Below are 57,671 nucleotides of genomic sequence, written 5' to 3'. Positions count from 1 at the left end.
CCTGCGTAAAGTCGGTGCGGGCGGCGATGGCGGAAGCTGCCATCGCGCCCGACAGCGTCGGCGGCATCGGTTTCGACGCCACCTGTTCGCTGGTCGTCCTCGATCGGCAAGGCGAGCCGGTCACCGTCAGTGCCTCCGGCGACCGCCAGCGCAATGTCATCGTCTGGATGGACCATCGCGCCACGGCCGAGGCACGGCTGATCAACGAGACCGGGGACGCGGTGCTGCGTTATGTCGGCGGTTCGATCTCGCCCGAGATGGAGATGCCGAAGCTGCTGTGGCTGAAGCGGCACATGCGCGCGAGCTTCGATGCCGCCGGTCATTTCTTCGATCTGGCAGATTATCTGACCTGGCGCGCGACCGGGTCGCTGCAGCGCTCGACCTGCACGGTCACCTGCAAATGGAACTACCTCGCACACGACGGCGGCGGCTGGAGCGCGCCGTTCTTCAAGCGCATCGGTCTCTCCGATTTCGTCAGCGAGAAATACGCCCGCATCGGCACCGAGATCGTCGCGCCCGGCACGCGGCTCGGCGAAGGCCTCACCCGAACTGCGGCTGCGGAGCTCGGCCTGTCGCCGGGCACGCCGGTCGGCGCCTCGCTGATCGATGCCCATGCCGGCGGCATCGGCGCGATCGGCGGACGCGACGGATCGGGCGGAACGAGCGATGTCAGCGACCGTCTCGCCTACATCATGGGGACGTCGGCCTGCATCATGGCGACGACGATGGAGCCGTGCTTCGTGCCCGGCGTATGGGGCCCTTATTATTCCGGCATGGTGCCGGACTTCTGGCTCAACGAAGGCGGCCAGTCGGCTGCGGGCGCGGCGATAGACCATCTCCTCAAGTCGCATCCCGGCCATGCCGAGGCGAGCGCGGCGGCGCGCAACGAGGGTGTCGACCTCATCGAGTACCTCGAGCGGCGCATCATCGCGCGCGCCGGTGACGTCAGCCGTGCCGCGCTGCTCGCCCGCGACGTCCATGTGCTTCCCGAATTCATCGGCAACCGCTCTCCCTACGCCGACCCCGACACCCGCGCGGTGATCGCGGGCCTCGACCTCGACAGCGACGTTGGTGCGATGGAGCGGCTGTTCGTCGCCGGCCTCTGCGGTCTGGCTTATGGCCTCGCCGAGGTGATCGAGGCCTTTGCCGCGCATGGCGTCCATTCCAGCATCATGATCATGGGCGGCGGCGCGAGCCGCAGTCCGCTGGTGCGGCAGATCATGGCGGATACCACCGGGCTCACCGTCGCGCTGCCGCAAACCAAAGAACCCGTGCTGCTGGGCGCCGCGATGCTCGGCGCGGTGGCCGGCGGTGCCTATGCCTCGATCGGCGAGACCATGGCGAAGATGTCGGCGCTGGGACGGAAGAGCGAACCGACCGCGCCCGGCATGGCCGCGTTTCATGCCCGCAAGCGCGAGGTCTACAAGCTGCTCCGCGAGGTCGATCGCGGCAGCCGTGAAGCGATGCGCGAGGGTGCCGGAGGTTGAAACGGATGTTGATTGCCTGCGGCGATGCGCTGATCGATTTCGTCCCGACGCGAAACACCGAGGGGCGAGAGGCGGTGATGCCTGCGGTCGGCGGCTCCTGCCTCAACGTCGCGATCGGCATGGCGCGGCTGGGCGCGCCGACAGGATTTGTCGGCGGCGTCTCGACCGACATGTTCGGACGAATGATCGCAGATCATGCGACGGCGTCGAACGTCGAGCTGGGGCTGGCCACCCGCAGCGACCGCCAGACCACGCTCGCCTTCGTGCGCATCGTCGCGGGCGAGTCGCACTACGCCTTCTACGATGCCGAAACCGCGACACGGAACTGGACCTACCGGCGCGGCACAATTCCGTTCGCGAATATCGAGGCCGTCCATGTCGGCTCGACCACGCTGGTGAACGACCAGGGCGCGGCCGAGACGAAAGCCCTGATCGCGGACGCGCGCGCGTCGTCGACGATCTCCTTCGATCCGAACTGCCGCCCCAATCTGGTCAAGAACAAGCCGGCCTATCTCGCGCGCATGGCCGAGTTCGCAGGCCAAGCCGATCTCATCAAGATGTCGGATGTCGATTTCGCGTATCTCTTCGGCGAGGAGCCCCACGAGCAGCGCGCGAAGCTGCTGTTGGGGCAGGGCACGAGCCTCGTCGTCATCACCCGCGGCAACAACGGGGCTATTGCCTGGCACGCGGGAGCAGGGCAGATCGAAGTTCAGGCGCCGAAGGTCGAGATCGCCGACACCATTGGCGCCGGCGACAGTTTTCAGGCTGCGCTCCTGTTCGCCCTGCACAAGCAGGGCCGCATCAGCCGGCAGCAGCTGAAAGACATCGGCGCGGACGAGCTTCGCCGCGCGCTGTCCTTTGCCGCCAATTGCGCCGGCATGACCTGTACCCGCCCGGGCGCCGATCCGCCGTGGAGCCATGAAGTCACGTGGGGCGTCTAGCGCGGCTGCGCATCACAGCCGTGCGACGACCTTCTCGGCGCATTTGAGGAAGGTGCGGATCAGCGGGCTCTGCGAATCCCGCCGCCAGCACACGGCGATATCGATGGAGTCGGCGGCATCCCGCAGCGGCCTGAACACGATGCCCTGCGGCGCGCCGAGCTTCGCGCAGGCCGGCAGGATCGCAAGCCCCTCGCCGGCGAGAACGAGGCTCATCGCCGAATGCACCGTCTCCACCCGGCTCGCGATCGGCATCACGATCTGATGCCGCCGCAGCAAGGCTGCGACCGCGGAGGAGGCGGGGTCTTGCTCCGGCGGCGGCAGCGCGATCAGCGGGCGGCCCTGGAGTCGCGCCATCGGCACTGCGCTCAGGCGCGCAAGCGGCGAGCGCTTCGGCATCGCCAGCATGAACGGCTGCGCGCCAATCCGCGCCACCTGGATCTCGGGATGGTGGATCGCCGGCATGCACAGCGCGACGGTGACGCTGCGGTCGAGCAGCCGCGCCTCGCGCGTCGAGGCGCTGAGCTCGGCGAAGTCGAGGTCGACGCCGGGAATGGATCGCCGCAGCTCGGGGATCAGGCGCGGCAGCATGGCGTTCGCGAGCACGAACATGTATCCGACCGAAATCCGCCCGCGGCTGCCGGCCGCGACCGCCCGCGCGGCTTCGACCCCGTCGGCCGCGAGCGCCAGCGCCTCGCCGGCGCGCACCAGCAGGGCCTGGCCCGCTTCGGTCAGGTCCATGCCGCGCGTGCCGCGGCGGAACAGCGGCGCGCCAACCTCGGCCTCTAACTTGCGGATCTGGACCGACAGCGGCGGCTGGGCCATCCGCAGCCGTTCGGCGGCCTTGCCGACGCTGCGCGCCTCGGCCACGGCGACGAAATAGCGAAGCCGGTGAAGATCCATTGGCATACCGAAAACGTATGGGTTGACCATCAAAATGGTATTGGACGCTGAGTTAACAGAAGTGTCATTCTCGCTGTCAATGCCTTGTCAATGCTTGGGCCAACGAGGGCCGGCTTCGGAGCGATGATTTGACGATGAACGGCGATCCCTGCCTGCTGTCCGCAACCGAGCTGCGCGGCCTCGTTGCCACGAAGAAGATTTCGCCCGTCGAGATCACCCGTGCCGTGCTCGCGCGCGCCGAGGCGCTTCAGCCCGAGCTGAACTGTTTCATCACGCTCTGCGGCGACGAGGCGATGACGCAGGCGCTTGCGGCCGAGCGCAAGGTGATGGCGGGCGAGCCGCTTGGCCTGCTGCATGGCCTTCCCGTCACCGTCAAGGACATCGTCAACACTGGCGGCGTGAAGACCACGTTCGGCGCCGTTCCCTACAAAGACAACGTGCCGGCCGAGGATGCTGTTGCGGTGGCAAAGCTCCGTGCGGAAGGCGCGATCCTGATCGGCAAGACCACGACGCCCGAATTCGGCAGCAAATGCCTGACCGACTCGCCCTTGTTCGGCCGCACCCGCAATGCGTGGAGTGCGGAGCGGTCCTCCGGTGGCTCCAGTGGCGGCGCGGCCGTGGCGGTGGCGAGCGGCATCGCGCCGCTTGCGATTGCGACCGATGGCGGCGGATCGACGCGAATTCCCGCCGCTTGCAACGGCGTGGTGGGGCTGAAGCAGAGCAACGGCGTGATCGCGCACAGCCAGGCGCTCGACGCCTTCGGCAACCAGACCTATGTCACGCCGACCACGCGCACGGTCGCCGACACCGCGCTGATGATGCAGGCGATGGCCGGCGAGGACTCCTGCGATCCCTGGTCGATCGGCGTGCCCGTGCCCGATTTCATCGGCACCGCCGCGCCGCGCGGCGATCTGCGCGGGCAAAGGATCCTGTTCTGCGAGTCGCCTCCCGGCCGCCCGGTGTCGTCAGATGTCGCGGCCAGCTTCAAGGCGAGCCTCGACCGGCTGGCCGGTCTCGGTGCCGAGCTCGAGGAGTTCTCCGGCGAGGGGTTTGACATCGAGCCGATCTGGCGCGCCATCAACCACACCGTCTGGCGTACGCGTTTCGCCAAGCTGGTGGCCGAGCATGGCGACGTCCTCAGCGAAGCCTTCGTCAAGCAGGTCGCGCTCGCGACCAATGTCAGCGGCGTCGCCTATCAGGAGGCGATGTTCGCGCGCACCGCGCTGTTCCGCCGCGTGCAATCCCTGCTTGCGCGCGGGCATCTTTTGGCGATGCCGACCATCACCCGCACCGCGCTGCCGATCGACCAGGACCTGTTCGGCACCATCGAGATCGACGGCAAGCACTTCGACAGCGTCCGGCCGCACTGGTTCCCCTGGACCATGCCGTTCAACATGACCGGGCACCCCGCGATCAGTCTTCCCTGCGGCTTCGGCCGCGACGGCCTGCCGATCGGGCTTCAACTCGTCGGGCGCTTCCGTGCCGATGCCGAATTGCTGCGCGTGAGCGCGCTGTTCGAGGCCTCGCACGATCTTCTGTCCCGCCGGCCCGGCTGAGGTGAGGCACATGCCGCAAAGGACTTGCCTCCGGCGCCCGGACATGTTGATCGTGCGGCGGATGAGCCCTGAAGCCGAGCGCGCATGAGCGTATTCTTTCTTCGACGTCTGTTGACCTTGCTGGCGACGCTGGTCGGCGCATCCGTGATCATTTTCCTGGTGCTGGATGCGCTGCCTGGCAATGCCGCGCAGATGCTGATGGGCGCGGATGCCTCGGCCGACGCGGTGCGCGCGCTTACGGTCAAGCTCGGGCTCGACCAGCCGCTGGCGGTTCGCTATCTGCAATGGATCAAGGGCCTCCTCGTCGGCGATCTCGGCAACAGCTATGTCTATGGCACGCCGGTCGCGAGCCTGATCGCGGAGCGGCTCGTGCTGACCGTTCCGCTCGCGATCATGTCGATGCTGATCACGGTGACGCTGGCGCTCTCGGCCGGCATCTACACCGCGGCCAACCACAACAAGCTCGGCGACGTCGGCGTGATGTCGTTGACGCAAGTGGGCATCGCGCTGCCGAATTTCTGGTTCGCGATCCTGCTGGTCCTCCTGTTCTCGGTGCGGCTGCAATGGCTCTCGGCGGGCGGCTTTCCCGGCTGGGAGGACGGCATCTGGCTCGGCATCAAGTCGCTGCTGCTGCCGGCGGTCTCGCTCGCCGTGGTGCAGGCCGCGATCCTCGCGCGCGTCACGCGCTCGGCGGTGCTCGAAGTGCTGCGCGAAGATTTCGTCCGCACGGCGCGCGCGAAGGGGCTCGGCAAGCGCGAAGTGCTGTGGAGCCACGTGCTGCGCAACGCCATGATCCCCGTGATGACGGTGATGGGGCTGCAATTCGCCAATCTGCTCGCCGGCACCATCGTGATCGAGAACGTGTTCTACCTGCCGGGCCTCGGCCGCCTGATCTTCCAGTCGATCGCCAACCGCGACCTGATCGTGGTGCGCAATTGCGTGATGCTGCTTGCGGCCATGGTCGTCATCGTGAATTTCGTGGTCGACGTGCTCTACGCCTTCATCGATCCCCGCATCAAGGTCCACGATTTGTGAGCGCGCCCCTGACCACTTCGGTCGACGCCCCGATCGCAACGCGTCCGCTGCCGGCCCGCACCTTCTGGGCCCGCGCGCTGCGTCACCGCAGCTTTGTGCTGGGCGGAGCGCTGAGCCTGCTGGTACTCGCCTCGGCGCTACTGTCGCTGGTGTGGACGCCGTGGTCGCCCTATGAGATCGACATCGCCTCGAAGCTCCGACCGCCGTCGGCGGCGCACTGGCTCGGCACCGATTCCTTCGGCCGCGACATCGTCTCGCTGCTACTCGCGGGCGCGCGCTCGACCATTCTGGTCGGCATCATCGCCGTGAGTATCGGTCTCACCTTCGGCGTTTGCCTCGGCCTGATCGCTTCTGCCAAGCGCGGCTGGACCGAAGAAATCATCATGCGCTTCTCCGATTTCACCTTTGCCTTTCCGGCGGTGCTCTCCGCGATCATGCTCGCCGCGGTCGTCGGGCCGGGCATGGTGACCTCGATCATCGCGATCGGAATTTTCCAGATCCCGACGCTGACCCGGCTGACGCGCGGCTCGGCCAACGCGATCTGGGCGCGCGAATTCGTGCTGGCCGCGCGCGCGTCGGGCAAGGGCAAATTCCGCATCACCATCGAGCATGTGCTGCCCAACATCCTGTCGATCCTGATCGTGCAGGTCACCATCCAGTTCGCGCTCGCGATCCTTGCCGAAGCCGCGCTATCCTATCTCGGTCTCGGCACGCAGCCGCCGCAGCCGTCCTGGGGGCGGATGCTGAACGATGCGCAGACGCTGCTGTTCCAGTCGCCGATGCTCGCGGTCTATCCGGGCGCGGCGATTGCCATCGCGGTGCTCGGGCTCAATCTGCTCGGCGACGGACTGCGCGATCTGCTCGATCCGCGACTGGCGCGGGAGCGATGACGATGGGGGAGCGCTCAACCCTGCCGCTGATCGAGGTCGCCAATCTCGGCGTTCGCCTCAACACCAGCCGCGGACCGGCGCAGGCCGTGCGCGGCGTCAGCTTCGCCCTCAAGCGCGGCGAGACGCTGGGTCTCGTCGGCGAATCCGGCTGCGGCAAGTCGGTGACGGCGCTGTCGCTGATGGGCCTCTTGCCGGACAGTGCTGTCGTGACCGGCAGCATCAAGCTTGATGGCAGCGAGCTCGCCGGTCTGTCGGATGCGGATTATTGCAAGCTGCGCGGCAACCGCATCAGCATGATCTTCCAGGAGCCGATGACGGCGCTCAACCCGATGCACACGATCGGGCATCAGGTTGCCGAGCCGCTGCGGCGTCACAAGAAATATTCGGCGGCGCAGGCGCGCAAGGAAGCGATCGCCTTGCTCGACCGCGTCGGATTGCCCGATCCCGCAGGGCGGATCGACGCCTATCCGCATCAGTTCTCCGGCGGTCAGCGCCAGCGCGTCACCATCGCGATGGCGCTCGCCTGCGAGCCCGACCTCCTGATCGCGGACGAACCGACCACGGCGCTCGACGTCACCATCCAGGGCCAGATCCTCGACCTCATCGCCGATCTCGTCGAGGAGCGCGGCATGTCGATGATCCTGATCTCGCACGATCTCGGCGTTATCGCCGAGAACGTGCAACGCATGATGGTGATGTATGGCGGCACGGTCGTCGAGAGCGGGCCGACCGACGAGGTGTTCCGCCGGATGGGCCATCCCTACACGCAGGGCCTGTTCCGCGCCCGGCCGAAGCTCGGCGCGCGCAAGGGGACGCGGCTGACGACGATCTCGGGGACGGTGCCCGAACTTGCGGACTTGCCTGCCGGCTGCACGTTCGGCGACCGCTGTCCGCTGGTCGAGGACAAGTGCCGCGTGGCGCTGCCGCCGATGATCGAAGTCGGTCCCGGTCACGGCGTGCGCTGTGTGCGCACCGATGTCTCCATGGCCGCGAATGTCGGAGCGCTGCCCGCATGACCGCAGCGCCGCTTCTCGACGTCAAGAATCTTGAGCAGCGTTACACGCTGCCGCGCGAAAGCCTGTTCCGCCCGCCGGGCCAGGTGCGCGCGCTCAACGGCGTCAGCGTGCGGGTCGATGCCGGCAAGAGCCTCGGCGTCGTCGGCGAGTCCGGTTCGGGCAAGTCGACCTTCGCGCGGGTGGTGATGGCGCTGGAGCGGCCGACGTCGGGGCAGGTCGCGCTGCTCGGGCGAGATCTCAACCGCATCTCACCCGACGAGCTGCGCCGTGCGCGCCGCGATTTCCAGATGGTGTTCCAGGATCCTTACGGATCGCTCGATCCGCGCCAGACCATCGCGCGCATCGTCGCCGAGCCGCTCACCGTGCTGGAAGATGCCGACCGCACCACGTTCCGCGCCCGCGTCTCCGCGGTGCTGCGGCAGGTCGGCCTGCGCGATGCCGACATGGACAAATATCCGCACGAATTTTCCGGCGGCCAGCGCCAGCGCATCGCGATCGCGCGCGCGCTGATCACCCAGCCGAAGCTGATCGTCGCCGACGAGCCGGTTTCCGCGCTCGACGTCTCCGTGCAGGCGCAGGTGCTCAATTTGATGCAGGACCTCCAGGAGCAGTTCGGCCTGAGCTACATCCTGATCAGCCACGACCTCGCCGTGGTCGACTATCTCTGCGACGAGGTCGCGGTGATGTATCTCGGCCGGATCGTCGAGCAGGGCAGGCCGGAGGACCTGTTCGAGCGCTGTGCCCATCCCTATACGCGGGCGCTATTGGATGCCGTGCCGCGGGCGCGCGCTGGCGGCGGCCGGCGCCGGCGCGGGGCCCAGGCGATCGCCTCGCAATCGGTGACTGCTGCCGGATGCCCCTATGTCGCGCGCTGTCCGCTCGCCGACCAGCATTGCCGCGAGGTTCCGCCCTTGCTACGCAAGGTCGGCGAAGCCCATCTCGCCGCCTGCCACAAGGCGGAGGCGGTGATGGCATTGCCGCACGCGGTCATGGAAGGTTAGTGTCCCCCATGGAATTGGCGTAGGCTGAGACAAGAGAAGGCCGGGGAGTTACGCATGTTCAGGAAATTATCGATCGTCGCATTTGCCGCCGCGCTTGTCGCAGCACCGCTGCCGGTGCTGGCGCAGGGCAAGAAGGACAGCGTCGTCATGGCGATGGCGCTGGAGCCGCCGGGGCTCGATCCCACCATCGCCGCCGCGGCCGCGATCGCCGAAGTGACGCTCTACAACATCTATGAGACGCTGACCAAGATCAACGAGGACGGCTCCGTCTCGCCCTTGCTGGCGGAGAGCTGGACCGCCTCGCCCGACCTGAAGACATACACGTTCAAGCTGCGCAAGGGCGTCAAATTCCAGAACGGCGAGCCGTTCGATTCCGCGGCGGTGAAGTTCTCGTTCGAGCGCAACGCGATCGCGACCAGCACCAACAAGGACAAGAGCCTGTTCCAGGCCTTCGAGAAGGTCGACGCGCCCGACGGTGACACGGTCGTGATCACGGTGAAATATTCCGAGCCGAACCTGCCGTTCCTGCTCGGGCAGGCGAGCGGTTCGATCGTCGAGCCGAAGAGTGCAGCCACCAACGGCACGCAGCCGGTCGGGACCGGGCCCTATCAGCTCGGGGCCTGGGCCAAGGGCTCCTCGATCACCCTGACCAAATGGGCCGACTATCGCAACGCCGCCGCGATCAAGCTGTCGAAGGTGACGATCCGCTTCATCTCCGATCCGGCGGCGCAGACCGCGGCGCTGCTCTCGGGCGACGTCGATGCGTTCCCGCGCGTTGCGGCTGCGCGCGCCATCGGACAGTTCAAGGCTGATCCGCGCTTCAACGTCATGGTCGGCGGCTCCCGTGCCAAGACCATCGTCGGCATCAACGAGCGCAAGAAGCCGCTCGACGACGTCCGCGTGCGCCGTGCCATCCTCGCCGCGATCGACCGCAAGGCGATGGTCGACGGCGCGGCTGATGGTTTCGGCACGCCGATCGGCAGCTTCTACGTGCCCGGCGCGCTCGGCTTCGTCGACACCACCGGCATCAACCCCTACGATTCCGAGAAGGCGAAGAAGCTGCTGGCGGAAGCCGGGGTCACCACGCCGCTCGAACTGTCGCTGAAGCTGCCGCCGCCGTCCTATGCGCGGCAGGGCGGCGAGATCCTCGCGGCCCAGCTCGCCAAGGTCGGCATCATCGCCAAGATCGAGAATGTCGAATGGGCGCAGTGGCTGTCGCAGGTGTTCGCCGGCAACGGCCCGCACAATTTCGACCTCACCATCGTCAGCCATGTCGAGCCGTTCGACCTCGTCAAGATCACCGAGCCGGACTACTATCTCGGCTACAACAACGAGGCCTTCAACGCGCTCTACAAGCAGATCGTGTCGACGCCTGACGAGGCTGGCCGCGCAAAGCTGCTCGGCGATGCCCAGCGGATGCTGGCCACCGACGCGGTCGCAGGCTTCCTGTACCAGCCCCAGCTCATCACCATCACCAACAAGAAGCTGAAGGGCGTCTGGAAGGACGTCCCGCAATACGAGAACGATTTCTCGACCTGGTCCTGGGAGTAGGGGCCGTTCGATCAGGTCGAACCTGCTGCAACGTTGACCTCTCCCCATCGGGAGAGGTCAATCTTTTTGGGCACCCCAAAAACAAAAACCTGAAAAACAACCCCATGCACAGTAGCCGGGGTTAGATATTTCAATGGCTTGCACCGTCCGCTCGATGGCTTGCTGAGCCATGCGATGCGGTTGACCCGTCGGGCAAAACACCGGCAATATACGATCATCGCGGCGTCATGGTTCGGGACGCGCCGTCAGGCGAGGCACGCCATGAAGAAGCCATCCCGCCGCGATGCCGGCATCGCCGCGGCTGTCGTCAACGCTGAAGCACCGATCACCCTGAAGCTCGACAATGCGCCGATGAGCGATATCGCTCATGCGCTGGCCAGCGGGCAGGTCACTGCCACGGCGCTGACCAAAACCTATCTCGCGCGCATCGAAGCCTATGACCGCAACGGGCCCGCGCTCAACTCCGTGCGCGCGATTAATCCCGACGCGCTTGGGATCGCGGGCAAGCTGGACGACGCCAGGCCGTCGGCCAAGCGGCCGCTGGCGGGCATCCCGATCCTGGTGAAGGACAACATCGCGACCGGCGACAAGCAGCCGACGACGGCGGGCTCGCTGGCGCTGGAGGGCGCGCGCGCCAGGAGAGACGCCACAATCGTCAAGCTGCTGCGAAAGGCCGGTGCGGTGATCCTGGGCAAGGCGAACCTGACGGAGTTCGCCAACATTCTCGCGGCCGACATGCCCGCGGGCTATTCGTCGCTCGGCGGTCAGGTGAAGAACCCTTACGTGCCGGCGCTGATGGATGATCGCGGCATCCCGGTCGTGCCGCCGGGCGGATCGAGCGCGGGCTCGGCCGTCGCCGTAGCGGCCGGCCTCTGCGCAGCCTCGATCGGCACCGAGACGTCGGGCTCGCTGCTGTATCCCGCGAGCCAAAACGGCCTCGTCACCGTGAAGCCGACTGTTGGGCTGGTCAGTCGGGCCGGGATCGTGCCGATCGCGCACAGCCAGGACACTGCAGGGCCGATGACGCGCACGGTGCGCGACGCGGCGATGCTATTGAACGTGCTCGCGGCCGAAGACCCACTCGACCCCGCGACCGAGCGGCAGCGGCGGCCGGTCGACTACAGCGCCGACCTCGCAACCGACGCGATGAGGGGCGCACGCATCGGCGTGCCGAGCGACCCGGCCGATCCGCTGAACGATCGCTACTACGGCAAGCTGCCGCCCAGGTCGGCCAAGGTGATGGCCGACGCGATCAAGGTGCTGGAGGATCTGGGCGCCGTCATCGTTCGTGCCAACATGCCAACATCTGGCTGGATCGGCGGGCCGGGCACGAGCATGAACGTGCTCAACCGCAATCCCCTAAGTCGCAACAAGGGTAATCTGGCGACGCCGCCGATCGTCTTCCTCTACGAGCTGAAGCGCGATCTCAACCTCTACCTCAGCGATTGGGCGACGAACACAGAGATGAAGACCATGGCCGATATCGTGGCCTTCAACGAGGCGAACGCGGAGACGGCGCTGCGGTTCGGCCAGGACCTGTTCCTGGCCGCCAACATGACCAGGGGCGATCTGAGCGAGCGCGAGTACAAATCGGCACGGGCCATGGACCTGCTCTCCGCCAAGACGCGCGGCATGGACGCCTACATGAACCAGCACAAGCTCGACGCGGTGCTGTTTCCCGGCGCCGCAGGCTGCGTGATATCAGCGAAGGCGGGCTATCCCAGCGTCATGGTGCCGGGCGGTTTCATTTCGGGAGCAGACGACAAGGACACGCCTGACTATCCGCTCGGCGTTACCTTCGCAGGCCGTGCCTGGAGCGAGCACAAGCTGCTGCGTCTGGCCTACGCCTATGAGCAGGCGACCAACATGCGCAAGCCGCCGCCCGGCTTGCCCGCGCTTTAGATTTCGCCGGCCGAGAGGATCAGGCGGAAATCCCTGCTCGCGCGTCGGACCACGTTTCTGGCCAGTTCCGAAAGTTCAGAGTGACAAATTGCGCGACACGCCCAAAGCGTCGACAAGAAAATCGATGAACAGGCGGGCACGCAGGGGGAGTTGTCGTCCGAATGCGTGCAGGACGTAGACCGGTGTGGTGAACATCGGTATGCCCGGCAGCACGACATTCAATCGCCCGGCGGCGAGCTCGTCCTCGATTGCGATGCGCATGAACTGCGTGATGCCAACGCCTTTTATGACCGCCTCAATCAACGACTGAGCATCGTCGCTATCGAAGGGGCCATTGGGGATGACCCGTGTGCCGTCCGCAAAAGTAAATGCTTGCGGCCGGCCACCAAGCAGATGGCGAAGGCAGGCATGCTGCGTGAGATCGTCGATCGACTGCGGGATTCCTCGTCGCTGAAGGTATTCCGGCGATGCGCCCAGAACATATTGCAGGACACCTAACGAGCGGCCGATCAGGTTTGTGTCTTCCAATTCGCCAATTCTGACAGCGAGGTCGAAACCCTCGCGGATGAGATCGACACGGCGGTCCGTGACGCTGAGATCAAGCTTGATGTCCGGATAGCGCTCCAGGAACGAGCCCGCCCATGCGGAAATCAACGGGCGTCCAAATGTACTCGGCACAGTGACCCGAAGCACGCCACGGACGTTTCCCGGAACCTGCACGACGTCGTCGGCTTCCTCTATCGCGCGCAGATGGGGAGCGACGTGCTCGTAGTAAGCGGCGCCTTCGGACGTTGGGCTGAGTGTGCGCGTTGAGCGCTGCAGCAAGCGCACGCCGAGGCGTTGTTCGAGGCGCGAAACGCTTTTCGATACCGCCGAGGGGCTGGCGCCGATCGATCGTGCGGCGCCGGCGAAAGAACCCGCGTCAACCGTCCGCACGAAGGCCAGCAGACCGGCCGTTCTTTCTAGAATCGTTGTCATTCAGGACTTTGGATCGCGAAAGAACCGAACGAAAGACGGCTAATCGGCCATTTATGAACGAATAGTCTGACTTTCGCAATGGGGGCCCCGACAACCGAGTTGGTCTTCCAATGCCCTTCATCGCTGAAGCTCGTGCAAAAAAGGAAAAGCAGTATGTCTGCGCAAATCAAGCCAACGATCGTTTTCTGTCACGGCATTTGGGCCGATGGCTCCTGTTTCAGCAAAGTCATTCCAGCATTGCAGGCCGACGGGTACGAAGTGATCGCCGTTCAATATGGCCTGGACTCCTTTGAGGAGGACCTGGCGACGGTGAGGCGCACACTCAATCGTGTTGGCAGCCCGGTCCTTCTCGTCGGCCATTCGTATGGCGGCGCCACCATCACGAGGCTCGGGCACCGATGAACGCGTGGTCGGTCTCGTCTACATTGCAGCGGTCGCTCCGGATGCCGGCGAGACCGTACAGGACCAGCTCGACAAGTATCCGTCGGATATCTTCTCACGCGTCGAGGTCGCCGATGGGCGTGCCTGGATGCTTCCGAGCGGCACCGAGTTCTTCGCAGGAGACCTCTCCGCGGAAGACCAGAAGCTGGTTTGGGCCACCCAATATGCGCCCGTCTACAATCTGTTCCAGCAACAGAAGCTCAGCGCCGACAAGATCGCGTGGCGGTCGAAGCCGAGCTGGTACATTCTGGCCACGCAAGACCATACCGTGCATCCGGATCTGCAACGCTGGGTGTCGAAGCGCATGGGAGCGACGGTCACCGAAGTGGCGAGCAGCCACGTGCCGATGCTCTCCCAGCCAAATGTGGTTATCGACGTGATACGCAAAGCCGCGGCCGCCGTTCAAAAAAGCTGATCGCAAATAAGATACATTGCCGGACATGAAGGAGAGGTCGTTCGCGAGGCGACCTCTCTTATTCATGGGCTGGCGTGCGACGGCCGCTCTTGGCCCTTCGCAGACGTGGCGTTGCTCGATGCAGATTTCGGCTTGTGACCCCAAGCTGGCGTGTTGGGGCATTGGCGCGGTGTCGGCTTTTGACCCGAAGCGGACATTTTCCGAACGAATGAGCATCAACGTATTGGAAAATGCTCATGAAATCGGATTTCGATTGTAGTTCAGCGCGATTTGGCCTGACAGCTGCAAGCTGTTCGTTTTTCCGTAGTCCGCTGAGACTATTTCGTGAAATGATGACCCAGCTTCCCGGGTGTCTATTTGGCGCCCTTTCGCGCGTGGGTGGTTCACATGAACATTCGATCAAGTGTATTGGCCGCCGCTCTGACGGGCTCGATATTCGCACTGACGCCAAGTGTGTCGCAGGCGGAATGGCCTGACATCCGCGAGGCCAAGGCCATCGCCGAGGAAGGCTTCATCTACGGGCTGCCGATCGTGATGAACTACGCCGTCATGTACGAATATGCCGTCGACAGGAACTCTGGGCAATTCAAGGCGCCGTTCAACCAAATCAAAAACGAGGCGCGTGTCTATACATACAAAGACACGGCCGTAATAACTCCCAATAGCGACACGCCCTATTCGCTGTTATGGCTCGATCTGCGCGCCGAGCCGATCGTTCTTTCCGTGCCGGCTGTTGACAAGAGTCGCTACTATTCAGTGATGCTTTGCGACGGCAACACGTTCAATTACGGATATATCGGTAGCCGCGCGACCGGAAGCGAGGCCGGAGATTATATGGTGGTTGGGCCGAACTGGCAGGGTGCCACTCCGCCTGGCATCAAGAAGATGTTTCGCTCCTCGACACAATTTTCCGCCGCCGCCTACCGCACCCAGCTCTTCCATCCGGCAGATATGCCGAACGTTGAGAAGGTCCAGGCCGGCTATAAGGTGCAGCCCCTGTCGGCCTATCTCAAGCAGCCCGCGCCCCCCGCCGCAGCGGCCGTCGACTTTCCCAAGGCTAATGCGGAGTTGGTGAAGAAGAACTTCTTCGAGTATCTCGACTTCGCTCTCCAATTTGCGCCGGCCGGGCCGGAGGAAAAGGAAATCCGCGCCAAGCTCACGCGCATCGGCGTCGGCCCCGGAAAGACCTTCGACTTCAAGGATCTTCCGCTGACCCACAAGATTGAAATCGGGCTGGGGATGAAGGACGGCGAAGAGAAAGTTGAAAAGTATCTTGCTAGTGGACAGAAAGACGTAAATGGCTGGAAAATCGGATCGCTGTTCGGAGACCGGCAATTCTACAGCGGCGACTGGCTGAAGCGCGCTGCCGCAGCCAAGGGCGGCATCTATGGCAACGACGCAATCGAGGCCGTCTATCCAATGACGAAGGCGCTTGCTGATGGCGAGGTGCTCGATGGTTCCAAGTACAAGTACACAATCACTTTTTCCGCCGGACAATTCCCGCCGGTAGAGGCTTTCTGGTCGGTGACGATGTATGATGGCAAGAGCCAATTGCTGATCGAGAATCCGATCAACCGCTACCTGATCAACTCGCCGATGCTGCCGGACATGAAGAAGAATGCCGACGGCTCTCTCACGTTGTATATCCAAAAAGATTCGCCCGGCGTCGACAAGGAATCCAATTGGTTGCCGGCGCCGAATGACGAAATCTACCTCGTGATGCGTTTATATTGGCCGAAGACAACGGCGCCTTCGATCCTGCCGGCCGGTGGGGGCTCATGGCAGCCACCGGCCGTTGTGCGCGCAGCCAACTAAGCAATCTGAGGTGATCGAGTGATGCTGGCCAAGGTCCGCTTGTGGCCCTTCGCAGACGTGGCGTTGCTCGATGCTGATTTCGGCTTGTGACCCCAAGCTGGCGTGTTGGGGCGTTGGCGCGGTGTCGGCCTTTGACCCTAAGCGCAAGCCGGTATCCCTGCCGCTAAGCGGCTCGCGTCGACCAATTTCCGACGTTCCGTCCACCGCTGCCGGAGGCCGTCATCATCCGACCGATCGGATGCCTCGCGGGTCAGTATGTCGGTTCGAGGCCACGTAGTCGATCTCGCCATACGTAATCCCGATATCCTTCAGCTCCTGATCACTCAGGTTGCAAAGATCGCGCCTCAGCCGCTCCCATTTCCGCCACTCTTGAAAAGCGTTCCAGCAATTCCTGAAAACGCTGACATTGCGTCGCTGAGAGTCCGTCGTCTGGACCAAGCCCGTTGTCTGATAAATCATGCTCATCGCAGCATCCTCGGGCACCTTGTTTCCACCCTGGCATGCTGCCAAAATCCGGCCCAGCGCGCTTGATCTGCTGCTTACATTTTCCTTACGGACAGCTTATTCTTTATTTTCCAAGTGGTTGCCGGGCCTGACCGGAGACCGTCCAAGGGATTTCGCGTCTTGCGCTATCTCTTCGAAGACTACGAACTGGATTCCGGCCGCCGCGAGCTGTACCGCGACACAAACGTCGTTGCCCTGGCGCCACAGACGTTTGACTTTCTGGATTACCTCATCCGCAACCGCGAGCGCGTAGTTTGCAAGGATGAGCTCATCACAACCATTTGGAAGGGGCGGTGCGTATCGGATGCCGCGCTGACGACCCGCCTGAATGCCGCTCGGTCCGCAATTGGCGATTCCGGGGAGAAACAGCGGTTGATCAAGACGCTGCCAAGAAAGGGCTATCGCTTTATCGGTATGGTGCAGGAGGCTGACGGCGCCCCCACTGTGGCAGTCACAGAAATCCAGAGGGAGACGGCTAAACCCACCCTCACACTTCCCGACAAACCGTCGCTGGCCGTTCTGCCATTCACCAACCTGAGCTCCGATCCAGAGCAGGAGTATTTCGCCGACGGCATGGTCGAGGACATCATCACCGGCCTTTCACGGTCCAAATCGCTGTTCGTCATCGCGCGACAGTCCACTTTTACCTACAAAGGCAAGGCTATCGACATCAGGCAGGTCGGGCGCGAGCTGGGCGTTCGGTATGTGCTCGAAGGCAGTGTGCGCAAATCCGGCGATCGGGTTCGCATTGCCGGGCAGTTGATCGAGGCCACGACGGGTGCTCATCTTTGGGCGGACCGGTTCGACAGCCAGCTCAAAGATATCTTCGATCTGCAGGACCAAGTGACGAGTAGCGTGATTAGCGCACTCTTTCCTCAATTGGAGCGCGCCGAGATAGAGCGCGCAAAGCGCAAGCCAACCGAAAATCTTCAGGCCTACGATTACTATCTGCGTGCACTCTCGAGCTTCTATGAATTCACCCGCGAACAAAACATTGAAGCCCTCAGACTGATCCGGCTTGCTGTCGAGATCGATCCCGGATTGGCCTCAGCATACGCGCTTGGTGCTTATTGCTATCTGCAACGAAAGATCTTCGGCTGGACGATCGACGCGGATCAGGAACTGAACGACACCCGACGGTTGGCAAGGCGTGCGATCGAGCTCGATAAGGATGATCCAACCGTACTCGTGAGAGCCGGGCAGGCAATTGGCGCCGTATTATATGAGATCGACGATGGCGTGGCCCTCGTCTCCCGAGCTCATGAGCTTAACCCGAACCTGGCTGTTGCACGGTATACGATCGGCTGGGAACACATACGGCGCGGTGACATAGAGGCGGCGCTCAAGCAGTTCCACGCCGGGGGGCGTCTAAGCCCGATGGATCCGTTTCTTTTTCTGCTGCAGACCGGCATAGCGTTTGCGCATTTCTTGACGGATCGATACGAGGACGGGTCATCATGGGCCAAGTCGGCTGTGCTGCATCGGCCCAACTATCTCAACGCACAATTTATTCTGGCGGCATGCCACGCGATGTCTGGAAGGGTCGAGGAAGCCCGGATGATCGGTGCACGCCTGGTGGAAGCGAGGCCGGCTCTGCGCGTCTCCACACTCGTTCCAAAGCTCGCTCGATTTTACAGGCCGGAACACCTCGAAAGGATAGCGCGAGCTTGCCCCATCATGGGTCTCCCCCCATGAGTGCTGCGGTTGCCGGGAAATACTGGTCTCATTCCAATTCCCATCAACGGCGCAGTATGCAATGTCGGCTTGTGGCCCTTCGCAGACGTGGCGTTGCTCGATGCTGATTTCGGCTTGTGACCCTAAGCTGACGTGTTTGGGCGTTGGCGCGGTGTCGGCTTTTGACCCATAGCGGACCTTGCCATTTCGAGCGGCGGTCAGTTAGCTGCGCTATCAGATCAGAGCGTTCCCGCAGAAAGGATGAATTAAATTGCACCCGGCGCGCGCGCCCGAGCACGGATGATCTTGTTGAGAGCCATCAGGACCGAGGGGCGCAGGATTTGGATTGCGTCACGGATCGTTGCGCCGAGTGGCTGCCGGCCGATCCGTCCGCGTAGTCGAGCAACCCGCAACGCACGCACGACCGTTTCAGGATCGGGAAGTTCTCCTTTATCTTCCAAAAGGCTCCAAGTGAGGCGTTTGAGTTCGACTGTCTCTTGGTCAATGTGAGTGAACGACCCGTCTGCCGTGATGCAGGGGTGGTTGGTCATGTCGTAAAAGATAAGACCATCGTCTATCGCTACCATGTCACCATGGCAGGCCAGATCAATGAAGAACAGTTGGTCGACCCCCCAACTTATCGACTTGTAGTTTCGCATCAGGCAGCCGGCTTTGACGACGTTGCTATTGACCAACAGCGTCGATGGGACAATTCCGAGCGACCGCGTTTTGCCCACCAAATAGAGATCAGTCAGGCACTGTTGGCCCGAATACACGTAAATCTCACCCCCTTGCCGGTACTTTATGCCTTTGTCTTGCACCAGATGGCTTGTGGAGGTGATGACTGCCGCGGCGGGGTAGGCCAACGCAAGTCTCGCGAAAGACGTAAGCGCCCCTGGCGCGAGCCAGTCGTCGTCATGCAACAATTTGATCCAGGGACCGCGACACGCAAGCATCGCATTGTTCGTGTTCTCGACCTGACCACGGCCTCTGCGGTTCTCGACGACTCGGATGCGCGGTTCTGTGCTGACATATTCGGACAAGAGGCGACAACTCTCGCCCACTAACCCTTCGTCGTCGCTGATCACCATTTCCCAATCGGAGAAGTCCTGCTGCAGCACGCTTTCGATCGCGCGTTGCAGCCCAAAAGGACGTCGAAAGGTTGGGATCGCGACCGAAATGAACGACCGGAGTTCCGCCTCGCTGCTCGACAGTTCTGCTGGAGACACAATCATCATCCCCTAGACGCAAGACCGCTCAACAATAACAGTTCTCGGGGAGCGGCAACATCCTAGATGTCCGGATGTGGCCCTTAGCGGACAAATCCGCGTCCTGAACTGTTGGACCGCTTTTGCCGCTTAGCGAACCTGGCCATCAGCTCAAATGTCCGCTTGGCCCATAAGCGGCCTTCCTCTCCTTACAGCTGTAACCATCTCCCTCCGGGGAGACATCGTTCGGTAGCGCGCGCCGCTTCATTCTTGGCGTGGCCGCGCGGACACAAGCGCGGCCACGCGTCCGTCCGGAAGCCTGCATTGGGTTGCGCAGGATGGCTTGCGACAGCGCATTCGCAACCGTGACGAAAGGGTTCTACGATGTCTTATAATTTTCTGCTGGCGTCGTGGGGAACCCTCGGGAATTTGAGCCCGCTGCTGACTGCGGCGCGGAGGCTGCACCGGAATGGACATCATATCCGGGTGATGGCGGATCCGGCGATGCGCGCTGAAGTCGAGGCCTCCGGCTTTGCATTTGTAGCATGGCGCCGCGCCCCGACCGGAAAGGCTGCGGATCCGGTGGACGTCTCGGATGTGAAAGACTTTCTACGCCAGGCCGTCTTTGATCCTGCCGCGCTCTATGCGGCCGATGTCCGGGATGAGATCGGCCGTATGCCGACGGATGCCGTTCTCGTGCTTGACGTGCTGTTTGGTGCTGCGCTCGGGGCGGAGGCGTCAGGCGTGCCTTTCGCTCTGCTGTCCCCTCATGTCAGCATTCGGCCCCTGCCGGGAATGCCGCCGGCTGTCAGCGGGTTGAGCCAACCGAAAACGCCGGAAGAGCGCGCCGAAGTCGACGCCGCCAATGCCAGGCTGGCCGAAACACTCAATCTGTTTCTGCCAAGTCTCAACCGCGCGCGTGCTGATCTGGGTCTTCCGCTTCTGGCAGATGTCTACGATCTGTTCGATCGGGCCAACCGGCTTTTGCTCGCGACCAGTCGAGCGTTCGACTTTCACGCTGACTCGCTGCCCGACAATTTTCGCTACGTCGGACCGCTGCTCGATGTACCGAATTGGTCCAAGTCTTCGCAGATGGAGGCGTGGCGAGCGCCATGGTCGGCTCAGTCGGGTCGTCCTCGCGGGCTGATCGCATGCAGCACGGGTGCGCAAGGTCAGCGCGAACTGTTTCAGCGCATTATCACAGCGATGGAGGCGGTCGAGATCGATGCCCTTGCAACAGCCGGTCCCAATGTCGACGTCGCCGATCTCAGGGCTCCGAACAATGTGCATTTGGTCCGGGGCGCTCCCCATGACCTCGTCATGAAGGATGTTTCCGTGGTGATCTCGCAAGGCGGTCACGGAACGACCACGCGTTCACTCATCAACGGACTGCCGCTGCTCATCCTGCCGATGGGTCGGGACCAGGCTGCCAATGCCGCGCGCGTCGAAGCGAAGGGGGCAGGGCTTCAATTGCCTCCAACCGCCTCCGAAGCGGAAATTGCAGCGGCGGTGAACCGATTGATTGCGGAGCCGCAATTCAGGATGGCAGCCCGTCTGCTCGGCGAGGCCATGAAAGTCGATATCGATCGGTCCGGCCTCGTCGACGAGATGGAGGCGATCGCCGCCATTGGCCGCGCGGCGAGACCGCAACCGAAGAATCAACCGCTTCGAAAATCTGCCTGACGGTTCGCAAGGCGAATTGGCGGCACACCGTTCGTGAAACGATGCGCCGCTCGTTGGTTCATGCCGCTTTGGCGTCGACGCTGCCGATCCAGTTGCGGGCCAGCGTCACGTCGGCCTGCGACAATTGATGGCCTGCCGGCAGGACCTTGTGGTCGACACGCGCGCCGGCTTCCGACAACAGCGCCGCAAGCTTTGCCGAATTGCTCGCTGGCACGATCGGATCAGCCTGCCCGGACAGCAGCAGAATCGGCTTGCCGCCAAGCTCCGCCTTCGGCGGATCCGACAGCGGCACCATGGCACGCAGCAGGATCGCGCCGGCCAGGACGTCCGGCTTCAGCAGCAACAGCGCGGCTGCGATGTTGGCGCCGTTGGAGAAGCCGACCGCAACAGGCGCGGCGATGCCGTATTGCTTCCGCGCATCCGCGATGAAGTCGCCGAGCTCCAGCGCGCGCCGGCGCACGTCGTCCTCGTCGAACACGCCCTCGGCGAGACGGCGGAAGAAGCGCGGCATGCCGTGCTCGAGCACGCGGCCACGCGGCGAGAGCAGCGCGGAGCCGGGCGAGATCATCTTGCCGAGCCCGAGCAGGTCGTTCTCATCACCGCCGGTGCCGTGCAGCAGCAGCAGCGGAGGGGAGCCCGCGTTGGTCGCGGGCTCGAAACGATGGATGAATGTGCTCTCGGTCATGACGCGCTTTCTTCCAGGCTCGGCAGAACATTTTCGATCTGCTTGCGCTGCGCTTCGAGGAAACTCGGCAGCTTCAGATCACGTCCCAGGGTTGCTACGGGCTCATCGACGGCGAAGCCGGGGATATCGGTCGCGATTTCGAACAGCACCCCGCCTGGTTCGCGGAAGTAGATCGAGCGGAAGTAGTTGCGGTCCCTCTGCTCGGTCGGATGCAGGCCGTGATTGCTCACGAGCTTTTGCGCCATCCGGCCCTGCTCGGCGTCATCGGCCGCGCGGAAGGCGATGTGATGGACGGAGCCGCCGCCCTGATGTCCGCGCAAGAAGCCCTTGGCCTCGTAGATGTCGACGACGCTACCTTCGGCATCGCCCGGCGCCTTGAAGCGGATCACCGAGCCCTCGCGTCCGGTCTCCTTGAAGCCGAACACGTCGGTGAGCACGGAAGCCGTCTTCGCCGCGCTGTCGAGCAGCAAGGTCACGCCATGGAAGCCGCGGATCGCGTGCTCGGCCGGGACGTCGCCATTGCTCCAGCCGGGCTCGTCCTCGGCACCGGGGACACCCACAAGCGCGAGCGCCATGCCGTCAGGGTCGGTGAACGGCAGGACGGACTCGCCAAAACGCTTCTCCAGCGCCTCGTAGGCGATGCCCTTCTCGGTGAAGCGCTGCGTCCAGTAGCCGAGCGAGCGCTGCGGCACGCGGAAGGCGGTCTGATGGGTCTCGCCGACGCCGCGGCGGCCGGCCGGCACGCCGGCCCAGGGGAAGAAGGTTAGGATCGTGCCGGGGCGGCCGGTCTCGTCGCCGTAATAGAAGTGGTAAGTGCCGGGATCGTCGAAATTGACCGTCTTCTTGACGAAGCGCAGGCCGAGATCCCGGGTGTAGAAGCCGAAATTGCGGATGGGATCGCCGGCGATCGCGGTGACGTGGTGCAGTCCAGACATTGTCGTCCTCCAGAAGTCGGGGAGCGGTCTTGCTCTGGGTGGAAATATCGTTCCGCTTTGGATTGGAGACAATCCATGCAAATATGACGTCTATGTCTACGATTTGGAAACAATCGCCGGGGCCGGCCCTTGGATAAGGTCGCCAGCCTCCGGGCCTTCGTGAAGGTGGTCGAAAGCGGCAGTTTTGCGGAAGCCGGCCGGCAGCTGCGGCTGTCGCGCTCGGCGATCAGCAAATACATCGCCGACCTCGAAGAGAGCCTCGGCGTCCAGCTCCTGAACCGGACCACCCGCCACGCCAGCCCGACCGAGAACGGCCAGCGCTACTTCGAGCGCGCGGTCGTGATCCTCTCGGAGATCGAGGCCGCCGACCAGGCGGTGGCGCAGGCCCAGTCGGCGCCGCGGGGATTGCTGCGGGTCAACGCGCCGATGTCGTTCGGCACCATGCGGCTTGGACCGGTGCTGGCCGATTTCATGGCGCGCTATGGCGAGCTTCAGCTCCAGATCGTGCTCAGCGACGATCTGCTCGATCCCGTGCAGGACGGCTTTGACGTGACGTTGCGGATCGCGGAATTGGAATCTTCGAGTTTGATCGCACGAAAAATCATGCCGGTGGCGCGCATGATCTGCGCCTCGCCGGATTATCTCGCGCGTCACGGCACGCCAAAGCATCCGCAGGATCTGCGTGAGCACGCTTCGCTGACCTATGGCTTCCTGCTCACCGGCAACCAGTGGAAGCTCACAGGCAGCGACGGCGATCACTGGATCCAGCCGGCCTGGTCGCTCTGCGTCAACAATGCCGAAGTGCTGCGCGACGTCGCGATCAAGGGCAGGGGGCTGGCGCTGCTGCCGGAGTTCATCGCGGCGGACGCTTTAAGGAGAGGCGAGCTGCGTACGGTGCTGGACGACTATTCTGCACCGCCGCTCGCGCTGTACGCGGTCTATCCGCCGACGCGGCATCTGTCGGTGAAGGTGCGGCTGTTCATCGATTTTCTGGTGGAGCGGTTTGCGCGCGAGGAGGAGGCGGGCGTGCAGTAACCGACCGCTGCTCGGCGGGCCGAAGCAGATCGTCGAGCGCGCTCATCGACGCCTCACGAAGTGCGGCGAGATCGCGCGCGGCGCTTTGGCATTCGGGTGGCGACATCGAGGGCGCCGCCAGCTCGATCTCGCGGCTGCGCTCGAACAGGCGGACGAGGCCGAGCGCGCCGGCGGCGCTGCCGAGCTGGTGCGTGAGCCGCGCCAACTGCGCGTGATCGCCGGCCGCGGCGGCTTTGGCGATTTCTGCGATCAGCTTGCCGCTGGTCTCCCCCAGCAAATGATGGAGCTTTTCGATTTGCGCGGGGCCGAGCAGCTCGCGCTGGTCGTCGAGGAAATGCCGGTCGATCAATGCGCCTGCAGCGAGTTGCGCGGCGGCCGGCTCATCCGGGGCGTCCTCGATCGCCTCGCGCAGCGCGTTGATCAGGATCGGCTTGCTGACGACCTTGGCGATGCCGGCACCTGCGAGCCGCTCGCGGGCGCTGGAGGAGACGTCGGCGGTCACGGCGATGATGCGCGGCATCCGCGGCAGATTGAGCTTGCCGATCCGCGACGCCGCCTCGACGCCGTCCATGTCGGGCATGTGCAGGTCCATCAGGATGATGTCGAACGCCTGATCGCGGGCGAGCGCAATGGCCGAAGCGCCGTCTCTCGCGATCGTCGCGCGATGGCCGAGCCGGTTCAGAATGGCTTCGCCGACCTCGCAATTGACGGGATCGTCGTCGACCAGCAGCACGCGGAGCTGCCGCGACGGCGGCGGGACCGCGCCTTGCGCCACGCCGCTTGCGGCGCGGCCGAGCGGCACCTGAAGCGTGAACGTGCTGCCCGCGCCCGGCGTGCTCTCCACCGTCAGCTCGCCGCGCATCAGGCGCGTGAGCCGGCGCGCGATCGCGAGTCCGAGGCCGGTGCCGCCGAACCGCCGCGCGATGCTGTCGTCGGCCTGGACGAAATCGTCGAAGATGCGCTCGTGCATGTCGGGCGCAATGCCGATGCCGGTATCGCGAACGGTGATGCGCAGCAGGACATGATCGTCGCGTTGCTCGGCGGCCGCCGCGAGCGCAATTCCGCCGTGCGGGGTGAACTTGATGGCATTGCCGATCAGATTGAGCAGGATGCGGTTGAGCCTGACCGGATCGCCGTGCACCGATGTGTCGACCGTCGCATCGCAGGCGAGGTCGAAGGTCAGGCCCTTGCCGAAGGCTTGCGGACACATCAGCTCCGCGGCGGTCTCGATCAGCTGGTGAAGGCGGAAGTCGCGCGTCTCCAGCGTTTCGGTGCTGGCCTCGAGGCGGGCATATTCCAGGATGGCATCGACCAGCGCGATCAGCGTTTCGCCCGATGCCTCCGCGGTCGCGAGGTGGCGGCGCTGGGCCTCGCCGAGGCTGCCGTCGTCGAGCAGCTGCAGCACGCCCATGACGCCGTTCAGCGGCGTGCGCAGTTCGTGGCTGACGACGGCGAGGAAGCGCGACTTGGTCTCGTTGGCCAGCACGGCGGCCCTGCGCGCGCGCTCGGCCGCGTCATGCTCGGCCAGGGCCTGATCGCGGGTCTTTTCGAGTTCGGCGGTCCGCTCGACGACCTTGCGCTCGAGCGTCGCATAGGAGTCGCGCAAGTGAGCGGCCATCCGGTTGAACTGGTCGCCGAGCGCTTCCAGCTCGTCGCCGGTCTTGATCGCGAGCCGCAGGCCGAGATCGCCGCTGCCGATCCGCCGCGCGCCCTGCGTCAGGATCTGGATCGGCACGGTCATGCGCCGGCTCAGCCAGAGGGACACCAGGATCGCGCAGGCGAGCAGGACGACCAGGAGAAACGTCGCGCGTCCGATCGATGCATAGATCGGAGCGTAGGCCTCGCTGAGCGGAAGCTCGACGAACACCAGCCAGCCGAGCGAGGGGACCGTCGCATAGGTCGAGAGCACGCGCTGGCCTGACAGATCCCCCTTGACCAGGCCGCCCGAAGGCGGCCCCACGCCGTCGAGTGCGGCGCGCACGTCGGCATGCCCGGAGAGATCGGTCCGTTGCAGCGCCGGCCACAGATCGGGATGCGCGATCAGGACTCCCATGCGGTCGACCACATAGGCCTTGCCGGTGTTGCCGACCCTGATCCCGGCGACGAGGTCCCAGATGAAGCGCAGATTGACGTCGGCCACGATCACATTGGGATTCCGCCCGGTCCCGCGCGTGGCGAGCGTCATGAACGGCTCGGTGTCGCCGAGGAAGTACACTGGCCCGTAATAGGCCCGGCTTTCATTGGCACCGCGGAAGGCCGGCGAGGCCGAGAGATCGGCCTTGCTGCCGACCCTGTCCGCGACGCGGCGCGACACGCGCACCTGCTCGCGGCCCTGCGAATCGAGCTCGGCAATTTCCGCGATCGCCGGCGAGAGGCGCAGGAGCCGGATGGCGTTCAGGCGGTCGTCTTCGTTGCTCGACAGCTCCGGAGGCAGCCGCGAGAGCCATCTGATCTGGCTTTCGATCTGGCCGATGAACTGGCCGATCTGGATGGCCGCGCTTGCTGCCTGCTCGCGCTGGGTCGCCGCGAGAAGCTGCTTCTGCTCGCGATAGGAGAACCAGACGTCGAAGCCGGTGTTGATGGCGAGCGCGGCAAAGGCGAGGGCGACGATCGAGTAGAGATATTTTCGGAACAACCGGCCCGGGGGCGTCCGCAAATGTCCCTGGTCGATCGCCTCGTTCACTCGCGGATCTCGTCGGCGCGCGCCAGCAGCGTGAAGGGAATGTTCAATCCGAGCGAGCGGGCGACCGTGCGGTTGATCAGGAGTTCGTATTTCCGCGGCGATTGCACCGGAAGATCCCCGGCCTTGGTGCCGCGCAGGATGAGATCGACGTAATCGGCCGAGCGCACCTCCAGCGTCGGCCCGTAGCTCATCAGTCCGCCCGCATCCATGAAATAATGGAACGGATAGATCGTGGGGACGCGATGCTTGGCCGCCGCCGCCACGACCGCCTGACGGTGGACCACGAGGAAGCTGTCGACCAGCGCAACCAGCGCCGCCTTGGGCGGTTCGGAAAAGCGCCTGATGGTTTCGTCGATGTCCGTTGGCGCGTTGACGGGCGCGGGGGTCACGGACACCCCTGAGGTCGCGGCCTCCCGCTCGATCGAGTCGAGGAAGAAGCGCCCGGCGCGAGGCGTGGTCGTCGGGTTGAAGAGGACGCCGACGCGCGCGAGATCCGGCACCGCCTCGCGGATGAGCTGAAGCCATTTGCCGCCCATTTCGGCGGTGCTGTTGGTGAAGCCGGTGACGTTGCCGCCGGGATGCGCGAGGCTTTCGACGAAGCCGTTGCCGACCGGATCGTTGGCGGTCGCGAAAACGATCGGGATGGTTTTGGTGGCGGCAAAGACTGCGGCGGTTTCGATGGTCGAGCCGGTCAGGATCACGTCCGGCTTGAGCTCGAGCAACTCCTGGACCGCGGTCTTGAGCTTGTCCGGTCCGCCGAAGGTCGAACGAAGTTCGAGGCGGAAGTTGACGCCCTCGACCCAGCCTCGCTGTCTCAAGCCGACGATGAGACCACCCAGGCGGGAGGTCGGGCTGTCGGTCATGCTCCGTCTGGTCAGTTCGTCGTCGAGCGGCAATCCCGTCAGCGAGGCAACGATCCGCATGCGATCTGACGTTGCGCCGAGCGCAATCCAGCCTGCAGCGGTTGTGCCTGCGAGGCGAATGAAGCCGCGGCGATCGAGCGCGAACGCGGAAGGCCGTTCGGTCATGGAATTCTTTGCACGATGGTCTGTCCCAACCGGATGCTTAACGCGAAAGGGCGGTGTCCACAATTGATGAAAAAATGCGCTTATGAATGTTCATTCGCAGCATTCGGCAGTCCGATACCGTATTCCTACCCCGCCAAAGAGTCGCTGTTTCGAGCTTTGTCTGCTCCGTGACGATCTGCAACGCATTGTGGCGTTGCAACATTTTCCGTCTCGTTGAGACGACGGTTCGGAGAAGTCGATTTCTGAGCGGCTGATTTTTTGAAGCGTTGTTTCAGGTTTGTTTCGAAGGTTGTCGATGCGCAAAATCTATCTTCTTCCGGCCCTCGTGGGCCTGCTGACCTCAGTTGCAGCCGGGCCGCTCGCGGCTCAGGGAGTAGTGCCGAAGCAGAAGGCTGCGCCGGCACCCAGAGCCGCCGCTGCCGGTGCGCCGCCGGCTGCCGCCGCCGGTGCGCCGGTCGCTGCTGCGACCGAGACGCCGACCGCCGGTGCGGACGACAAGACGGCCAAGGCGATCGACGGCTTCCGCTCCGCCAAATTCGGCATGAACGAATCCGACGTGCGCGCGGCGATGACCAAGGACTTCAGCGCCAAGCCCGACGCGATCAGGGCGCAGGACAACGCGTCCGAGCTGACGCACAGCCTGCTGCTCTCCGTTCCCGAGCTGCTGCCGAACGGCGGGACTGCCGAGCTCTCTTATGTGTTCGGCTACAAGTCCAAGTCGCTGATCCAGATCGGCGCGGTCTGGTCGAAAGGGACCGACACGGCGATGACGCCGGAGAAGCTGTTCTCCAACGCCAACATCCTGCGCGCCCATTTCATGGGCGAAGGCTTCAAGCCCGATTCGATCGCGATGAACATGCCCGTCGCCGGCGGCATCGTGATGTTCCGTGGCAGCGACGCCAAGGATCGCTCGGTGATCCTGCTTCTGCAGGGCACGTTCGAGAACAAGGAGAACAACCAGCGTGTGCTGACCCCGACCAGCCTGCTGCTGTTCTACGTGGCCGACGCCAAGAGCCCCGACATCTTCAAGCTGCCGCCCGGCCAGTTCTGATGCCGGACGACCTCACGACATTCTCCCACCCGGTTGTGGATCGGCGCCAATGCCGATGAAGAGGATATGACATGCGCGGACCATCTGCGACGCGACACAACGACGGGCTGACGACGCTGCGGGGGCTGGCACGCTTCCGTTCGATGTCGCTGCTCTGCGCGATGCAGATGGTCTTCCTGCCGGTGTTCAGCGTCCGCCTGCAGGCACAGACGGCGAACGTCATCACCCCGGATGGGCGCACGGGCACGTCCTTGCAAACCTCCGGCAGCGTGACCAACGTCACGACGTCGACGATTTCGGGCAACAACGCCTTCAACTCGTTCTCGCAGTTCAGCGTCGGGCAGGGCAACACCGTCAATCTGCAGCTGCCGACCGGCACGCAGAACCTCGTCAACATCGTTCGCGACGCCCCGGTCTACGTCAATGGCACGCTGAACTCCTACATGAACGGCGCGATCGGCGGTAACGTCTATTTCGCCGACCCCAAGGGGTTCGTGGTCGGCCGCAGCGGCACGGTGAATGTCGGCAGCCTCAACGTCTCGACGCCGACGCGCGAGTTCACCGACAGCCTGATTGGCGCGGGCGGGGCGATCAACCAGTCGGCGGTCGGCAACCTGATGGCCGGGTCGTTTCCGGTCTCGCCCGACGGCAACATCCGTATCTATGGCCGCATCAACGCGATCGACGGCGTGCGCCTGACCGGGCAGAACGTCTTTGTCGGCGGCGCCACCCAGCGCGACATCGCCAATCTCGACCACGCCGCGAAGTTCGCAGCCTCCGTCAACTCCAAGGGCCTGCGCAGCGCCAGCGCGATTACCGTGAGCAACGGCTCGATCCATATCGGCGCCGTCAACAATGCCAGGGTCAACGGGCGTCTCACCGCGCAAAGCAAGAGCGCGACGCCGAGCAACATCACGGTTCAGGCCGGCAACAACATCGATGTCGGCAAGAAGGCCAATCTCAACATCGCAAGCGCAAACGGCAATGCCGGAGAGATCCGCCTGAAGGCGGCGCAGAACCTGACCGTCGCGGGCGGCGCCAGGTTCGATGCCAGCGCGAAGACGGGCAATGCCGGTCTCGTCGACTTCAGCGCGAACGGGATCATCGACATTGGGAAAGGCATCAAGGTCGACCTCAGTGCGGACAACGGCAAGGCCGGCACGCTGCTGATCGACCCGACCGACGTGGTCGTGGGTGATGCCGCTCAGGGCGACACCGGCGTGACGCTGTCGAACAGCTCCATCGTGAATGCGCTCGCCGGGCTCAGCGCCGGTGCCGACTACCTCATCCAGGCCGATCATTCCATCACGCTCGCCGCGCATGCGATGATCGATGCCCGCCGTCTCGATGGCTCCGGCCATTCGACCGGCAACGCCAACAACGTCATCATCGACGCGCCGAACATCGAGATCATGAATGGCGCGCAGATCCTGGCCCAGTCGGTCAACTTCGGCGGGACCACCTACGCCGACGGCAACGTGACGCTGAGGGCAACGGCGAGCGACATCAAGCTGTCCGGCCAGGCCACCGCCGCGACGTCGATCACGGTCGACGGCAAGATTACCGGCGGCATCGTCTCGATCAGCGCGACCTCGACGGCCGTGTCGAGTTTCCTGAACGGTTCGGTGGCCGGTGATTTCGCGCTTGTCGGCTCGACGCTTGCCGCCTCGCTGCTCGGGCTCAATGGCGGCTATGTCGCGGCGAGCGCCACGGCGACCATCAACATCAACAGCCATGCCGACATCAACGGGCGCGGCGATGTGACCATTTCCGCACACGCCACGGAGACCGCGTCGGATCCGGCGGTCGCCTCCACCTTGCTCGGCAGCCTCACGCCGGTCGCGGCCGGCGTGGTCGTCGGCAAGATCGACGGCACTGCCACGACCAACGTGGCCTCGGGCGCGACGGTCAACGCCGGCGGCAACCTCGAGATCAAGGCGCTCAATGATGCGACCATCGCCATCTCGGCCCTCGCGGCGTCGACGAGTGCGCAGATTGTCCCGACGGTGGCCTATTCCACGGGATCGGTGACGACGACCGCAAACGTCGCGACCGGCGCGCATATTGCTGCCGGCACGGTGAACACGAGCGGCAGCACCCTGAAGGTGCGCGCGATTAACAACAACTCGTTCTCGACCAGCGCAACGTCGGTGGCGGCACCCGGGACGGGGGCGAGCGGCGCCGTCGGCGGGGCATTCGCCATCAGCGACATCACGACATCCGCGACCGCAACGCTCGGCGCATCGCTCGGAACCGATGTCAACAACCGAATGAACGGGTCCGTTCTGGTCGAAGCGACGTCCGATACCACGCTCAATTCCACGATGGCTTCGTCCATCGCCGGCCTCCCGGCACTGATCGCGGCAATCGAAAGAGGACTGCGTGCCGTCACCGCGCCGACGTCGATCATCAGGGACCATATGGGCTCGCTGATGCCGTTGAGCTTCGATTTCAAAGTCGCAGGCGCGCTCTCGCTGGCCAACAGCACGCAGAGCGCAACCGCTGCGATCGCGCAGAATCCGAGCGGCGGCGCGCCGAGCATCTATGCCAGCGGCAACGTCGCCGTCGCCAGCAACGTCATCGATCGCGGCGTTCGCAGCAATGCGACGTCCAGCGCGATCACGAAGGACCCGGTGTCCGGCGAGAGCACCGCGATCAGCGCGGCCGTCGCCTGGGGCAATTTCACCCACAATTCGAACGCCTATATCGGCGGCGGAACCCTGGTCAACGCGGCGAATATCGCCGTCGATGCCACCACCGAATTGCCGATCACCAACACCTGGCTGAAGTGGGATGGTTTGGGCGCGGTGCTGAGCCACCTCAACGGCAATCTCGGCGTCGGCGGCAACATCCTGACCAGCTACGCCAATGCCACCGCGGACGCTGGCGACACGATCGGCATCGCCGGTTCGCTGAACCATTTCGTCGTGAACAACAACACGACGGCGTGGGTGGCCGGCAGCGCGAGCCTGACGACAACCTGCGCGACCGCGGCCTGCGGCAGTGGCACCGGCTGGTCGGTCGGGATGGACAATGGCGACGTCCATACCTACAACGCCAGCCTCCAGATCGCGGCCACCACGACCACGGCGTCGATCGACGCCGCCGGCAATGTCGGCACGCTCGGCTTCCTGTTCGGCAACACCTCGGGCGGCTCCTCCGTCGGCGGCGCGCTCAATCTCGTCCAGTTCAACACCAATACCATCGCCGGCGTTTCGGACCGTGCGACGCTGCGTGCGGCGGACGACATCGCCGTCAACGCGATCACTTCCGACCGGTTCGTCGCTGTCGCACCGTCGTCCGGCAAGGCTGCCGGCACGCTGGCGCTGAACGGCATCACTTCGCTCGGTTTCCTGAACAACTCGACGCACGCGTCGATCTCGAGCCAGGCCACCGTCTATGCCCCGACCGTCGGCATTCTGGCGCAGCAGGATCTGTCGGTCGTGACGCTGTCCGGCGCGATGAGCTATAACGGGAGCGGCGGTTCGGCGGTCGGCTTGTCGGTCGCCTATCTCGGCGCAAACACCGACACCTCCGCCTATATCGGCGACAACCATTCCGACATCCGGCCCGGCGTGTTCAGCGCCAACGATCCGTTCGCCGGCACCAGCGGCGGAAGCGGGGCGGTCAATGTCGACAATCTGACACTCAGCGCGACCACTTCGGGACGCATCACCGCGGCCGCCGTCGCAGCAGCCGTCTCCGATCCGGCATCGTCCAGCTTCTCCGACAAGGCAGGCGCTGCCGGCGCCGCCTCGACCGGAGGCGCAGCCGGCGTGACGACGGCGGCGGGCAAGATCGGTTCGACCTCGGGATCGAGCACCAGCGGCTTCAGCCTCGATCTCGCCGGCAGCTCGTCGGTGAGCGACGTCTCGCTCCGCACAAGCGCCTATATCAGGAACACGACGGTCAACAAGTACACCACGACCGGCGCCGTGCTGACCAACACGATCGTTCAGGCGCTGAACGACACCATGCTCAACAATGGTTCGGGCTCGGCGGCGCTCAATCTGGCCGGAGGGTCCGCCACGGGGGCTGCGATCGGCGGCGCGATCGCGGCGGCGATGTCGAACAATGCGACGCTCGCCTATATCTACGGCACCACCATGAACAACCAGAGTTCGGTGACGGTGCAGGCGCTCAATGGCGGCTCGGAGACCGTCGTCGCCATCGGCGTGGCGGGATCGAAATCCAACGCGGCGTCGCTGTCGGCCTCGGTCGGCATCATCACCGACAGCGCCAACGCCTATATCGAGAGCTCGACGATCACGGGGCAGGCGAGCGGCGTCAATCGCGCGCTCGAGGTCGACGCCTACCAGACCACGAACATCGCGATCGGCGGCGGCTCGCTCTATATTTCGGGCGGTCAGGCCGGCGTCGGCATCGGGCTGACCTATGCCTCGATCGCCGATCCCACGGGCGGAAACGCGACCGATGCGCATATCCGCAGCACGGCGATCTCGAATTACGACACCCTGTTGGTGATGGCCGACAGCGCCAGCGTGATTGCGGCCGGTGCGGCCTCAGGCGGGGGCGGGGCCAGCGCCAACGGACTTGCCGGCGCGATCGTCGTCAGCGAGATCACGCCGACCACGACAGCCTATATCAACAGCGGCTCGACGGTGAGCATCAATGTCGGCCGCGTGACGGTGCTGGCGGACAGCGGCGCGGTGTCGGCGCTCGACACTGCGCTCGGCAACCTCGTCAAGAAGTCGAACAACAATCTTCTCGCGTCGGATACCTGCACGGTCGCCGGTGGCACGGGCGGGCAGAACTGCATCGACTTCAGCGCGGCTGCGCTCAACGACGGCACGGGGAACGGTCCGGGCGCCAGCATCGTCTCCGTTGCGGGCCTCATCCAGGCCGGCAAGAACAATGTCGGCGCCTCGATCGTCTACAACACGATCGCGACCACGCATTCGGCCTATATCGCCAACGTCCTGATGACGGCCGGCAGCAACGGCAATGTCAGCGTGAGCGCGGTGGATTCCTCCAAGATCCAGGCGGTCACGATCGGCTTCGGCCTTGCGACCGGCCAGTTCGCCGGCGTCGGCGGCACCACGATCAGCTCGATCGCCAACACCGTTTCGGCGGCCATCGGCAACAATTTGTCCAGCACGACGCAATCGTCCGTCACGGCCCGCAACATTTCAGTCAACGCGACCGACAATTCCAGCATTATCGGAACTGCCGCCGTCGCGGGCGCCTCGACGCAGGGCAGCGCGGCGGGCCTTGCGCTCGTCTACAGCAGCATCGCCAACAACGTCAGCGCTGGCGTGACCGGGTCCAAGCTGACCGCTTCGGGCAATGTCGCGGTCGGTGCGAACTCGAACGCCAGCATCTCGACCGTCGCCGTCGGTATCGCGATGTCCTCGCAGGTCGGGCTGGCCGGTTCGGTCGCCACCAATCTGATGGGCACCAACGTCACCGCCAGCATCACCGCCGCCGGCACCAACGGGATCAACGGCGCCGACGTCACCGCGACCAACAACGTCGCGGTGATCGCCGGCAACAACGACAAGGCGGCCGTGTTTGCGGGTGCCGTGTCGATCAGCAAGGGCGCTGCCGGCGGTGCCGGCTCGCTGGTCACCAATCAGATTACCGGGACGACGGCGGCCTATATCAGCGGGGCGAGCACCAAGGTCGACGCGCTCGGGACCAGCACCACCGATACGCTGTCGGTCAACAACGGCACGCTGGTGCATGCCTTCGATCTCGGCGCCGCCCACGCGCCGACCGACTCGACGCCCGATCTCTCCGAGAACCAGGACATCCTGCGCGGCCTTGCCGTGGTCGCGAGTTCGCACCAGGCGGTCGTGACCAACGTCGCGTCGGTCGCCGCGAGCAGCGGCATCGCCATCATGATCAACCCGATCACCAACGTGATGAGCGGGGAGACCAGGGCCTATATCGACAGTGCTTCCATCGACACACGCCTGACCTCGTCGACGCTGGCGCCGCAGATCGAGGTTGCCGCGTCGAGTTTCTCCTATTCCGGCGCGTTCGGTGCCGGCATCGTGGCTCCGACCGGCAACGGCGGCGGCGGTGCCACTATCATCAGCACCACGATGCAGCGCGGAACGTTCGCCTACATCACCAATTCGACTGTCGGCGGCGTGCAGTCGTCGAGCGCGACGGTCGGCGCCGTCACCGTGAAGGCCAATGCCGAGCAGGACGCGTCCTCGATCGCGATCGGCTTCAACACTGGCTCGGTCGGGTTGAACGTCTTCCAGGCGACGACGGAAGCCTATGTCGATGGTGGCGCGCTGACGGCCGCATCGCTGACGGTGAACGCCACCAACAACACCGGCATCTTCTCCGCGAACGGCTCCGGGGCCTATGGCAGCCAGGCCGCGATCGGCGCGGCGTTCCTGGTCCAGGTCTCTTCGAACCGGACCGAGGCCTATGTCGGCGACGAATTCCACTATCAGGGCAATGGCGCCGCACACACGACCGCGCTCAATCTGAGCGGCGCGCTCGACGTCGAGGCCACCACCAAGAATCGCTTCGAGGCCTATGCGATCGGCGGTGCGCTCTCGACCGGCACGGCGGCGATCGCCGGCATGGCGAACATCGAGATCGCCAACAACACCACCATCGCCGGCGTCTACGACACCACGTTACAATCGGTGACGGGCGGTGCGGCCGGCGCGGTCACCATCAACGCGACCGAGGACGTGGCGATCAAGGAGATCGCGGGGGCGCTCGCGGTTGGCGCCAGCGGGGCAGGGGTCGGCATCGGCGCCGCCGCCAACGTCATCAGCTTCAAGAGCCAGACCATTGCAGAAAGCCGCAACAGTAATCTGAACTCGGCTGGCGCGATCAACGTCAATGCGCTCAGCACCAAGGAGGTGCTGTCCTACGCGGTCACCGCGGGCATCGGCGGCAGCGTCGGTATCGGCGCGACGGTCGGAGTCATCATCATCGGCACCAACACCGCCGATGCGGACACCCAGGGCCAGCAGACCGGCCAGCTCAATCAGGGCAACAACGGCACCATCGCGTCCGTGAACAACGGCACCAACCACACGCAAGGCAGCAACGCGGTCGCCAGCGGCACGGCCGGCAATCCGAACAATGCCAACGTCAGCTCGACCTACGACGTCAGCAGCGTGCTGAGCGGCGGCAACGACGCCGTCGTCGCGCAGATCGCTGGCGGCAACGTCACGGGCACGCAGGTCAATGTCACTGCCACCAGCGCCAATGCGGCCAAGATGTATCTGCTCGGCGCCGGCTTTGCGAAAAATGTCGGCATCGGGGCCGGCATTGGCTACACCAGCTTCAACAGCACCGTGCTCGCCAATCTGAGTGACTACGGACGCAACGGCTCCGGCGTGCTGGTGGCCGCAGATACGCCTTTGGCCATCTCGGCACCGATTGTCACCGTTGCGGCGGTGGTCAAGGACGCGACCACCGGACCTTATGCCGGCAAGACCATCGACACCGAGGCGATCGCCGGCGGTGCGGCGCTCTACTTCGGCGCCGATGCGGCTGTCGCGGTCGGCAATGTCAGCAACTCCGTGGTGGCGATGCTTGGCGGCCAGATCACCGGCACGGGCGGCACCGGCACTGGCGCCGCCGTCATGGCGCAGGATTCGACGACCCAGGTGGTCTTCACCGGCGGCGTCACCGGCGGCGCCGTGGCTGTCGGCGCTTCGGTCGCGTCGGCAAGCCGAACGAGCTCGGTCGCTGCGAGGGTTCTGAACGGCTCCACCGTCAACGTCACGACTCTGGCAGTTGGAGCAAGCGGCGCCGGCACCTTGACCACGACGTCCACAGCACTTGGCGGCGGCATCGTCGCGGGCGTCGGTGCGGATGCGGAGGCCCACGAGAACTCGTCCGTGTTGGCGGAGATCGGCAGCAGTGCCTCGATCACGACGTCGGCGGCCGGCGTCGGCACGCTGGTGTCGGCGTCGATCGCGCCCAACCTGTCGAGCGAGGCAATCGGCGTCTCGGTCGGTGGCGGTGCCGTCGGCGTCGCCATCGCCAAGTCCACGGTCGGCGCCACGGTTACGGCCGATGTCGGCGACAACGTCAGCTTCTCGGGCGGTGCGCTCGCGGTAACCGCCATGGCGCTGGTTCCGACCGTCGGCACCACGACGTGGGCCAAGGCGCTCGCCGGCGGCGGCGGCTCGCTGATCGGCGCACAGGGCAGCCTTGCCGTGGCGTCCGAGAACGCGACGGTGAGCGCCTATGGCGGGACGGGGATCCGGCTTCCCAACGCCGACGTCACCATCGCGGCCGAGAACGACAGCGCCCAATACGCCGAGGGGACGGGCCTTTCGAGCGGCTTCCTGGCGCTCGGTGCGACGGTCGCGCAAACGTCGTCGAACGCGCACACCTATGCCTATCTGGGTGCGCCCGCCGATATGGATAATCTCAATCACAGCAATTACACGGGCATCCTCCGGATCACGGCCACCGGCACGGACACCAACGTGTCCAACGCGACGGTCGGCGCGGGCGGCACCTATGCCGGCGCGGCGGCGGTCGCGACGACCAGCTCGACCGCCGTGACCAACGCACGGTTCGACGGTGGCGCGACGGACGACACGCTCTACTTCGGCGGCCTCCGCATCAATGCCAAGCACACCACGAATTACGCCGCCAGCGGCGACGCCTATCAGGCCTCGACGGCCGGTGTCTCCGCCGGCAAGGCGCAGAACGACGTCGACTCGACCACCACTGCCGAGATCGGAACCCACCTGATCATCAATTCGGCGGGCGGCAACATGGTCGTCATCTCCAACGACATCGTCACCCAGGGCGGCGGCGGCGCACGTTCGGGCTCAGGCGGCTCGTTCTCGGGGGCTGCTGCGCTCAGTGACTCCCACGTCACCCAGACCGTCACCACCAATATCGGCGCCGGCACGGTGCTGAGCCTCAACGGCGATCCGCGGACGTCGGCGGCGTTCATCAATATCGAGGCCTACAACACGCTGAACACCAACGATACGGCGAGCCTCGCCACGGCCAGCTTCTTCGCCGGCGGCGGCGCCGAATCCAACATGACGGCGAACGCCACGCTCGCGGTCAACATCAATGCCCGCGAGCTGTTCAGCGTGGGCAAGATCTATATCGGCACGGCCGCGAAGATGGCGGCGGCGAACAACGCCAATGCCAGCCTCTACGGCGCGATCGCGGGCGTCGGCGCCAGCACCAACAGCTGGGTCCACGCCAACCAGTCCGTCAATGTCGGCGACAACGCGAAGATCGCGGCCTGGCGCGACATCACCATCTACGCGGGCCTCGCCGGCGACGGCACCGTCTTCAGCAGCGTGCAGGCGACGGCGACGACGGTCGTCTACAACAATACCGCCGTTCCGATCTCCACGCTTTATCGCGGCACGGCCAATGCCGACGACACCACGAGCCTAACGCTGGCCCCCACCTCGAGCATCCTCGGCGCGCGCGACATCTATCTCGGTGCAACGCAAGGGCAGGTCACGGCGGCCGGAAACGGCAGCAACTACAATCCGTATCTGGACATCTTCAGCGCCAAGAACAGCGACAACCACAGCCACACCAGCGGAACCGGCGATGTCGCGCTCAACGGCTTGGTGGTGGCGGGCGTCAATAACGATTTGACGATTACGATCGAGCTCGGTGCGACCGCGCCGACACTGAGCACGACCAGTCCCTATTCCCTGCTGACAAACGGCTCTTCGTCGGTCCTCGAGCTCGTCTCTGACGTCAATCACTTGAGCCCGGTGATGAGCTGGAACCATCAGACGGTCCAGTATGCCGTCGTCGGCAACTTCAATCCTTACCAGCTGGTGGTCAACCAGCTGGCGTCGCTGACCGGCTTGACCGAGGCGCAGGTCCGCTCCCAGCTCGCGGCGGCGACGCCCACGGCGCCTGCCAGCATGTCGCCGACCGGCACCGACCCGACCGGCGACAAGCAGCGCCAGATCGACACGTTGATCAAGCAGGCGCCGTTTACCTCCGACGCGCCCGGCAACGCCTTCGCGTTCGGCGACATCATGGTGTCCGCCGGCAACGTCTCGATCCTGGCCCAGAAGCTCACCGGCAACAGCGGCACGAACCCGGCCGCGCCCGCGGTCATCGCGCGCAGCTCGCCGTTGATCAAGATCGAGAACAAGGGCCTCGACTTTATGAGCCTGGCCAACCTCACGGTCACAGATGTGACCGGAGGCAACATCACCTACCGCCAGATCGACCATGTCGACCCGGATTCGCACTCCAATGTGACCTTCACCGCGATGCCGAGCGCGACGCCGGTCATCGACGTCTCGGCCACCTACAACCGCCTGGATCCTGACTCCGGTCAAGGCATCGACCAGAGCGGCAACGTGCTGACCCGCACGCCCGACATCTATTTCAACGGCGCCGTCAACAACGCGAACGGCCTGCTCAAGATCATCAACAATCTCGGCAGCGTCGTCGCATCGCAGTCGCTCAGTGCCGCGACCGTCCAGATCGTGGTGCCCAAAGGCACCTTCACCTTCCTCGGCGGTATCGGGAGCTTCTACGACAGCGGCAGCGCGGTCACCTCGCAATGGGCCACCACTGAAAACAGGCCGGAAGACACGCTGACCGCGGTGATGACGGCGGCGACCTATCTCGGCGCCTACGGCGACTACTATACCGCTCCGCATATCGCTTCGGGAACCGATCACCCCTATTTCTATTACTGCTGCACCGACGGCAGCCACGGCGTGTATCAACCCGTCGGCAACGCCGACGCCAGCACGATCTTCACCGCGCGCATGCTGATGACGTATTACGACGGCACCTCGCTCTATTCATCGATCTTCCTGCCGGTGGGCAGGGGTACGCCTGGGAACACCAGCACTCCCGATGCCGGCAGCGTGCCTGACATCGCGACCCTCAAGATCATCGAGGGGCAGTCGCAGGACTCGTCCAATGTCGTGCTCGCGCAGTGGAAGAAAACGACTTATGACGGCCGCAACGTCTACACCGATAGCGGTCCGTACAAGACGCCGTTCAACTGTGCGTCAGCCTGCGACAGCTCGGGCTTCTTCCAGGTGATCAACATCCAGCCGGATGCGATCACGCCGAAGACCGCGGACGCGCCGGCCACCGCGACTGCCACCCGGACCATCAGCGGCCAGGCGGTCATCATCTCGGCGTCGGTGATCAACATCAACGGCACCATCCAGGCCGGCTCGAGCAGCAATTACTCGGTCGACATCGGCGCCGCGGCGTACGATGCCATCTACGGCAGCAACGGCCTCAAGAACCGCAACGGCGGCGCGGATTTTGCCGCGGCCCAGGCCAATGCGCGGAACGGCGTCTATTACGACATCTCGGGCTCCGTGACGGCGTCGGCCAGCGGCGACGCCAAGATCGGGGTCAGGTACAACGCTCTCACCGACCAGCTCATCCTGAATGGCGTGGCGCAGGGCGCCGGCGGCTACGTCTACCTCAACGGCAAGATCATCTCGACCTCGACCGACAGCACCCAGACCCAGGGTAACATCGAGATCAAAGGCGGCGCCGGCACGGTCACCGTCAACAACACCAGCGGGCTCCAGCTGGTCACCAACACCATCAATACCAGCGTCACTGCCCAGAGCGTGGTCGAGATCGTCGACCAGCTCAAGGGGAAGACGACGTGGTGGGTTTACGATCCCAAGGCTGCAAGCAGTCAGCAGGTGTCGCGGTACGAGACCAACAGTGTCACTGCGGCCGCGATCGACCCGTCGATGCTTACGGCCAGGACCGGTACGGCGGGCGTCCAGTACCGGACGCAGGAGAACATGCTCTATCAATGGGTCGACACCGCGACGCTGGATCGTCTACCCACCAGCACGCAGTTCGACTACGGCTGGAGCTTCACGCCCAATCAGGTCACCGGCGAGAACTGGACCCGCTCGACCAACCTGGTTTCAGGCACGCAGAGCAGCAACTATCAGAAAGTCACCACCGCCACAGGCAGCTATCACTGGGCGGGAGGCGTGAACCCGGATGGGAGCCCCGTTGGACTCAACACCCATTCCAACGCGTGCTGCGGCGCGGACGCCCAGTACAACTGGTACCAGGCGATCTATGATCACCTGACGCTCACGCTGACCAACACGGTCAAGGCGTCGAACCCGATCAACATCAAGTTCATCGGCGGCAGTAGCAGCGACGTCGTGGTCAATTCGACCTCGGGCATCGTCATCAACGGGTCGATCAACAACCAGCAGGGCACGACGACGCTTGCCGCCACCGGCGCCAACTCGTCCATCACGGTCGCCGCCAATGCCAACAACCCGGTGATCTCGGGGACGAGCGTGACGCTTCGGGGTGACGGCGGTATCGGCACGCTCGGCACCACCAAGGCGCCCGTCCAGGTGCAGCTCTATGGCGGCAGCCTGACCGCGAGCTCGATCGACCGCGACATCGCGATCTCGGCCATCGGCGCGCTGTCGATCAACCAGGTGAAGGTGAACTCGGCAGGCGCGACGCCGCAGGGCAGCGTCTTCCTCTCGGCGACCGGCGACATCAACTCGGCGTCCGCCTACAACGTCGCCAATCCCGTCGTGATCGGCAAGAACATCGAGATCAACTCCACCTCCGGTGCGATCGGCGCGAAGAGCGCCGTCGTCAATGGTGCATCCACCCTGACCAACATCAATCCGCTGGTGATCCAGGCGACGGGGACGATTCAGGCCAACGGCAGCGTCGATGGTGGTGTTCTCGACAGCGCCTCGGCCACCGGCACCTACATCATCCAGTCCAAGGGCGATTTGCGCCTCGGCACGGTCCAGTCGACCGGTGGCCCGGTCTTCCTTGAGGCGGCGGGCTCCGACAACAACCCGGCCAACATCCTGAACGGCCGGGCGGCGGTTGGTCTGACCCAGGCGCAGAGCCAGCATCTTCAGGACGTTCAGGCGAGCCTCGACCTGCTCAGCGGCAATGCCGCCACCAACGCCGTCAACAGCTACCAGTCGATGGTGACGTCGGCCTACAACGACTACTTCCAGCTCAAGAACATCGCCTTCCCGAACGGCAGCACCTACAACCCGACCTCGGTGGGGCAGACGGTGCTGCGGGCGCAGGTGGCTGCCAAGCTCGGCATCGATCCCGCGAACGTCACGACGACGCAGATGAAGACCGAGGCCACGACGCGGTTCCTGAGGGACCAGTTCCTGCTCGGCAAGATCAGCACCGACGAGCTCAGGACCTCGCTGACGACGTTGCTGGGCAGCGCGCCCACAGATCCGCTGGGGACCGTGTTCGGCAGCTCGCTGTCGTCGACCCTGTTCACCAAGCTGTTCGACGGCGTGGCGACAGCCAATCAGCGCATGCCGAGCAATACGGCGCTGCAGACGGCGCTTGGCGCCTATAATGTGAATTACAGCTACACGCTCGCATCGACCGAGCGGGTCTACAGCATCATCACCGCGGGCTCGCAGTGGACGCAGAGCCAGCTCGCCTACACGGTGTCGTCGTCGGCCGTCGGCGCGGCGCCGCCGCCGATCGACGAGAACGTCGTCGCCAATGTCAGCGCCAACCAGATCATGCTCTACGCGCCGCGCGGCTCGGTCGGTAATTCGGCAGCGCCCCAGACGTTCTCCTTCACCAGCGTCGATTCCTCGTCGCTGACGCCGGAGCAGAGGGGATTGCTCGCCACCGCCGGTCCCGGCCAGCTCACCGTCGGCGCGGTCACGGACCCGACGACCCATGTCACGACCTATACGGTCAGCCTGTCGCAGCAGAACCTCGTCGTCGTCGACAACCCGATCGCGATCTCGGCCAAGGCGCTGACGAATATCTATCTCGGCAGCAAGAACAGCCTCGCGCTCGGCGGCGTCACCGCGAATTACGGCCCGATCGCGGCCGCGCAGGCCAACGGCATCGAGGTGACCGGCCGCGGCGACGTCAAGCTCGACGCCGTCAACAGCATCTCCGCCAACGCAAGCGGGGCCGTGATATCAGGCGATATCGGCAACCTGACCCTGATCGCCGAGCACGGCAATGTCGGTGCCCCCTCGGGGACCGCCGGAAGCAACCCCGCGAGCAATACGAACGCGCTCCAGATCGCGTTCGCAGATCCGTCCAACGACCAGCTCGACCAGGTCTCGTCGGCGCAGGGCATCTACCTGAAGCAGACCACCGGCGATCTCATTCTCGGCAACATCGCCGCCGGCAATGCGATCCAGCTCGCCGCGACCGGCAGCATCTATGCCGAGGCCGGCTTCACCGATCGTACGGCGATCCACATCCTGGGCGCCGACCTCGATCTGCGCGCCGGCGGCAACATCGGCTTCAACGGCTCGACCTTCCAGCCGCTGCAGGTGAATATCTCCGGCGCGGTGACCGGCTCTGCGGTCGGCGACCTCAGCATCCTCGCCGTCACTGGCGATCTCATGGTCGGCACCAGCGGCACCTATGGGACGCTGACGGCCGGCGGCGCGCTGACCCTCAACGCTGCGCGCGGCGGGCTCACCGTCAATGCCGACATCACCAGCGGCGGCCTGATGCAGCTGCTCGCCAACCGCGGCATGAATTTCGGGGCTGGCACCAGCGCTGCGCCGGTGGTTGCGGCCAGCAGCTCGGACGGCGTCACCCTGGTTGCCGCGACGCTGACGATGGGCGCCTATTCGGCCATCAACGCGGCCGGGTTGATCTCGGTGACCACCACGGGCGATACGACGATCGGCCAGCTGAATTCGTCGCTGTCCTATGCGGCGGCTTCGAACGCGCCCTCGATCATCGTCACTGCCGGTGGCGTGGCTTCGCTGGGCGCGATCATCGACAATGGCGACGGCCAGACCAAGTTCGTCGCATCCGGCGCGGGCGCCGAGCTGTCGCTGAGTGCATCGAACGGTATCGGAAGTGCCACGAGCCGGCTCGCCTTCAACGCCGTACAATTGTCGGCGAGCGCGAGCGCCGGGGGCATCCACCTGAAGGCGCTGACCGACACCGAGGCGAGCCTGCTCTCCGCGGTGAAGGGCAACGTGGACATCATCGGCACCGGCGCGCTGACGCTCGACCAGGTGCTGGCGGGCACGGCGACCGGCGCGAGCGGCAGCTTCACTGCCGTCGCGAACAACGGCAGCATCGTCATCGGGACCGCCGACAGCAGCGGCTCGCAGACGGTCCACGCGACCCAGAATGTGACGTTCAAGTCGCTGACGACGACCGGAAATGCCGGCGACGTCGGCAACATCAACGTCACCGCCGACAACGGCTTCATCCTGGCGCAGACGGTGACGTCGGGCGGCGTGACCACGCTGGGCTCGGTCTCGGCCCACGGCTCGGCGACGCTGCTCGCGGCGACGACCGTCACCGGCAACACGCTCGCCACCACGACCGGCTCGGCCGTGCTGACCGCGACCGGCCCGATCGACTGGAACACGCTCAACGCCGGGACGACGCTGGGCGCGACGGCAAGCCAGGGCAGCATCACCTTCAAGACCGCGCAGAGCGGCGGCACGCAGACCATCCGCGCCCATGACAATGTGACGTTCAATGCGCTGACGACGACCGGCATCACCGGCGATGCCGGCAGCATCAACGTCACCGCCGACAACGGCTTCATCCTGGCGCAGACGGTGACGTCTGGCGGCGTGACGAGCCAGGGCTCGGTCTCGGCCAACGGCTCGGCGACGCTGCTTGCGGCCACGACCATCACCGGTAACACGCTCGCCGCCACGACCGGCTCGGGCCTGCTGACCGCGAGCGGTCCGGTCAACTGGAATGTCCTCAATGTCGGCACGACGCTGGGCGTGACGTCAAGCCAGGGCAGCATCACGTTCCAGACCGCGCAGAGCGGCGGCACGCAGACCATCCACGCCCATGACAACGTGACGTTCAACGCGCTGACGACGACGGGCATCAACGGCGACGCCGGCAGCATCAACGTCAACGCGGACAACGGCTTCATCCTCGCGCAGACGGTGATGTCAGGCGGCGTGCCGACGCTCGGCTCGGTCTCTGCCAATGGCTCGGCGAGGCTGATCGCGGCGGGGACCAACACCGGTCATAACCTCACGGCCACGACCGGCAACGCAGTCCTGAGCGGCACCGTCGTTCGTTGGGATAATCTTAGCGCGGGCGGCACGCTCGACGTCACCGCGACGGCCGGAGGGATCACCGTTGGCACCGCCATCAGCGGCGGCACGCAGACCCTGCATGCCGTCAACGATATCGTCTTCAGCCAGCTTACCACGACCGGTATCCCGGGCGATGCCGGCGACCTCTACGTCAAGTCCGACACGGGCTCGCTCCGCGGCGGATCGATCACCGCCAACGGCGAGACGCGTTTCGATGTGGCCGGATCGGTCTCGTTCGACCGGATCAGTGGCGACATCGTCAAGATGACGTCGTCGGGTGACCTGACGATCAACTGGGTCAGCGTCGTGAGGGAGCTCGACCTGGCGGCAGACACGATCAACGTCAGGGGCGAGCAGATCCGTTCGAATCCCGCGATCCCGCTGATCATGAACATCACCGGCTATAACGGCGGCGTCGCGAAATCCGCCAACATCTCGATCGATCCGGACAGCATCATCGTCAACCAGTTCAGGGTGGTGGACGCAAACTTCTGGACCGACGCGCATGCGGTCACGATCCTGAACGGCTATGTCCCGGGCCAGCTCATGCTCACCACCGCCACCCAGCAGGTGTTCCTGAACAACCGGACGCTGGCGCCGACCAACGGGCCGACGCTCCAGCTCTACCAGCCGGGCGGCGTGTTCACGATGAGCCAGGTCGGCAACGCCAATGTCAGCAACGCCTATGTGGTGTTCTACACCGGCGACGTCTCGGCGAGCGTCACCAATTACGGGCCGACGCACACCTGCTGCTACGACTTCACCGGCGCCAGCATGGTGCGCAACATCCCGGTCGACGGCGAGGGCAAGGAGAGCATCGAGACCTGGCTCGCGAAGAAGGATGGCGGGACGTTCTATTTGCTCGGTCTCTCCGGCCAGGCGCGGCTCGATGCGCTGCTGACGCCGCGTCCGGTCGAGACCATCGGCTCCGGTCCCGCCGTCAACATCGAGGGACTGAGCGACCTGCGCAAGCTGCGCCGTCAGGGGCAGCGCGTGGGTCGCCCGGGCTGGAAGGATGCGGCGGTCGAGACGGCGAAGCCGTCCGTTGGCCGTCTCGCACAGGCATGGTAACGAGATTCGGGATGCGGATTTGGGGGGCCGCGTTGGGGGTGGGGCTTGCAGCTTGCTGCATCGCCCCTTCGCGCGCGCAAGTGCCCTCGATCAATCCCGGCGTGATCCAGAACGACGTCGACCGGCAGCGCCGCCAGCTCGAACGGCAGAGCGCGCCGCCCAAGCTCACCGGTCCCGCGGTGATCGGCGGTGAGCGGGAAAAGTCCCAGCTGCTGAAGCCGGGGGGGCCGAAATTCCGCCTGCGCAAGGTCGAGTTCGACGCATCCAAGTTCATCACGCCGGCAGAGCTGGACGAGATCGCGAAGAAATATGTCGGCAAGAACGTCGACATCGCTGCGCTATTGCAGCTCGTTGCCGACATCAACGCCATCTACACCGAGCGCGGCATCGTCACGGGCATCGCGACGCTGCCTGACCAGGATGCAAAGGGCGGTGTGGTCAAGATCAAGCTGACCGAGGGCCGGCTCCAGAAGACGACCATCGAGGGCAACAAGCAGACCCGCACCGATTACATCCTTCAGCGCGTGAAGGAGCCCGAAGGCGAGGTCCTCGACGTTCCAAAACTCAATCGCGACGTGATCTGGTTCAACCGGACCAACGACGTGCAGATCAAGGCGCTGCTCCAGCCTGGCACGAGTTTTGGCCTGACCGATCTCCAGTTCGCCGTGATCGAGCCGCCGGTCGACACCTTGCAACTCTTCACCGACAACCAGGGCGCGGAGAACACCGGGCGCTGGGAGGGCGGAGCCTTCTACAAGCGCCACGGCCTGTTCGGCGTCGACGACCGCCTGACCTTCTACGGCGTCCGCGCCGACGGCAATCTCAACGGCAACGCCGCCTACAGCATTCCGGTCAATCCCTGGGGTGGCCGCGTCGGCGTCAGCTATACCGAAGGCAAGATCAAGATCATCCAGGGACCGTTCGTCGCGCTCGACGTCACCGGACGCTCGAGCCAGGCCGCGGTCAATTTCAGCCAGCCGGTCTGGGTGACGCAGAACTGGCTGATATTGCTCAACGCCGCTGAGACCGAGGGCAAGACGGTCAGCCGCTTCGCCACGGTCTCCGTGACCGACGACCATTACGACAAGGCCACCGCCGGGCTGTCAGTGACCAATTCCGGCAACACCTATTCGATCACGGTCTCGCCGGCGGTGAACTACATCACCTGGCATGATTATGTGCTCGGCAACAACCGCGCGTTCAACACCTATACCGGCTCGCTGATCGCGACCAGCGCGGCGGGGCCGCAGAATTTCAGCGCCAATGTGCTGGCGAGCTGGCAGTACACGCAGGAAAAGCTGCTGCCGGGCGACCAGATATTCTCGATCGGCGGTCCCACCACCGTGCGCGGCTATCCCTCCAACTCCGCATCCGGCGACAGCGGCTATTATTTCAACGCCGAGCTGCACTACAATTGGTCGTCGTGGCTCAAGGGGTTCGACACCTACATCTTCACCGACTGGGGCGCAGTCTATTCGACATTCCCGGGGGTTACCGAGCTCGCTTCGGTCGGCGTCGGCTTCTCATGGACCTATGCGTCGTTCATGACGTTCGAGGCGAATTACGCGACGCCGTTGAAGATGGCCGTCTCGACCCAGAACCATTACGAGGCCTATGGCCGCGTCATCTTCCGACCGTTGTTGATGTTCCAGAAGCAGGAGAGCCCTGCGCCGGTGGCGGCTGCCGCCGGCAAGAGCAGGTCGTAGCGACAAGCCGCCTCTCTCTCCGTCGTCATTGCGAGGAGCCCGCGACAAAATTGCAAAGCAATTTTGCGCTGGTACGACGAAGCAATCCAGAATCCCTCCGCGGAGACAGCCTGGATTGCTTCGCTACGCTCGCAATGACGGAGGATGGAGCGGGGGCGCCTCAACGCCGCAGCGTGAATTCCTCCGCGCCGCGCCGGTGTTCCCATTTCGCCTGCTCGAGCTCCGGCTGGTCGCATTCGACTTCCGGATAGCCGATGCAGAGATAGGCGATGAACTTCCAGGTCTCAGGCACGTCGAGAGTGGTGTGAACGCGCTGCGGATTGAGGATCGACACCCAGCCGAGGCCGATGCCGTCGGCGCGCGCCGCGAGCCACATCGCGGTGATCGCGGCCACCACGGAATATTCCGTCGTCTCCGGCATGGTCGCGCGGCCGAGCCCGTGGCCGATGTCGCTCGCCTTGTCCGCGAACACGGCGAGGTGGCCGGGGGCCTGTTCGAGACCGGACAGCTTTAGTGTCGCATAGCGCGCGGCGCGCTCACCGGCATAGGCATTCAGCGCATCGGCGTTGCATGCCCTGAAGTCGTCGATCACGGCGCGGCGCCGTGCGGCATCTTCAACGACAACGAAGCGCCAGGGCTGGCTCAGGCCGACCGAGGGCGAGAGACAGGCGGTCTCGATCAGGCGATCGATGGTGCCGGCCGGCAGCGGATCGGCGCGGAAGCGGCGCACGTCGCGGCGCCACACGAACAGCTCGCGCAAATGTTGGCGGAAGGTGTCGTCGAACTCGACCATGAGATCAGCCTCCCATCCGGAAGGATGCCGCCACCAGCAGAATGAGGATCTCGCCGGTCTGCTCGAATGCGCCGAGGATGTCGCCGGTCTGCCCGCCGATCTGGCGGATGGCAAGCCGCGCCAGCATCAAGCCGGCGAGCGACAGCAGGATCAGGCTGACCAGCGCCTTGCCAGGCCCGAGCGCGAGGGCGAGGGCGAGCGTTCCAGCAGCGAAAGCGATGGCGACGCTGCGGCCCGGCGGCGATCCCGCGCTTGCCGACAGTCCATCAGATCGTGCCGGCGGGACCAGCGACATGAAAGCCGGCACGCCCGCGCGGGCGGCAGTGTGCGCGGCGCACAGCGAGAGCGCGACGGCCCAGGGATTGGCGATCGCCGCGAGCGCGCTCCAGCGCAGACCGAACGACAGGATCAGCGCGCAGACGCCATAGGTGCCGATCCGGCTGTCGCGCATGATCTCGAGCTTGCGCTCGCGCGTCCGGCCGCCGCCGAGCCCGTCGGCGGTATCGGCAAGGCCGTCCTCATGCAGCGCGCCGGTGATGAGCGCGGTCGCGGCCAGCGTGAGCAGGGCGGCGAGGTTCGGTGTCAGTCCGAACCGGCTGGAGACCTTGTAGACCAAGGCGCCCGCGAGGCCGACCAGCAGCCCCGCGACGGGGAGTGCCCAGGTTGCGCGCGCGACGGCGCCGTCAGCCGCGGACTTCGACGATGCGACGGGGAGGATCGTCACGAACGATGCCGCCATCCTGAGATCGGCGATAATCTCTTTGAAAAGCTCGGCGCGCGGCATCATTTCAGTTTCATCGGCAGGCCGGCCACGACGAACTCGACTTCGTCGGAAACCGCCGCGATGACCTGGTTCATGATTCCGGCGGCGTCGCGATAGCTGCGCGCCAGCGCGTTGTCGGGGACGATACCGAGGCCGACCTCGTTGGTGACGAAAATGACGGGGCTCTTCTGGCCGCCCATGAAAGCGGCGAGCTTCATGAGTTCGTGTTCCCAGTCACGCCCCGCATGCATGATGTTGGAGAGCCACAAGGTCAGGCAATCCACCAGCCTTGGGCCGGCGCCATCGGTCTCGATCAGAGCTTGCAGGAGATCGAGTGGTACCTCTCGCTCGATCCAGTCGACGGCCGCGCGCTTGGCTCGATGCTTGGCGATGCGCACCTCCATTTCGGCATCGAGCGCCTCGGCCGTCGCGATGTAGATGGGCTGGCCCGGAAAGCTGCGCGCGCGCTTTTCCGCGTGGGCGCTCTTGCCCGATCGTGCTCCGCCGGTGATCAAGATGACGGCCATAAAGGTCTCCTGTGGGCCTGACTAATCACCAATCGCGGCCAAAGACAAAGCCGAAATCAGGCGGCCGGGGGCTTGCGCTCCGCCTTCGCTTTGCGCAACAGGGGCGGGACAGGAGGTGGGCGTGGGTTTTGCAGGGGCGATGGCGGTGGCGATGGCGGTGGATGCCCTGCTGGGCTGGCCGTCGTGGCTGTTCGCGCGGATCGGCCATCCCGTGACCTGGCTGGGCCGGCTGATCGGCGCCATCGACGCCGCCTGGAATCGCGATTCCGATCCGCCGGCATTTCGCCGTGCTGCGGGCGTGGCTGGAGCGCTTCTGGTGATTGCGATCTCGGTCGCAATCGGCTGGGTACTTCAGTCCTTGCTCCCCTGGGGATGGATGGAGATCATACTCGTGGGTGTGCTGGCCTGGCCGCTGGTCGCCTTGCGCTCGCTCCATGATCATGTCGCTGCCGTCGCGAAGCCGTTGCTGGCCGGCGACATCGCTGCTGCGCGCGATGCGGTTTCGCGCATCGTGGGACGCGATCCCGCAACGCTCGACGAAGCCGGCATCGCGCGCGCGGCTATCGAGAGCCTTGCGGAAAACGCCTCCGACGGCATCGTGGCGCCGGTGTTCTGGGGCGCGCTGTTCGGACTGCCCGGCATTTTGGGCTACAAGGCGATCAACACGCTGGACTCCATGATCGGCCATCGCAACGAGCGCCACGAAGCTTTTGGCTGGGCCGCGGCACGGATCGACGATGTCGCAAACTTCATTCCGGCGCGGCTGACCGGCTTTCTGTTCGTCCTGTTGGCGTCGCGGCGCTCGGAGGCGCTGTCGTGCATGACGCGCGATGCCCGCCGTCACCGCTCGCCCAATGCCGGCTGGCCGGAAGCGGCCATGGCCGGGGGGCTTGGCGTGCGGCTCAGCGGCCCCCGCATCTATCACGGCAGCATCACCAACGAACCCTGGCTCAACGATGGCGCGCGCGATCCGCTTGCCGCGGACATCAGCCGGGGGTTGACGATCTACCGCCGCGCCATGCTGCTGCTCGCCGGCATCCTTGCGATCCTGGCCTTCGCGTGAAAGAACGGGGCATGCGCGAGCACGGTGGAAATCTCGATCTGGCCCAGCAGCGATTTGGCGGGCGCGCGGAGGACTGGATCGATCTGTCGACCGGGATCAACCGCCTGCCTTATCCCGTGGGCGAGGTGAGCGCGCGCGCGTGGAACGCGCTGCCGTCGCGGGCCGAGATCGAGAGCCTGCATCAGGCCGCGCAGCACGCTTACGGCACAAGCGCGCCGCTCGTCGCGATGGGTGGTGCGCAGGCCGCCATTCAATTGCTGCCGCAACTGGCGCCAGCCGGCCGCGCGCGCATCCTTGCGCCGACCTACAATGAATATGCCGGGGTCTTGTCGATTGCGGGTTGGGATGTCCAGGAGGTCGGCGAGCTCGACGCGCTGGCGGGCGCGGATCTCGCCGTCGTCGTCAATCCCAACAATCCCGATGGCCGGCGTTTTGCGCCAAAGGATTTGCTGGCGCTGCTGCCGCGCGTCGGCCGTCTCGTCATCGACGAGAGTTTTGCCGATGCTGCCCCGCAGCTGTCGCTCGCATCCGAGGCGGATCGGCCTGGACTGCTGGTCCTGCGCTCCTTCGGCAAATTCTATGGTCTTGCCGGCCTGAGGCTTGGGTTTGCGCTCGGCAATGCGGCCGACATCGCCAAGCTCGCGGCGGCGTCAGGTCCGTGGCCGGTGTCGGGAGCGGCGATCGCGATCGGCTGCCGCGCCTTGCGTGACGACGCCTGGGCCGAGGCGACGTCAGCGCGGCTCGCACGCGACTGTGCCCGCCTCGACGACATCGTGCAGTCGCAAGGCTGGCGGCTCGTCGGTGGTGCGCCGCTGTTTCGTCTCTACGAGACGCCTGATGCGCTTGCTGCGCAGGAGAAACTGGCGCGTAGCCAAATCTGGTCGCGCGTATTCGCGAAAGAGCCGGCATGGCTGCGCCTCGGGCTTCCCGGCAGCGAAGCCGAATGGACGCGCCTTGCCGAGGCGCTAGCGCGCTAGCGCGAGCAGGCCGCCGACGTCGAGATGCTGTTCGATGTGATCGGCGAGGGCATCGAGCGCGCTCTCAACCCTGCTGTGATAAGGCTCGTCGCCTGCCGGAATGTCGAGCTTTGCGAGATACGCCTTGCGGAAATCGTCCGACGTGAACAGGCCGTGCAAATAGCTGCCCTGCACGCGGCCATCGCGCGAGATCGCGCCCTCCGGCTCCCCATTCAGTTTCGCAAACGGGCGCGCGCGATCCGGTCCGTCGGTGCGGCCGATGTGGATTTCGTAGGCGTCGATCGGCTGGTCCGTGGCGGCATGCACGGCCGCGACGCGCGTCAGCGTCTTCTGCGGGCTCATCATTGTGGCGACGTCCAGAAGTCCGAGACCCGGCGTATCGCCTGCGGGACCTTCGATGCCGTCAGGGTCGGCGACGCTGCGCCCGAGCATCTGATAGCCGCCGCAGAGGCCAAGCACATGGCCGCCGCGGCGATGATGCGCCAGGAGATCGATGTCCCAGCCCTGCGCGCGCAGGAAGGCGAGATCGCCGCGGGTGGATTTCGAGCCGGGGATGATGACGAGGCGGACGTCGCCGGGGATGGCTTCGCCCGGCCGCACCATCACGAGATCGACGCCAGGTTCGAGTTTCAGCGGATCAAGATCATCGAAATTGGCGATCCGCGACAGCGCGAGGCAGGCGATCTTGCACTGGCCTGGCTTGCGCGCGTCGCTCAGCCCCAGCGCATCCTCGGCCGGCAGCTCGCCGGCGCGCGCGAACCAGGGCAGTACGCCGAGGCCGCGCCACGCGGTCTTCTGCTCGATCAGCTTGTAGCCGTCGTCGAACAGCGAGGGGTCGCCGCGGAACTTGTTGATGACGAAACCCTCGATCATCGCGGCATCGTCGGGGTCGATCACCGTCTTGATGCCGACGAGCTGGGCGATGACGCCGCCGCGGTCGATGTCGCCGACCAGCACGACGGGCACGTCGGCCTTGCGCGCAAAGCCCATATTGGCGATGTCGGCCTTGCGCAGGTTGACCTCGGCCGGGCTGCCGGCGCCTTCGACCAGGACCAGATCGGCGCGCGCTTTCAGCCTCTCGAAACTTTCCAGCACCGCGCCCATCAGCGACGGTTTCATCGCCGCATATTCGCGCGCCCGCGCGGCCGCGATGCGCTTTCCCTGCACGATCACCTGCGCGCCGACGTCGGTCTCGGGCTTGAGCAGCACCGGATTCATGTCGGTGTGCGGCTCGACACCGGCGGCGAGCGCCTGCAGAGCCTGCGCGCGGCCGATCTCGCCGCCGTCGACGGTCACGGCCGCGTTGTTCGACATGTTCTGCGGCTTGAAGGGCAGCACGCGCAGGCCGCGCCGCGTGAAGGCGCGGGCGAGGCCGGCGACGATGAGCGACTTGCCCACGTCCGAGCCGGCCCCCTGGATCATCAATGCGCGCGCCATGGTGTTTTCAGAATCTGGCGTCGTCAGAACTCGACGCCGGCTTGCGCCTTGATGCCGGAGCGGAAGGGGTGCTTGACCAGCGTCATCTCGGTGACGAGATCGGCGATCTCGATCAGCTCGTCCTTGGCATTGCGCCCGGTGAGCACGACATGCGTCATCGGCGGCTTGTGCGTTTTCAGGAAGTCGACGACCTCGGCGATGTCGAGATAGTCGTAGCGCAGCGCGATGTTGATCTCGTCGAGCACGACCATGCGCAGATTGGAATCTGATATCAGCTCCTTGGCCTTCGCCCAGCCGGCCTGCGCCGCGGCGATGTCGCGGGCGCGGTCCTGCGTCTCCCAGGTGAAACCTTCGCCCATCGCATGGAACTGGCAGAGCTCGCCGAAATGGCCGGTGAGCAGGCGCCGCTCGCCGGTGTCCCAGGCGCCCTTGATGAACTGCACGACCGCGCAGGGGAAGCCATGGGCGACACAGCGGACGATCATGCCGAAAGCGGAGGAGGACTTGCCCTTGCCGGCGCCGGTGTGGACGATGATGAGGCCCTTCTCGCCGCTCTTGGTCGCCATGATCTTGTCGCGGGCGACCTTGATTTTCGCCATTTTCGCGGCGTGGCGGGCGTCGGTTTCCTCGGCCGTTTGGGTATCCGGTTCAGGCGTCATCTGACAGGGTCCTTCGGCTTGACAAGAGGCGGCCGGGGGCAAATGGTGGCCCGGCGTTGGTTCCTGTCCTATGACAGGCGAAGAGGGAATGCGATAGGGTCCGAATCGACAAGATTCGGCTCCAAACTGCAGCCGCCCCCGCGACCGTGACCGGAGAGATGCCCGAGGCCACTGATCCCCCGCAGGGGATCGGGAAGGCGGGGATCGAAGGGCCAAAAGCCCTGCTCCGCAAGCCGGGAGACCTGCCAGCGCGGACGAGTTTTGGACCGGCGGACGGGGTGTTCCGCGACGGGGAAACGGACCTTCGGGGGAATGGTCCGTGTGCCTCTTCGCCTCCCGCTGTTTATCCTGGAAGAGGCGATGACCGTCACACTTCACGTCTGTATTACCTGCCGTGCCGGCCAGACGCTCGACGAGGGTGAGACGACGCCCGGCAAGCGCCTGCATGGTGCGATCCTCGACGCCGGCGTGCCTGAGGGCGTCAATGTGGTTCCCGTTGAATGCCTGTCGGCATGCAGCCAGGGTTGCTCGGTTGCGCTCAGCGCGCCCGGCCGCTGGTCCTATGTCTATGGCCGTCTGTCAGAGGCCCATGCGAGCGACGTGGTCGCGGGTGCTGCGGCCTATGCCGCCGCGCCCGATGGCCTCGTGCCCTGGCGCAGCCGTCCCGAAATCTTCCGCAAGCAGTCGCTTGCCCGCATTCCCCCCATTGCCGTGTTGCCGGAGGCCGCCGAATGAACTCGCTCGCAAAAGTCCCTGTGACGGTGGTCACCGGTTTTCTCGGCTCAGGCAAGACGACGCTGATCCAGCATCTGCTCGCAAACCCTGACGGCAAGAAGCTCGCGGTGCTCGTCAACGAGTTCGGCAGCGAGGGCGTCGACGGCGAGATCCTGAAATCCTGCGCCGATGCCAACTGCCCGGAGGAGAACATCGTCGAGCTCGCCAATGGCTGCATCTGCTGCACCGTTGCGGACGATTTCATTCCGACCATGGAAAAGCTCTTGGCGCGGCCGGTGCGGCCCGATCACATCCTGATCGAGACCTCGGGCCTGGCGCTGCCGAAGCCGCTGTTGAAGGCGTTCGACTGGCCGGAGATCCGCTCGCGGATCACGGTCGACGGCGTGATTGCGCTCGCCGATGCCGAGGCTGTCGCCGCCGGCCGTTTTGCGCCGGACCCGGCTGCGGTGGAAGCGCAGCGCGCGGCGGATGGAAATCTCGATCACGAGACGCCGCTGTCGGAAGTGTTCGAGGACCAGATCGCCTGCGCCGACATCGTGCTGCTGACCAAGGCTGATCTTGCGGGGCCCGCAGGGATCGAAGCCGCCAAAGCCGCCATCACCGCGGAGATGCCGCGCCGCGTGCCGATGCTATCCGTCACCGATGGCGCGATCGATGCGCGTGTCATCCTTGGCCTCGGCGCTGCCGCAGAGAACGATCTCGCCGCGCGCCCCTCGCATCACGACGGCGAGGAGGATCACGAGCACGACGATTTCGCCTCCGTCGTGATCGATCTTCCGGAGGTTACCGACATCGAAGCATTGGTCGCATCGGTGCAGCGTCTTTCGCGCGAGCAGAACGTGCTGCGCGTCAAGGGCTATATCGCGGTCGCGGGCAAGCCGATGCGCCTGTTGCTGCAAGCGGTCGGCGAGCGCGTGCGCCACCAGTTCGACAAGCCCTGGGGCGCAGCTCTCAGGCAGTCGAAGCTCGTCGTGATCGGCGAGCACGGCGATATCGACGAGGCCGCGATCAAGGTCGGACTTGGGCTTTCAGGATCTGGTATCTGATGCACGTCGTCTTCCGCGAGAGCCGCGGTCTCGAGGAGACTGCGACGCCAAGGGACATCGGCCAGGACCCGGCCGATCTCGTGGTGCTCTCGTACTCGGATTCCGACCTTGCCGCGTTCGCGGCCGGCTGGCGGCGCGGCCGCAACAGCCTGCCGTCGCTGCGGCTCGCCAATCTCGCGGAGCTGCGTCATCCGTTGTCGGTCGACACCTATGTCGAGCGCACGCTGTCGCAGGCACGCGGCATCCTGGTGCGCCTGATCGGCGGTGAATCCTATTGGCCGTACGGGCTCGCGGCCCTGCAGCAGCTGGCGAAGGACCGCAATATCGTGCTGGCCGTGCTGCCGGCCGACGGCCGCGACGACACGCGGCTCGATGCCTACTCGACCCTGCCGGTTTCGACGCTGCGCCGGCTCAAGGTGCTCTGTGACACCGGCGGTCCTGTTGCAGCGCAGGCCGCGATCGCGCAGCTCGCGTTGGCCTCGGGCCTTTACGCAGGCCCGGTCGTCGGCGAGATGAACCTGCCTGAGATGGGCTTTTACGATCCCGCGCGTGGCGTCATTGCTGCGCCGATGGCAGGCGAGGGAAAGCCGCTCGCGTTCGTGACCTTCTATCGCTCCTATCTCACCGCCGCGGATACCGGGCCGGTCGACGCCCTGATCGCGGCGCTGCGCGAGCGCGGCTTTGACGCGTACGGCGCGTTCGTCACCTCGCTGAAGGCTCCGGGCGTTGCGGACTGGCTGCGGACCTATTTCGCGACGAATCCTCCGGCCGCGATCGTCAACGCGACGGCGTTCTCGGCGATGGGCGACGACGGCACGACACCGTTCGATGCTGCATCATGTCCCGTCTTCCAGGTCGCGCTCTCATCGGCACGGCGCGAAGACTGGGCGGAGTCGCTGCGCGGCCTGTCGCCCGGCGATCTCGCGATGCATGTGGTGCTGCCGGAGGTCGACGGCCGCCTGTTCGCGGGCGTGGTGAGTTTCAAATCGGCCGCGGAGCGTGATCCCGATCTGCAATTTTCGCATCTGGCGCACCGGCCCGACGAGGAGCGCGTCAAGGCCGTCGCCGCGCGCGTTGCGGCCTGGCGGCGCCTCGCGGCGACGCCAGCCGCCGAGAAGCGGGTGGCGCTCGTGCTCTCGAACTACCCGGGCCGTCCGCATCAGATCGCGCATGCCGTCGGGCTCGATGCGCTGGCGTCGGTGGAGGCATTGCTGTCTGACCTGACAGAGGCCGGCTTCGATGTTGTGCCGGTCTCCGCACTTGGCGAAACGTTGCTGAAGCAGCAACTGACCTGGAGCGTCGCCGACTACCGCGCGGCGCTCTCGCGCCTGCCGCAAGCCTTGCAGGATGATCTCGCGCAGGCCTGGGGCGCGCCGGAGGATGACCCGAGCTGTCGCGACGGTGCATTTCAATTCGCAGCCGTCGCAAGTGGCCGATCGATCATCGCGGTTCAGCCCGAGCGCGGCGATGCGACCACGCGCGATGCCGACTATCACGATCTTGCCCGCACACCGCGCCATGCCTATGTCGCGTTCTATCTCTGGTTCCGCGGGCAGGCCATCGATGCCGTTGTGCACATGGGCGCCCATGGCACGCTGGAATGGCTGCCCGGAAAATCCGTGGCGCTGTCCTCACATTGCTGGCCGGAAGCCCTGATCGGCGATCTGCCGGTCATCTATCCCTTCATCGTCAACGATCCCGGCGAGGCCGCGCAGGCCAAGCGGCGCTTGGGTGCCGTCACCATCGGCCATCTGCCGCCGCCGCTGGAACAATCTGCGGTGCCGGACGGCCTACGCCGGCTCGAACGTCTGCTGGACGAATATTCGACCGCCGATGGCCTCGACCCCGCCAGACGTCAGCGTCTGATCGCCGCGATTCGCGACGAAGCGCGTGCGGCGGGCCTCGAGGACGATCTCGGTCTCGATGCATCGGCTGCACCGGCGGAAGCGATCCCGCGGATCGATCGCTTCGTCTGCGATCTCAAGGAGAGCCAGTTCGGCGACGGGTTGCACGTGTTCGGCCGCGGCACTTGCGCCGACGCGGAGCGCGATGCGTTGCGTTCCGCCCTCGCGGGGCAGCGCGTTGCGCCGGGGCCGTCGGGCTCGCCGTATCGCGGACGCCAGGACGTTCTGCCCACGGGGCGCAATCTCTTTGCCGTCGATCCGCGAGCGGTGCCGACGCCGTCGGCGCATGCGCAAGGCATCAGGCTTGCGGAAGAGCTGCTGCGTCGCCATTTGCAGGATCACGGCGACTGGCCGAAAGGCCTCGTGGTCGATCTCTGGGGCTCGGCGACGATGCGGACCGCCGGCGAGGAGTTCGCCATGGCGCTGCATCTTGCCGGCCTTGCGCCGCACTGGGATCACGCCTCCGGCCGCGTCACCGGCTACGACATCATCGCGCCGGCCGAGCTCGGGCGCCCCCGTATCGACGTCACGCTCCGCGTGTCGGG

The 57,671-nt window shown here is 65.1% G+C and carries 34 protein-coding genes, 1 pseudogene and 1 riboswitch (2 of these 36 running past the window's edge); of the genes and pseudogenes, 22 read left to right on the top strand and 13 right to left on the bottom strand.

Features of this window, described 5'->3' with window-relative positions:
• Both AB7531_RS30795 and AB7531_RS30790 read left to right on the top strand, forming a co-directional pair.
• On the top strand, positions 1–1,487 hold the 3' portion of the coding sequence (locus AB7531_RS30795; RefSeq protein ID WP_063984462.1) for an FGGY-family carbohydrate kinase. It extends 160 nt beyond the left edge of the window; 1,487 of the gene's 1,647 nt are visible here — the last part of the coding sequence; its start codon lies beyond the left edge, outside the window; the stop codon is at positions 1,485–1,487.
• A gap of 5 nt (positions 1,488–1,492) precedes the next feature.
• On the top strand, positions 1,493–2,428 hold the full coding sequence (locus tag AB7531_RS30790; protein WP_063984461.1) for a carbohydrate kinase family protein: 936 nt from the start codon (positions 1,493–1,495) through the stop codon (positions 2,426–2,428).
• Between the two features lie 12 nt (positions 2,429–2,440).
• Here AB7531_RS30790 and AB7531_RS30785 read toward each other — a convergent pair whose 3' ends face one another.
• Positions 2,441–3,328, bottom strand: a complete 888-nt coding sequence (locus AB7531_RS30785) for a LysR family transcriptional regulator (RefSeq protein WP_063984460.1) — start codon at positions 3,326–3,328, stop codon at positions 2,441–2,443.
• A gap of 134 nt (positions 3,329–3,462) precedes the next feature.
• On the opposite strand from AB7531_RS30785, the gene AB7531_RS30780 reads away from it, so the two are divergent.
• From AB7531_RS30780 to AB7531_RS30750, 7 genes are all read left to right on the top strand, one after another.
• A complete protein-coding gene (locus AB7531_RS30780; RefSeq protein WP_063984459.1) occupies positions 3,463–4,884 on the top strand; it encodes an amidase in 1,422 nt (473 codons plus the stop codon).
• Between the two features lie 84 nt (positions 4,885–4,968).
• Positions 4,969–5,919 (top strand): ABC transporter permease, encoded by a 951-nt coding sequence (locus AB7531_RS30775; protein WP_063984458.1) that lies wholly within the window; start codon positions 4,969–4,971, stop codon positions 5,917–5,919.
• On the top strand, positions 5,916–6,809 hold the full coding sequence (locus AB7531_RS30770; protein ID WP_166098018.1) for an ABC transporter permease: 894 nt from the start codon (positions 5,916–5,918) through the stop codon (positions 6,807–6,809). Before AB7531_RS30775 ends, AB7531_RS30770 begins: the two co-directional genes overlap by 4 nt.
• Before the next feature lie 2 nt (positions 6,810–6,811).
• Entirely contained in the window at positions 6,812–7,825 is a 1,014-nt protein-coding gene (locus AB7531_RS30765) for an ABC transporter ATP-binding protein (RefSeq protein WP_231144481.1), read from the top strand.
• On the top strand, positions 7,822–8,826 hold the full coding sequence (locus AB7531_RS30760; RefSeq protein WP_063984456.1) for an ABC transporter ATP-binding protein: 1,005 nt from the start codon (positions 7,822–7,824) through the stop codon (positions 8,824–8,826). Before AB7531_RS30765 ends, AB7531_RS30760 begins: the two co-directional genes overlap by 4 nt.
• A gap of 54 nt (positions 8,827–8,880) precedes the next feature.
• On the top strand, positions 8,881–10,377 hold the full coding sequence (locus tag AB7531_RS30755; protein ID WP_063984455.1) for an ABC transporter substrate-binding protein: 1,497 nt from the start codon (positions 8,881–8,883) through the stop codon (positions 10,375–10,377).
• 261 nt (positions 10,378–10,638) lie between these two features.
• Positions 10,639–12,279: an amidase family protein gene (locus AB7531_RS30750; protein ID WP_231144482.1), complete on the top strand. Its 1,641-nt coding sequence runs from the start codon at positions 10,639–10,641 to the stop codon at positions 12,277–12,279.
• 75 nt (positions 12,280–12,354) lie between these two features.
• Here AB7531_RS30750 and AB7531_RS30745 read toward each other — a convergent pair whose 3' ends face one another.
• Positions 12,355–13,257 (bottom strand): LysR family transcriptional regulator, encoded by a 903-nt coding sequence (locus tag AB7531_RS30745; protein WP_063984453.1) that lies wholly within the window; start codon positions 13,255–13,257, stop codon positions 12,355–12,357.
• Between the two features lie 153 nt (positions 13,258–13,410).
• Between AB7531_RS30745 and AB7531_RS30740 the strand changes: the two are divergent.
• Positions 13,411–14,113 (top strand): annotated as a pseudogene (locus tag AB7531_RS30740) (alpha/beta fold hydrolase).
• 387 nt (positions 14,114–14,500) lie between these two features.
• Positions 14,501–15,928 (top strand): DUF1254 domain-containing protein, encoded by a 1,428-nt coding sequence (locus AB7531_RS30735; protein ID WP_063984452.1) that lies wholly within the window; start codon positions 14,501–14,503, stop codon positions 15,926–15,928.
• A 222-nt stretch (positions 15,929–16,150) separates the two neighbouring features.
• Here the strand turns inward: AB7531_RS30735 and AB7531_RS30730 are convergent, their stop codons facing one another.
• Positions 16,151–16,387, bottom strand: a complete 237-nt coding sequence (locus AB7531_RS30730; RefSeq protein WP_224581022.1) for a DUF1127 domain-containing protein — start codon at positions 16,385–16,387, stop codon at positions 16,151–16,153.
• A 165-nt stretch (positions 16,388–16,552) separates the two neighbouring features.
• Between AB7531_RS30730 and AB7531_RS30725 the strand changes: the two genes are divergently transcribed.
• Positions 16,553–18,127 carry a winged helix-turn-helix domain-containing tetratricopeptide repeat protein gene (locus AB7531_RS30725; RefSeq protein WP_063984451.1) on the top strand — a complete coding sequence of 525 codons (1,575 nt, stop codon included), beginning with the start codon at positions 16,553–16,555 and terminating at the stop codon, positions 18,125–18,127.
• Positions 18,128–18,372: 245 nt separating this feature from the next.
• Here AB7531_RS30725 and AB7531_RS30720 read toward each other — a convergent pair whose 3' ends face one another.
• Positions 18,373–19,344 (bottom strand): glycosyltransferase family 2 protein, encoded by a 972-nt coding sequence (locus AB7531_RS30720; RefSeq protein WP_063984450.1) that lies wholly within the window; start codon positions 19,342–19,344, stop codon positions 18,373–18,375.
• A 354-nt stretch (positions 19,345–19,698) separates the two neighbouring features.
• Here AB7531_RS30720 and AB7531_RS30715 point away from each other — a divergent pair, with 354 nt between their 5' ends.
• A complete protein-coding gene (locus AB7531_RS30715) occupies positions 19,699–20,997 on the top strand; it encodes a glycosyltransferase (RefSeq protein WP_063984449.1) in 1,299 nt (432 codons plus the stop codon).
• A 58-nt stretch (positions 20,998–21,055) separates the two neighbouring features.
• Here AB7531_RS30715 and AB7531_RS30710 read toward each other — a convergent pair whose 3' ends face one another.
• Together AB7531_RS30710 and AB7531_RS30705 are read right to left on the bottom strand one after the other, a co-directional pair.
• The gene (locus AB7531_RS30710; protein WP_063984448.1) at positions 21,056–21,682 is read right to left on the bottom strand and encodes an alpha/beta hydrolase; all 627 of its coding nucleotides are present in this window, start codon (positions 21,680–21,682) and stop codon (positions 21,056–21,058) included.
• Positions 21,679–22,617, bottom strand: a complete 939-nt coding sequence (locus AB7531_RS30705) for a ring-cleaving dioxygenase (RefSeq protein ID WP_063984447.1) — start codon at positions 22,615–22,617, stop codon at positions 21,679–21,681. The genes AB7531_RS30710 and AB7531_RS30705 overlap by 4 nt, the downstream gene beginning before the upstream one ends.
• 129 nt (positions 22,618–22,746) lie before the next feature.
• On the opposite strand from AB7531_RS30705, the gene AB7531_RS30700 reads away from it, so the two are divergent.
• Positions 22,747–23,652, top strand: coding sequence for a LysR family transcriptional regulator (locus tag AB7531_RS30700; RefSeq protein ID WP_063984446.1), 906 nt, complete (start codon positions 22,747–22,749; stop codon positions 23,650–23,652).
• Here AB7531_RS30700 and AB7531_RS30695 read toward each other — a convergent pair.
• Together AB7531_RS30695 and AB7531_RS30690 are read right to left on the bottom strand one after the other, a co-directional pair.
• Positions 23,597–26,335, bottom strand: coding sequence for a hybrid sensor histidine kinase/response regulator (locus AB7531_RS30695; RefSeq protein WP_063984445.1), 2,739 nt, complete (start codon positions 26,333–26,335; stop codon positions 23,597–23,599). The genes AB7531_RS30700 and AB7531_RS30695 overlap by 56 nt on opposite strands.
• Positions 26,332–27,363, bottom strand: a complete 1,032-nt coding sequence (locus AB7531_RS30690; protein WP_063984444.1) for an ABC transporter substrate-binding protein — start codon at positions 27,361–27,363, stop codon at positions 26,332–26,334. The genes AB7531_RS30695 and AB7531_RS30690 overlap by 4 nt, the downstream gene beginning before the upstream one ends.
• Positions 27,364–27,658: 295 nt before the next feature.
• Here AB7531_RS30690 and AB7531_RS30685 point away from each other — a divergent pair, with 295 nt between their 5' ends.
• From AB7531_RS30685 to AB7531_RS30675, 3 genes are all read left to right on the top strand, one after another.
• Positions 27,659–28,414 (top strand): hypothetical protein, encoded by a 756-nt coding sequence (locus AB7531_RS30685; RefSeq protein ID WP_063986535.1) that lies wholly within the window; start codon positions 27,659–27,661, stop codon positions 28,412–28,414.
• 71 nt (positions 28,415–28,485) lie between these two features.
• The gene (locus AB7531_RS30680) at positions 28,486–45,516 is read left to right on the top strand and encodes a leukotoxin LktA family filamentous adhesin (protein WP_441280217.1); all 17,031 of its coding nucleotides are present in this window, start codon (positions 28,486–28,488) and stop codon (positions 45,514–45,516) included.
• An 11-nt stretch (positions 45,517–45,527) separates the two neighbouring features.
• On the top strand, positions 45,528–47,222 hold the full coding sequence (locus tag AB7531_RS30675) for a ShlB/FhaC/HecB family hemolysin secretion/activation protein (RefSeq protein ID WP_063984442.1): 1,695 nt from the start codon (positions 45,528–45,530) through the stop codon (positions 47,220–47,222).
• 160 nt (positions 47,223–47,382) lie between these two features.
• Here AB7531_RS30675 and bluB read toward each other — a convergent pair whose 3' ends face one another.
• From bluB to cobU, 3 genes are read right to left on the bottom strand one after another with little or no spacing between them, the layout of a single operon-like run.
• Positions 47,383–48,015, bottom strand: coding sequence for a 5,6-dimethylbenzimidazole synthase (gene bluB / locus AB7531_RS30670; RefSeq protein ID WP_063984441.1), 633 nt, complete (start codon positions 48,013–48,015; stop codon positions 47,383–47,385).
• A 4-nt stretch (positions 48,016–48,019) separates the two neighbouring features.
• On the bottom strand, positions 48,020–48,802 hold the full coding sequence (cobS, locus tag AB7531_RS30665; protein ID WP_063984440.1) for an adenosylcobinamide-GDP ribazoletransferase: 783 nt from the start codon (positions 48,800–48,802) through the stop codon (positions 48,020–48,022).
• Positions 48,799–49,305: a bifunctional adenosylcobinamide kinase/adenosylcobinamide-phosphate guanylyltransferase gene (gene cobU, locus AB7531_RS30660; protein WP_063984439.1), complete on the bottom strand. Its 507-nt coding sequence runs from the start codon at positions 49,303–49,305 to the stop codon at positions 48,799–48,801. The genes cobS and cobU overlap by 4 nt, the downstream gene beginning before the upstream one ends.
• A 121-nt stretch (positions 49,306–49,426) precedes the next feature.
• On the opposite strand from cobU, the gene cbiB reads away from it, so the two are divergent.
• Together cbiB and cobD are read left to right on the top strand one after the other, a co-directional pair.
• Positions 49,427–50,368 (top strand): adenosylcobinamide-phosphate synthase CbiB, encoded by a 942-nt coding sequence (gene cbiB / locus AB7531_RS30655; RefSeq protein ID WP_063986534.1) that lies wholly within the window; start codon positions 49,427–49,429, stop codon positions 50,366–50,368.
• A gap of 11 nt (positions 50,369–50,379) precedes the next feature.
• Complete coding sequence (cobD, locus tag AB7531_RS30650) at positions 50,380–51,345, top strand: threonine-phosphate decarboxylase CobD (RefSeq protein WP_063984438.1); 966 nt, start codon at positions 50,380–50,382, stop codon at positions 51,343–51,345.
• On the opposite strand, the gene AB7531_RS30645 is transcribed toward cobD, so the two are convergent.
• Entirely contained in the window at positions 51,334–52,782 is a 1,449-nt protein-coding gene (locus tag AB7531_RS30645; protein WP_063984437.1) for a cobyric acid synthase, read from the bottom strand. The genes cobD and AB7531_RS30645 overlap by 12 nt on opposite strands.
• Positions 52,783–52,805: 23 nt before the next feature.
• Positions 52,806–53,441, bottom strand: a complete 636-nt coding sequence (gene cobO, locus AB7531_RS30640; RefSeq protein WP_028148472.1) for a cob(I)yrinic acid a,c-diamide adenosyltransferase — start codon at positions 53,439–53,441, stop codon at positions 52,806–52,808.
• 40 nt (positions 53,442–53,481) lie between these two features.
• Positions 53,482–53,705, top strand: a riboswitch (cobalamin riboswitch).
• 96 nt (positions 53,706–53,801) lie between these two features.
• Between cobO and AB7531_RS30635 the strand changes: the two genes are divergently transcribed.
• The 3 genes in view from AB7531_RS30635 to cobN are tightly spaced (each overlapping or abutting the next) and all read left to right on the top strand, a layout consistent with a single transcriptional unit that may run on beyond the window.
• A complete protein-coding gene (locus tag AB7531_RS30635; protein ID WP_028148471.1) occupies positions 53,802–54,176 on the top strand; it encodes a DUF1636 family protein in 375 nt (124 codons plus the stop codon).
• A complete protein-coding gene (gene cobW, locus AB7531_RS30630; protein WP_063984436.1) occupies positions 54,173–55,222 on the top strand; it encodes a cobalamin biosynthesis protein CobW in 1,050 nt (349 codons plus the stop codon). Before AB7531_RS30635 ends, cobW begins: the two co-directional genes overlap by 4 nt.
• A protein-coding gene (gene cobN / locus AB7531_RS30625) for a cobaltochelatase subunit CobN (RefSeq protein ID WP_063984435.1) crosses the window boundary here: on the top strand, positions 55,222–57,671 show its 5' portion. 799 nt of this gene lie beyond the right edge of the window; 2,450 of the gene's 3,249 nt are visible here — the first part of the coding sequence; the start codon lies at positions 55,222–55,224; the stop codon falls past the right edge of the window. Before cobW ends, cobN begins: the two co-directional genes overlap by 1 nt.

It is taken from the genome of Bradyrhizobium sp. 63_E2_N1_3 (assembly GCF_052076005.1).
GTDB classification, from domain to species: domain Bacteria; phylum Pseudomonadota; class Alphaproteobacteria; order Rhizobiales; family Xanthobacteraceae; genus Bradyrhizobium; species Bradyrhizobium barranii.
Note: the sequence above shows the minus strand (reverse complement) of the source record. Positions and strands in the feature narration are given on the sequence as shown.

Excerpts from the sequence above, each read along its gene's own strand:
- AB7531_RS30750 (WP_231144482.1), top strand. The coding sequence starts at position 10,639 with ATGAAGAAGCCATCCCGCCGCGATGCCGGCATCGCCGCGGCTGTCGTC.
- AB7531_RS30760 (WP_063984456.1), top strand. The coding sequence starts at position 7,822 with ATGACCGCAGCGCCGCTTCTCGACGTCAAGAATCTTGAGCAGCGTTAC.
- AB7531_RS30790 (WP_063984461.1), top strand. The coding sequence starts at position 1,493 with ATGTTGATTGCCTGCGGCGATGCGCTGATCGATTTCGTCCCGACGCGA.
- AB7531_RS30720 (WP_063984450.1), bottom strand. The coding sequence starts at position 19,344 with ATGATGATTGTGTCTCCAGCAGAACTGTCGAGCAGCGAGGCGGAACTC.
- AB7531_RS30780 (WP_063984459.1), top strand. The coding sequence starts at position 3,463 with ATGAACGGCGATCCCTGCCTGCTGTCCGCAACCGAGCTGCGCGGCCTC.
- cobO (WP_028148472.1), bottom strand. The coding sequence starts at position 53,441 with ATGACGCCTGAACCGGATACCCAAACGGCCGAGGAAACCGACGCCCGC.
- AB7531_RS30735 (WP_063984452.1), top strand. The coding sequence starts at position 14,501 with ATGAACATTCGATCAAGTGTATTGGCCGCCGCTCTGACGGGCTCGATA.
- cobU (WP_063984439.1), bottom strand. The coding sequence starts at position 49,305 with ATGGCCGTCATCTTGATCACCGGCGGAGCACGATCGGGCAAGAGCGCC.
- AB7531_RS30785 (WP_063984460.1), bottom strand. The coding sequence starts at position 3,328 with ATGGATCTTCACCGGCTTCGCTATTTCGTCGCCGTGGCCGAGGCGCGC.
- AB7531_RS30675 (WP_063984442.1), top strand. The coding sequence starts at position 45,528 with ATGCGGATTTGGGGGGCCGCGTTGGGGGTGGGGCTTGCAGCTTGCTGC.
- AB7531_RS30715 (WP_063984449.1), top strand. The coding sequence starts at position 19,699 with ATGTCTTATAATTTTCTGCTGGCGTCGTGGGGAACCCTCGGGAATTTG.
- AB7531_RS30635 (WP_028148471.1), top strand. The coding sequence starts at position 53,802 with ATGACCGTCACACTTCACGTCTGTATTACCTGCCGTGCCGGCCAGACG.
- AB7531_RS30775 (WP_063984458.1), top strand. The coding sequence starts at position 4,969 with ATGAGCGTATTCTTTCTTCGACGTCTGTTGACCTTGCTGGCGACGCTG.
- AB7531_RS30645 (WP_063984437.1), bottom strand. The coding sequence starts at position 52,782 with ATGGCGCGCGCATTGATGATCCAGGGGGCCGGCTCGGACGTGGGCAAG.
- AB7531_RS30680 (WP_441280217.1), top strand. The coding sequence starts at position 28,486 with ATGCGCGGACCATCTGCGACGCGACACAACGACGGGCTGACGACGCTG.
- AB7531_RS30710 (WP_063984448.1), bottom strand. The coding sequence starts at position 21,682 with ATGACCGAGAGCACATTCATCCATCGTTTCGAGCCCGCGACCAACGCG.
- AB7531_RS30765 (WP_231144481.1), top strand. The coding sequence starts at position 6,812 with ATGGGGGAGCGCTCAACCCTGCCGCTGATCGAGGTCGCCAATCTCGGC.
- cobD (WP_063984438.1), top strand. The coding sequence starts at position 50,380 with ATGCGCGAGCACGGTGGAAATCTCGATCTGGCCCAGCAGCGATTTGGC.
- AB7531_RS30755 (WP_063984455.1), top strand. The coding sequence starts at position 8,881 with ATGTTCAGGAAATTATCGATCGTCGCATTTGCCGCCGCGCTTGTCGCA.
- cobS (WP_063984440.1), bottom strand. The coding sequence starts at position 48,802 with ATGATGCCGCGCGCCGAGCTTTTCAAAGAGATTATCGCCGATCTCAGG.
- AB7531_RS30745 (WP_063984453.1), bottom strand. The coding sequence starts at position 13,257 with ATGACAACGATTCTAGAAAGAACGGCCGGTCTGCTGGCCTTCGTGCGG.
- AB7531_RS30690 (WP_063984444.1), bottom strand. The coding sequence starts at position 27,363 with ATGACCGAACGGCCTTCCGCGTTCGCGCTCGATCGCCGCGGCTTCATT.
- AB7531_RS30685 (WP_063986535.1), top strand. The coding sequence starts at position 27,659 with ATGCGCAAAATCTATCTTCTTCCGGCCCTCGTGGGCCTGCTGACCTCA.
- cobW (WP_063984436.1), top strand. The coding sequence starts at position 54,173 with ATGAACTCGCTCGCAAAAGTCCCTGTGACGGTGGTCACCGGTTTTCTC.
- bluB (WP_063984441.1), bottom strand. The coding sequence starts at position 48,015 with ATGGTCGAGTTCGACGACACCTTCCGCCAACATTTGCGCGAGCTGTTC.
- AB7531_RS30730 (WP_224581022.1), bottom strand. The coding sequence starts at position 16,387 with ATGATTTATCAGACAACGGGCTTGGTCCAGACGACGGACTCTCAGCGA.
- AB7531_RS30705 (WP_063984447.1), bottom strand. The coding sequence starts at position 22,617 with ATGTCTGGACTGCACCACGTCACCGCGATCGCCGGCGATCCCATCCGC.